Below are 57,278 nucleotides of genomic sequence, written 5' to 3' on the forward strand. Positions count from 1 at the left end.
ACTGAGGCGCGTGCACTCAGCAGGAGCAGGATCAGCCCCAAAATAGTTTTCATCGTATTCCCCCTTTTTCATCCAGACGATAAACGATCGTAATCGGTTCACCCGGTTCCGGCGCGGAGGCATTAAGAGCTTTTCCGTAAATACAGAGTCCATGCTTCTTTTTGGCTTGAGGATCGACCACAAAGCGCAGTTCGTTCGTGGCATCAGGCGTGAGGCGCAGCTTTCTGATACGAGCGGGATCCTTCAGTCTCCACACATAAAAGCGGCCCACACCGTTGTCGGGCACGACGGTCTGCCGTCCGACTTCCGTGCCGTTGATCAGCAGCGTGACGTCGCTCGTTTCATCCGCTTTGCCTTGTGATTGGGATTCCGCACTCAGGCGGGCCTTGATTTCCAGGGTCCTGGGCATCATCTCCGTGCCGGTGAAGCGATAGGAAAAAGATCCATCCTGATCGCCTCCATACGCATGCTCATAATTTCCGCTCTGATCCCAAAAACCATAGCGATCAAAACCCGGCTTTTCGAAATGCTCAACAGCGAGCGACACACGAATTTCATGATCGCGGCGTTCCACGTTTTCGGCCCTTTGGATTTCCTCGTGCTCGTCCACCGGCAGAGCCCATCCACCCCGAATCACAGGCTGAGAAAGGTTCGGAGGCGGAGCGTCCGAGATTATGGTTCCGGTCTGTGTGCAGCTGATTAATAGAAAAAGATAAAGGGAACGCCACATCTTCTGCTTTCCTCCTTTTCTCAGGAGTATACTCAGGATGCGCGGCGCTCCTAGCAGTATCCGCGGCTTGCATTCATTCACCCACGCGGGCTGAATAAATTAAATCCCGGTCTGCAGAGCCAGCTTCCAAATTTCTGGAGGCCCAAGGACAAGCTGGCCGCCGGCTGCAGAGACCCAGGTGCGCGGCTGGCCGATGTTTTTCACCAGAGCCTGCACGAAAAGTGGACGTTCCCCGACGCGCATCGAATATTTCAGCCCCGCATCGACCCGCGTCCAGGGTTTCAGTTCGCGCGTGTTCGCAGCATCGACGGATTGTTTGCCGAAATGATAGAGAGAACCCGAGACATTCCAATTATCGTTCCACTGATAATCAAGGGTCAGGGGCAAGGTCAGGCTCGGCGCACCGGGCGCATTCTTATTCCGGAGCGTCTCCACACGCACTATCTTTGCATCCAAAAGCAGCAGGCCGACCTGGAGCGTGAGTCGGTCCTCGATGAGACCGCTGGCATTGAGTTCAAGGCCCCGGTTGCGCTGCAGTCCATTCTGGAGATAGACGTTGGTTTCGGCGTCCAGATATTCAAGGCCGCGACGAATTTCAAAAAGGGCAGCCGTGAGGAAGAGGCCCGATATCTCGTTTGATTTCAGGCCCAGTTCCACCTGATGATTGCGAACCGGCGGCATGATTTCATTCGTGTTGGCGGCCGTGGCGGGGGCTACGCCTCCGCGCTCCAGACCCTCGGCATAGGAGAGATAGGTCAGCGTCCGTGGACTCATTTGATAGCTGACAGCTCCAAAAGGTGTGGTGCCCTCATCTTTCCGATGCAGGGTCTTCTCTCCGCTGCTCACGTTATAACTGTCGGAACGGAGAAGACTGTCTTTGATGCCCAGTAGAAGACTCCACTCATCGTTCAGCTGAATATCATCACTCAAGGCCTGGGTGCTGGCATGGACCTCGCTGCTGCGGCCCCGGCCGGTTACATTCAGCGCCGGACGCTCGGTATAGATCGGTTGGTAAAGATTCGAAGGAATCGGTGCCAAGGCCTCGCCTTCAGCCGTTATGAAGGTAAAACCATTCTCAAGGGAGGCCAGTGTCAGATGATGAGTCCAGGGGCCGCTCGTGAGCGTGTGGCTCAGAAAAACATTTCCGCCGAATACAGGTTTGTAGCGTGTGCCTTCCGCGAAATAAGTGGGACGCAGGAGCATGTCGCCATCTTCGCTGCGAATAAGTCCCGTGCCCGAGGACAGGATAGGGCGGCGCCTGATTCCGTAAAGCCCCTGCACGAAGAGCTTCCATTCGGGTGCGAAGTTCCATTCAAGCGACCCGTAGCCGTAATTCCATTCCTGCTCCAGCCAGGTCCATTTTTGAAAATGATTGCGGATGAGGCGCCTTGGGCACAGGCACGCCCGAGGCCAGGACGAAGGCATTCTGATAGCCCTCGCTCCGCACCCGCATCTGGTCATAACCCAGCACCAGTTCCGCACTGTCGCTGAGTTTATGCCTTAAAGATAGGGCAATGACGTCCCGCTCATCGCGTCCTTCGTAAAAAGTTCGGCCTCTTTCCGAAGCCAAATTCAGACGAACGGCCGTTCGATCACCTAGACTCCGATTCAAATCAAGGTGCCCACTCACGATACCGAGTTCGCGCCCACCGAGTGTGAGAGTGCTGCGATTATCCTGAAAAGGTAGCTTCGGCACGATGTTGACAGCGCCGCCCACGGCGGCATTCGGAGAAAAACTTCCGAGTCCGGCCGAAGGACCTTTGATCACCTCCAGACGATCCACGCTATAGAGCTGCCCAAGTGAGCCGGAAAAAAGAGCCCCAGGTCCCATTCCATAAAAACTGATCGCATCCGCGCCTGAATGGAAGCCGCGGAAGCTGAGATTGAAGGCCGAAAATCCACCGGCCGTCGCAACATTGGTCAGCGCAGGATCACGCCGCAGAACCTGATTGACTGTGACGTCGGACCCCATGCGGTCGCTGTCAAAGACCTGGATGGAGAAGGGGGTTTCGGTCAGCGGTCTTGACCCCAGAACACCGTTAAACGTATCGACGGCCGTACGCTTTCCGCTGACCACGACGGTTTCATCACCTGTTTCGGATGCCGACTCCCCCTTGGCCAAGGGAGCCCATGCGATGATGGGAATGAGAATGCTGCCTATTTTCATGCTGTCCTCCTCCTGGAGGCGGCCATCCTAGTGCATGCGACTGGGACTGAAAAGGGGATTCTTTCCCAATCGTTAGGATTGCGGCTTGGAGTTTTTGAAGAAAACACCGATCCACGTTTACCATCTTGGTGTCAGGAGTTCTTCATGCCCAATTTTAAATATGCTCTTTTGCTGATGCTCATCACCCCTATGAGTTTCGCCAAACCCCAAGCCGACGCGACGGTCCCCTATGAAACCTACCCCTATGATGGCAGTGGTTTTGAACGTCATCCTGAGCTGCATAAGGAATGGGCGGATCTGCGGGAACAGTGGAAAGGCAAGGTCGCTCCGGCCGAGGCTTTGAAACGCCAGATGGAATTGATGGAGGCCCTTGCCAAACGGGAGCCCAAGTGGATCGACGGCTATTGGATCGCGTCCGATGCGGCCTTTCAATATGGTAATAGTTTTAAAGATAAAAAGGATTTTCCTTTAGCAAAAGCGGCTTTCCTGCGCGGCAAAGCCTTTGCTGAAGCCTGTTTGAAAATGCGGCCCGACAATCCCCTCTGTAAATTCTATTTGGGTGTGAACCTTGGCAAGATTGCGAGCATCGAAGGCATCTTCGCCTCGCTTAAAAACGCCAAGGTCGTGGAGAAACTCTGGCTGGAAACGGTCAACTCCAAATTCCAGCATAAGTTCGGTCCCAATACGTCACTGCAGGGTGCAGCCCGCTATGCGCTCGGCATGTTCTATCGTCTGGTGCCCGACCTTCGCATTCTGAAGTGGCTCTTCGATGTGAAAGGCGATCTGGGCGAATCGGTGAAATTTCATACGGAAGCCTTCACCTACGACGAGCCCAATGTCTGCACGCGCACCATGCTGGCCGTCGCCCTGATCTGCAAAGGCAACAGCGATTTTTCCACGCCCGACGGCAAAGCTGGACGGGAGCAGCTCCGGCAGGCGAAAAAACTGCCGGTCAGCTCGGCCCTTTATGCCTCGTGTGCGAAGGACCTTGATCGTCTGGAGCAGGATCCCAAGCTGGCCTGTGGTTATGAAACCTCGCGGCAGCAGGAAACCAGTGAAGAGGAATTCAAAAAGCAGCAGGATGACTGATTCATCCTCCGCCGCACCTTATTGCATCATGCCGCCCATCGCTTCGCGCAGAGGCGGCGACCCCGGAAACGCGAAATCAGAACGCTGCGGATAGCCATCAAACGAGACAGCGCCCTGCTCTTCACTCACAGGCTGAGTGAGGCCTTGGATGTTGCTCATGATGAATTTGCTGCGAGGAATGGCTGGCATGCGGGAAAAATCAAGACTCAGATCCTGCGCCGGCACGTCATAGATCATGGTATTGGTCAGAAGATGCGCCGATCGCTTTAAAAGTTCAACCGTGATCCACTCACCGGGGCAGCGGTGGCCTTTCACGACATCCCCTGCGCCTTGGGCCACGAGGCTGAAAAGATTGATCTCGTTTTCCAAAAAGCGTTCCGGGCGGAAGGCCTCGGGGTCTTTCCAGATGTCGGCATCATGATTGGTGCCATAGATATCAAACAGAACCAAAGCGCCTTCCTTGAAAGAATAGCCCTGCCATTCGAAATCGCGGGTGGGTTTGCCAGCGACCATGGGAAAAAACGGATAGAAACGCCGAACTTCCTGGGCGAATGCTTCCAAATACTGGCTGTCTCCCTGCATTAGACGAGCCCGGCATTCCGGGTAAACCTCCAGTGCATGGGCTGCGAACACCACATACCAGGCCACGGCCACCGTGGGCCTCAGGATATTGATGAGTTCGACCGTTGCGGTGTCGACATCCAGCAACTCACCCTGGCGATCGCGGTGCCAGGCAATGGCCTCAAGAGGTGAGGCCTGGGCATTTTCCTTCTGAGTCTCACGAATGCCGCTGATAAGCTTTTGTCCCCAGCGCTCGGTTTGATTGCGCAGGAACATGCCCCACCAGTTGCGCAGGCCCACCGATCCCGCCCCGCTGATCATCGATGAAAATTCCACGCGTCTTAATTTCGACTGGGCTTCGGTCATCGGCACGCCAGCCCAAATGCAGACCGCGCGGGTGAGGATATCCTGGGCTTCGGTCAGAAGAAGAATCTGATCCTTATCCTTCCACTTCTCCATCTGGAGCAGCCACTGCTCGGCAAAGATATCGGAGAGTTTTTGCAGACTATCCGGCTTCATCATGGAAAGGAACATCTGCTTTCTCTGCTGGTGATCCTCGCCATCCAAAGTCTGCACGCTGCCGACGTCCTGCAGAAGTTTCAGAACGGTGGGCGGCATCGCGCCTTTGCGAGTGAAACGATCGGGTTCATAAAATAGGCGGCTCGCTTCTTCACCCTGCATGCAGATGGCTTTCTGCAGCATCACGCGGGTTTCAAAGATCCTGCTCTGGTGTTGCTTGCAGCGTTTGGAAATGAAACGATAGGCGTCGCTGAGCAGCTCCACGGTGCTGTCCAGGCTCTTGTCCTGTGGCATGTCTCGCATATTTTTCCCTATAGTCAGGATGGAGGAAGGGCACGCGGGGGCGCCCCTAGTGTTCAGGGATGATTGACAAAGAGAGAAGCCAACTCAACAGTGGAGGGAGAAGTTTCCGTTTTTTTATAATTCAAGGGGGGAATTGCTCACCCCTGCATCGGGGCATGGCCCAGCGCCGCATGAAAATAAGTCGAGGCCGTGCGAATGCGAATTTTTCTTGCCAGGATGGGCCACAAGCAGCTGCGAGTCGCGCTTGCCATACGCACGGTGCCCTTCTTATAGAAATAATAATCCCCGTCTTTTCGCAGGTTGGCCAGGATCTGCGTCGCATCCTCATCCGACCAGTCGCTCAGAACAACGACGGCGTCCTTGTCAAGAGTCGGGGCGGACAGGCAGCCACGGGGTCATCCTACGTCTGACACCTTATTCGGAGGAGCTTTCGTGTTTGTGACTAAAATCTTCAGCGCGGCTACGAGTCAGCTCGCAACCTCGACCCCTTTGTCGTCTTTTTCATCCGCCTCCAGCTGCCACGGATAGGTATAGACGACCAAAGGTTTCCCGCTCGTTTCCGCCACGAGTTCACCGACCATTTCGCAGTCTCCTTTGAAGAACTGCGCAAGGGATTCCGTCAGCAGTATCTGCCCGGGCTCGGCATGTTCCTGCAGGGCGGCTGCCAGATGAACCGTGGACCCCACGGCGGTATATTCCTTGCGACTTTCCGATCCAAAGGCCCCGACCACGGCTTCACCCTGACAAAGTCCAAGGCGCATGGTGATCGACACACCGAATTCCTTTTTCCAATCCGCATTCAAATCCTTGAGCGCCTGCATCATTTCGATGCCGCAGTGCAGCGCACGGACGGCCTGTTCCTTGCCAGCCGTTTTATGCGGCACTCCAAAGATCACCGATACACCCTGGGACATGTATTTATCCAGCATGCCCTCATGATCAAAAATAATCCCGGACATACGGGAATAATATTGATTCAGGAGCCGGGTGACCCTTTCCGCGCCCAGTTTATCGCAGACCTGACCCAGATCAACAAGGTCAGCGAACAGCACAGTCACAAGGCGCGAGTGGGAACTCTCATCAAGAGTCGATCGGCCCAGCATGAATTCCTCGACCATCTTCGGCGGAAAGGAACGCTGCAGCGTCTGGGTTTCGAAGTCGGCTTCCAGCTTTCGTATGGTGCGGTTTTTCCGATAGACGGCGACGATGCATACCAAGGACAGGGCAAGCGAAAGCCCCATCGCCCATGACGAATAGGACATCAGGCTGCTTTCTTCATCCGCCAGCCCCTCATCATCACCGGCAAAGCCAAGTTCGCGACGCGCGGCAAGGCTGGCCTTCTTTCCTTGGCGATTCCATTCGCTATCCAGGTAGTAGTATTCAATTTGATAGCGGAAGGCCTTGTCAAAACTCTGGTTGGCGAAGGACAGCTGCGACAGGTTCTTTTTCAGCTCCACGCGCAGGTAAAGCGGTGTATTCGCAATCTCTTCGACGAGTTCCTCGGCCCGGGTCAGATTGGTTTTGGCCTGCTCATATTTCTTCAATTCCAATTCCGCGGTGCCGGCCGCGATGCTGGCGCTGATTGTTCCCAGATCATGGCTGCCATGCAGAAAGGCAATCGCTTCGAGCGCCACGGTTTCCGCTTCGGCGAATTTTCTGAGGCGATTCAGGGCATGGGCCAGGAGCGCCCGCGATTGACCGCCGATACCGGGATCTTCGATTGCCTGAGCCGCGCTGATGCCAAGCTCCATATATCCGATGGCCTTTTGCAGCTCTTCGGTGGAGGCCCTTCCTTGGAAGACGGTATTGGCCGCATAGTTATAGGTGGTCTGGGCCAGAAGATGACGTCGACCGACGCGTTTGAAATACTGCGTGGCCTCCTGAAAAAGCTCCTCGGAGTTTTTCCGCGTGTCGCCATCATCCATCAGGATCAAGGCGATGCTGCCATGAATCGCTTCGCGGCGGAACTCACTGATTTCCTGCTTTTCCTTCAGGATAAGCTTGGCCTGATTCGCATATTTTCGGGCCGCAGCCCGGCGGCCATGGGTACTGAGCGAATTGGCAATCTGACTCAAGCGAATCAGAGCGACGTCGGTCGGCGCATTCTTGAAAATAAAGTTGAGAAGTTTGAGTTCCTCGACCAGGAAGGCATCGAAGTTTTGAGCAAACTTGATCTGATTGATGAGGGATTGAAAAATGTCGTATTCCTGCCAGGCACGGATCTGCCGCGCCATCTGCAGAGCGTCGTCCACATCTTTCTTATATTGGGACGCTGTGGTGCCGCGATCCTCGCCCACCTCGGCACTGGCCAGGAAAATGGTCGCCAGAATCTTCACCCATTGATCAGGAACCTTGCTCCTGTCCATTGTGGCAAAAGTTTGTCGCGCCCATTCATTCACGCGCCGGGGATGATCGGCGATTTCATATTCCAGCTCGGTCAGGGTCATCCCCGGATTCAACTCGCTGGCCTTGGCTGCATGACCTGTTCCGAGGCCGTACAGAAGGAAGATAAGATGGAATAAGAGGCTGCGCTTTTGCATAGACCCTCGCTTGTCCTGATTCGAAGCCGACTTCTGTTTGTCGACCCAAAGCGCATTTTCCGAAGGGGGTCATTTATACCTTTCTGGAAATATGCTAAAAAGACCAAGAATTATGCTTTGTTAAAAAGAGATTAAGATCCGTTTAGAGGACAAAAGGACTGACTCCGAATCAGAACTTTGACTTTCATTCCATCTTGCGTACCTTATTCATAGGGCTCCGAACTCTTGGGGTCTGGTTTGGAAGGAGAGGGCGGGGCTATGGAAAAAATAGGATCATGGATAGGTTCGGCCAAGCAAATGGCCCAGAATGCTATCAAGGATAAGCTCGAATTGGGTTCGGCCTTGTCGGGTCAAATTCTTTTGAGCATGCTGCACGACGCTTTCATCGAGATGCCCGAAGCGAAGCGAGAAGAACTTTTCCAGGTGATGGAGTCGGTGTTCCTGCAGTATAAGTCCCAGGGCAAATTCGATTTTGAAGGGGTCTGGCAGCAGACTGTTCGCAACGCTCTGATCCAGGAACTGGCCGGCAACGTCAGCCGGAACCTGATCAAGGCCATCATCAGCAAGGCACGCATGTGAATACGATAGAAATCTGGTCGGATATCCTTTGTCCTTTTTGCTACATTGGCAAGCGGCGCTTTCAGGCGGCGCTGGATGCCCTGCCCCAAAAGGAACAATTCACAGTCACCTGGCGGAGTTTTGAACTCGATCCCCAAGCCCAGCGTGATTACGATCTCGGCATCCATGAGCTTTTAGCGCGAAAATATGGTCGCTCTTTGGAATGGGCTAAGGAGATGAATGCCAACATGGAAGAACAGGGTCGACAGCTCGGTCTTGAGTTTCATATGGATCGTATCGTTCCCACCAATTCCTTCGACGCCCATCGCCTCATGCACCTGGGAAAAAGCCTTGGCCTGCAGGACGCTGTCAGCGAAAAACTCTTTGCGGCCTACTTCACCGAGGGTCGTCACATCGGAAGAAAAGAGACTCTGCTCGCGATCGCGCAGGAAGCCGGCCTGGACGCGGCCCGGGCGCAGACCATGCTGGATTCGGATGACTTCACCGAGGCCGTGCGGCAGGACGAGAATGAAGCGCAGCTTTTTGGTTTGACGGGTGTGCCGGCCTTTGTTTTGAATCGCAAGTATCTGATCTCGGGCGCGCAACCGACGGAAATCTTCACGCAAGCTTTGCAAAAACTCGTAGGTGAGCCCGGATGAGTCTGAGCGTTCCTTTGATGCTATCGCTGGCCCTCTTGATCGGAGTTATTTGTCAGATTATCGCGCGCTTTTTGCAGCTGCCTGGCATAGTCCTTTTTTTACTGGCCGGTGTTGCCTTTGGTCCGGATGGACTGGGGGTGATCGATCCCGTGACGCTGGGTTCGCGCACGACCGAGCTGATTGGAATGGCGGTAGCCGTGATTCTTTTCGAAGGCGGCATGCTGCTCCGCATGGATGCGATGAAGCGCAATGCTGTCGTCATTCGACGGCTCATTACCTCGGGCGCTGTACTGACAGCCATTGGCGGAACATTCGCTGCGCGTTTGATCATGGATTGGAGCTGGTCTCTGAGTTTTCTCTTCGGAACCCTGATCATAGTCACAGGTCCGACCGTCGTCACTCCGCTTTTGCATCGCATCGGCATCCGGCGTAATCTTCAGACCATACTGCAGGCCGAGGGTGTGCTGATCGATCCGGTCGGGGCTTTGATCGCGGTGATTGGACTTGAAGTCGTGATCAGCGGCGCTCCGATGGATGCCGCCATCGGTTTCGCGGACCTCGGCTTCCGACTGGCCTTCGGAGGTGTGGCTGGAGCCTTGGGTGGGATGGCTTTGGTCTGGATTCTGCGGCGGCCGCATATCGTTCCCGATGAATATGCCAACATCTTGACTCTAGCTTCCGCGCTCGTCATTTTTCAAGCGAGCAACGCGATCTTTCATGAAAGCGGGATCATGACGGTGACGATCGCCGGCGTGGTCGTAGGAAACGGCAAACTTCCCACGCGGCATAAAATGCTCGAATTCAAGGAGCAGCTGACGCTCCTCCTGATCGGACTTTTGTTTGTGGTGCTGACCGCTTCCATCCGTCTCGCCGATATAGTGGAACTTGGCTGGGCCGGAGTCTTTACCGTGCTGAGTGTCATGTTTATCGTGCGGCCCATCGTTGTGATCTGGAGTTCCTGGGGCACCAAGCTGGGCAAACGGGAGCGACTTTTCATGTCCTTCCTTGCGCCGCGAGGGATTGTGGCCGCGGCGGTAGCCTCACTTTTTGCCACGCGACTTGCGGAAAATGGTCTAAGCGGTGGCAATCAGCTTCGGGCTTTGGTCTTTCTCGTGATCGCGACCACTGTGATCCTGCAGGGCCTTAGCGCTGATTTCGTGGCCGGATTCCTGGGTGTGCGTCGGCCGCGGAATAACGGTTATGTGATTCTGGGCGCGCATCGACTCGCGCGGGCGCTGGCGCAGAAGCTCATGGAAGGTGATCAGGATGTGGTCCTGCTCGATCGAGATGACCGCAAATGTCGCGAGGCCGAACGCGATGGGCTGCGCATCATACATGGCAATATCATGGAAGAGTCGGTTTTAAAAAGGGCCATGGTGGATACGCGGCGCGGGGTCATCGGTCTTGTTAATAACGTCGGTGTGAATCTGGAGGCTTTGCGGAAGGTGCTGCAGCTATCCAAGGCCCCCCGGCTTTATCTGACGCAAAAAAACCGCGATGTCGATCACGAGACCTTGCGGAGCCTTATGGCGGTCGAAGCCTTCGGCCAGCCTGTGGATGCCGTTTATTGGAGCCATCTTCTGGATCGGCAGCAGGTGGAGTTGGTGACCCTCGTTCCAAAGCCGGGTGCCAGCGGCCAGGCATCCATTCAAAAGCACTGGCAGGATAAAGCCTATGCGGTCCTGCCGTTGACCGTCACCCGCGCCGGACAGATCGAACCCTACGCATCGGATGTGGACCTCGCCAGCTGCTCGGAATTGACCATTCTTCTGCATAGCCTTTCCTCGACGGAAATCCTTCAGGAGATCCTGCAGGACGGTGCCTGGCAACAGCCCGTGGGAACCAACGCCTGAACCGAGGTGGAAACCTCGCTCGGAATGCCCAAGGATCAATCAGCCTTTGTCACAAGTTGCGGCACCCCGTCAGACGCCATTTATTTCGCGTCTGAGGGGGCTGTGAAAACCATTGAGCTTTGCCGGGTTTCCCATGAGTGCGACTTATGCGAAATTCGAACGAGTTAATTTGACATGATATAGCTGGACAGCACCCAAATTGCATGCAATATATGCGTAGGCTGGATGGACAAGGAACGCCATCATTAATGATTCCCGTAGGTTGCCTTATTGTCCAGAATTTTTCGACGGATACACAGGCGCCTCCGATGAAGGACTATCCTCCATGAAAAGTTTGATGATGTCTCTGGCTCTTGTGATCGTGTCCACCGCTTGTACCACTGTTGGCAGCACCTCGACGGTTGCCAAGGACGAGGCTGGCGAAACCAAAAAAGATGGCGACGAAGAAGGTCTTCGCAAGGAAAGACAGCAGGCTCTGCTGGAAGCTTTGGAAGGCAAAAGCGCCAAGTAAGGTTCGCTCGGCGGTCGACCTTCGGGTCGGCCTGCCTCATTCCCGCGGAAAGTCGTCAAGCGATTCGTAGCCGGTCATCGCCTTCTTCCCTTCCGCTGATTCCTCGAACATCACCGAATCCTTCCAGATCTTTTCACAGAATTCCTTATGATTTTCATAGAAAGCCTTGGAAAAGGTGAAGTAGTAGTCGTTCATCTTGAGCGGTCCTTCATACTTCCGAAGTCCCATATTCAGCTTTTTGTTGATGCGATTGGAATGCAGCGCAAGGCCATCGAGCTGCTTTTCCATGAGCCTTGTATACATCGCGTCCACCGATTTGAATGTTTCCACGCTCGCGCCGGCTGCCTTCAATTCCTCGTTGATCGAATAACCCTCGCTGCTGCCGATACGCAGGCCTTTCAGAGTGCCGAGATTGGTCCCGTCCCAGGGCAGAACCTTGTCCTGCCTGGAATAAAGAAAATAGCCCGACTGCTTGAAGATGGTCCGGGTATCCACGGTTCCATCGGGGAGTTTCGGATAGACGGCCCAGTCCTCGCGATCGGTCCTATAGCTGACGATTCCATAGGCATCCACGCTGCCTGCTTTCATCAGGACGCGGCAGGCGGTGGGCGGGCGCCGCATCAGGTTCAGCTTCACGCCATGCTTCCGGCTTACGTGGCGCGCGAATTCAACGAGAATCCCCGGGTATTTCGAGTCTTCCAGGCCGGGTTTGTTATAAAGCGGATAGATGGCTTTGTCTTCCAGACAGAACCTGATTTCCGTCGGCGCGGCGGCATGGGCAGGGCCGGCCAAAGTCAGAAGGCTAAGGAGGAGCATGATGCGCATGGGAGGCTCCTATTTCCAGGCACAGGGCTGTTCGTATTTTTTGTAAAGACCGCAGACTTCACCGGATTTACGCATACCCCGAATGCAGTCTTCAAGCTTTTGGATGAAGGCGGCGCGATCCGGGATGCGCGGTGAATTCTTCGAGACGGCTATGAAATAATCAGCTTTCTGGATTTCAAGGTCCATCAGCTTTATTTTATCCAAAAGTCCAATGCGTTTGGCAACCCAAAGGATGGTGGAGTCGGTCGAGACAAAGATGTCGATGCGATTGGCATCGAGCTTTCGGATATTGAATTCCTCTTTGGAACTTTCATCGAGCCGCTGCGCGGACTTCCGCTTCAAGACGTAGTCATAGAATTCTTTGGAATAGCGGAGGCCGATCGTGTGCCCCAGCCGGTACGGATCGAAGTCCTTGATGGATTTTATGGAATAGTTGCTGTCCGCACGGACGATTGGAATATAGCGGGAGGTGAGCATCACTTCCTTGCCGAAGTCCATGACCTTTTCCCGTTCTTTTTTATAGGAAAAGATGTTGATGTCCAGGGTGCCCTGTTCCATCCCCACCTGCATGCGTTCGATCGGCTGGTGTTTGAATTCAAAAGGCATCTGCAGGCGCGCCGAGCATTCTGTCAGGATTTCCTTCATAAGGCCGGGGGGATTGTCGGGGCGGCCGGCGAAGAAATAGGGTGGCCACTCGGGATCGTTGATCACGATGGGCTGCTGCTTATGTTCCTGGGCCTTTGCGAGCCCGTTGAAAGCGAGGCATCCTGTGACGGCGAAAAGCAGCAACCTCATGGAAAGTTCTCCAGTTTCTCGTATTTACTGATGGCCGCCATGCCCTCCGCTGACTTCAGATAGCGGGCGGCCTCTTTCCAGATCAGATCGGGGAGGGCGGGATATTTTTCCTGGAAGTGTTTGGAGAATTGAATGAAGTAGTCCTTGGTCTTGAGCGGCGGCTCGTATTTGTGAAGGAGGATCCGGTCGCTGATGCGATTGATCATGTCGTTATTCACGGCGACGGCGTCAATGTCGTTTTTCTGAAGTCGGCTGATCATTCCATCCAGGGATTTGAAGGTCTCAACCTTCACCCCGGCGTGAATCAGGTCGCTCACGATCGAATACCCATCAATCGCGCCCAGTCTTTTGCCTTTGAGACTGCTCAGGTTGCCATCCCACGGCAGGCTTTTGTCTTTGGTCGTATAAAGGAAATAGCTGGTCCGAATAACCGCCCGGTCGCCATCCGGTTCACCATTTTTCATGGGAAAAAGACCGATTTTCTCCCGCTCGGCGTTGTGACTCAAAAGGCCCACAGCGTCGACCTCGCCCTTTTCAAGCAGGACGGTGCAGGCGGTTTGCGGGCGTCTCATCACTTTGATATCGAGGCTGCTTTTGGATTTGAGGTGAGCTATGAGATCGAACACAAAGCCCGGATGGGTGGATTGCTCGGTTCCTGCTTTGTTATAGAAGTAGAATGATGGCTTATCGTCCAGACACCAACGGACCACCTGGGCCGGGGCGGCTGGGAGCGGGCCGCTGGAAAGGGCTAGGAATAGGAGAGTGTGGAAACGCATAGGTCTGCCTTTGATGGAATGCGACTTCTTTTTTTGAGATTAGCATGGATCGGGAGGGTGGGGGGACGGCAGTAAATACCTCTTCGCACAAAAAACACTGGATAGGTCGTCTTTCTCGCTCAGGAAATACATTGGTTTTGTCGATTGCTCAAACTTTCCTGGTCTGCATGAAAGTACCAGACAAGCTTTATAAAGCAGAGTACAATTTTTCATTGCAATTCTTTCATGTATTTCGAGGCCAGGGAGGGTTATGAAACGATTTGCGGTTCTAGTTCTGCTGAGCGGAGTGACGACCAGATTGGCGATTGCGCAGGAGGGGTCAGCACCGGAATCGACAGACAATCAGGTCAAGAAGGAGTCTGCGTCAGAGCCCAGGAAAGGGGAGCGCATGGAGGTCCTCGGCACCCACATCAAAAGAATTGATGTGGAAGGACCTTCGCCCGTGACGACCATAGAACAGGAGCAGATCAAGCAGTCCGGAGCTGAGTCGATTGGTGACGTTCTGCGCGATGATGCTTTGAATATTTTCGGTTCCCGCCGCGAGAAATCCGGCGGCAACTTCTGGAGTGAATCGAGCGTGGAGCTCCGTGGACTTGGTCAGGCCCGGACTCTGGTTCTTCTGAACGGGAAACGGCTTCCTCGCGGCGGCAACTGGTCGGTTGATCTTAATATCATCCCGATTGCAGCTGTGGAACGTGTTGAAATTCTGCGCGATGGGGCCTCGGCTATCTATGGCACGGATGCGCTCGGCGGGGTCGTGAACATCATCACCAAGAAGAACTTTGACGGTTCGGCCGCCACCATAAAAGCTTTGGTGCCCCAGGATCCAGGAGGTCAATCCAAGACGCTTTCCTATTACCAGGGGGTGCAGCTGGATAAGACCCAGATCTCTTTCATGTTGAATTTTAGAGATACGGATACGGTTCACTGGAACCAGCGGAAAGATATTCTTGACACCAGCAAGGCCTACACCGATGGTGGTATGCCTGGCAACTATGTTGACGCTCGCGGTTACGACAAGGCCTTCCCCAATTGCCCAGAATCCAACATCGTGGATTCCAAGTGTGTGGATCGCTATTGGGAAGATAGTATCCTTCAGCCGTCGATACAGACCTTGAGTTTTGTCAGTAACTTTACACATCGTTTGACAGATGACCTTGAAGTCTTTGGACGCGCTATTGTCAGTCGAAAGAACTCGGAGTATCAATGGGGGCCGGTCCAGCCCAAGAACTTCTTTAAGGTCAGCAAAGCAGCTGCGGTCAAGATGGTTGAAGGGCTTCAGATCAATGGCGTCGACTATTCCACAATTTTCGATGCCGCGCGTAGCGACCGACCGATAACGTTAAAATTTGCCGTTGAAGAGGCTGGTCCACAGAAGCGTGAAGGCGTCGCTGATCTTTTCGGTTTGGGCCTAGGTGTCAAAGGGCCGATCTGGGACGATTTTGAGTGGGAAGTCTTTGTTGCGGCAGACAGAACCCAGCAGCGTGATACTCAAACCAATGGCGCGATCAAAAAGTCCGAGCTGATCGCGAAGATGGAAGCCGGAACTTACAACCCCTTTAAGGAATATGGCGAGCGCGGGGCGATTGACGACATTGAATTCAAGCCATGGGCGGAAGTGGAAAGCGGTTCGCGTGAGGTGAATGCGAAAATCAGTGGGCCACTGTTCGAACTGCCCGCAGGAACTGTTCAAGGAGCGGCCGGCGTGATCGGCGTGAATGAATACTTCAATGCCGACCGTGATCCTCAGTTGAATGAGAAAGAAGCCGATGGCACTGACTTTGATGGTGCGGACTTTACCGGCTTCACAGGTACGGGCAATCGCCTTGTAACCTCGGCCTATGCTGAAGTGAGTGTGCCTGTCATCGAGCGTATGGAACTCCAATTGGCCGCCCGTTTCGATGAATACAGTGATTTCGGAAATACCTTGAATCCCAAGATCGGCTGGCGCTATGCACCCGTCTCCTGGGCTTATCTGCGCTTTTCAGGCGGTCGCGGATTCCGTGCGCCGACTCTCGATGAACTCTATCGCGATGAATATCCTCAATTCGTGACGTTTACAGATGCGAAGACCGGGAGTTCGATGAGGATGTATATCAAGGGAGGTGGCAACAAGGACCTGTCTCCTGAGCGCTCCGAAGCGATCAGCTACGGACTGGGTCTGGAGCCTTTCGCGTTTATGTCCGTAACCGCTGACTACTGGCGTATGAACCTCATTGATCCCATCAGCTTCTCGGCGATGGCGTCCCTCACCCAGGCGGAGGCCAATGGCTATGACGTGAGCCGCTTCGCAACGATCACACGCGACCCTATCACCAAGGATATCCTGGACGTGGTCGCTCCTTATCAGAATATGGGACGCAAGGAAGTCGCCGGTTACGATCTCACATCTGTGCTTACCCAAAAAACCAATGGCTTTGGAACCTTCCGCCTGCGTTCCAACCATAGTGTGATGCTGAAGTATAAGACCAAGGATTGGCCTCTTGATGAGCTGACCGATCGTAAAGGTTATGGTGGTAGTCCTCGCTGGCGAAACAATTCCAGCCTGGGCTGGTCTTTTGATGAATACTACGCCTCGCTTTCGGCTAACACCACGGCCGCCCAGAAGAGTGATCCAAACCGTCAGAACTGGGTGAATTACTATACGGAATATTCAAGTTATCTGAAGTACAGAGCCCCATGGAAAGGCGAGCTTTCCTTCGGCATCGTGAACCTGGATAACCGCAAGCCTCCTCAAAACGACCGTCAGCCTGATATTAATGCCAGACTCTACAGTCTTTTGGGAAGGCGCTTCAATCTTGAATATACGCAGAATTTTTAATCGGGGATGAGCATGAAAATATTCCATATTCAAGGCATTGCGACCCTTTTGAGTCTACTGGCCCTATCCTGTGGGAAGCTCGAAGAAAAGGATCAGAGTGTCCCGCGTGCGCCGATTGCCGATGTATCCGGGACCGGCATTGAAGCTATTTGGACCTATTGGACGGATTCCAATGCGTCCGCAACCTTTCCGACTCCCATCCAGGTGACAAACGCGCGAGTCACGTTTGTAGGAACTCGCGAATTTTTTGTACAGGAATCGGCGTCGGGGCAAGGCGTCCATGTTTATTCAACTTTGGGCAATAACACAGCTCCGACAGGTGTCGATCGATTGCCGGAAGTGGGTGATGTCGTCAGCTTCGGTGCCGTGAAGTGGACGTCTTTTCGCGGCGAGCGGGAGGTGACTGAGGTCACGGGATGGACCAAGGGAGAAAAGCGTTCGATTGACGACTTGATTTCTGAGGGCGATTCCATTGACTGGGATACGGCTTCTGCCCCCAATCTGAACAAAATCTTTCGGATTACGGCGAAGATCATGGACAGCCCCTGCAAGGCGGCGGGATCGTCACTCGTGAACTGGACGTTAAAGACTGCCGGCTATTCCGGTTCCGCGTTAATCCTAAGAACGACATGCAATACAGCGGCACTGGCCTGGGTTGCCGGGGTGTGCGTGAAGGTGGTGGGACCCATCTCAGTTTTTACGAACAACGGTGTCACGTCTTACCAGCTCCAGCATATACTTGCGGATGAGCCTGTTACCACGATCGCCTGCCCAACCGAAATTCAGTGATACCCTCGATGCCCGCCTTCTACGGCGGGCCTTTTTTTGATGACTTGTCATGGACTTGTGAATCAGGGCGAAGATTCGTGCAGGCCATGTTTGGTGATCAAGAAAATTTGCGAAGAATAGTGACAGGGATCGCATATATGCGGTCAAGGTTCACTATTGATTGGTATTCACTCACTTAAGTTGTACAGCATTCACACCGAACCACGACCCATGGACCACCTTAGGGACAGGGTATGAATCGGACGAGCCTGACATTCCGCTTGAACGCGACGATCCTCGGAATCGTTTTGGTGATGACGTCCATGATGGTTCTGGCCTCATCCTATTACCTCTATCAAAGAACCATCCAGGACCTGCGCGCCGACGCGGAGCAGACGGCGAGTCTGGCTCAATTGTCCCTGGTGGACAGGCTTTGGGATTTTGACAGCGATGGTGTGAACGATATCGCGCGTTCGCTTCTGCTCGATGAAACCTTCGCCGTGGTCAGCATCCGCGACAAGAGCGGCCATATCCAGCTGAAGCTCCAGGGAAAGGGCTTTGAACACGCGAATTTGGACCGATTCTCGGACGACGATTTCTTTCGCGTCTCCCGGCAGATCAGCAAAGGCACGGATGAGATTGGTCAGCTTGATGTTCTGGTGAGCACCCACATCGCCCATCAAAGAATCCTGGGCAACACCATGACCATTCTGATCGCCAGCATCATATTGAGCATCATCCTGACCGGTTCCATCTCGCTCGCTGCAGATCGCCTTATCAAACGGCCGATCTTCAAGCTGCGGAAGGAAACCGACGAGGTGATCAATGGTAACCTGCTCTCGCCCATAGACCTGTCGCGGGATGACGAGCTCGGAGCCCTGGCACGCGACTTCGCGCATATGCGTGATTCCGTGCGGGAAAAAATCGGCATCATCGAGCAGCAGAATTACAGCCTTGAACAGAAGGTGCAGGATCGGACCGCCCAGCTGGAGCAAAAAACCAAAGAGCTGACCGCCGTTTTCAAAAGTCTTCAGGAAGGCATCGTGACCTTTTCCCGGACGCAAAAGCTCGACCCGCAGCCGTCACCCTACCTTCTGGAAATCTTCGGTATTCCCAGCGTCGAAGGCCGCTCGCTGGGCGACCTCCTTTTCGCTACCCAAAAGTCCGATGCCACCGCCCAATGCCTTTCCGCATTGGATGCGATCCTTGGGTCCTCGGATCTGAATTTTGACTTCAATCGCTTTCTTTTGCCGCGCGATCATGTGATCACGGTCAACGGCCGCACCCGAGTCCTGGATCTCTCATGGTCGCCGGTGATCTCGGATGCCGGCACTGTGGAAAAGATGGTGCTCTGCGTTCGGGATATCACGGAAATTCAAGCCGTGCGCGCCCTGGCCCGCAGTAACCAGGAGACCGTGCGCTGCCTGCAGGAACTGATGAGCTGCGAAGCCAGCACCTATAATCTTTTCTTCGATGCCTTGCCTGGCCGTATCAGCAATATCCGCGAACTCATCCTTCTGAACAGCCAGGAGTCGGTACGGGATGCCATGCGCAGCCTGCACACCATCAAGGGCAATTCCCGGACCTTTGGCTTCTCGGCCCTGTCGGACAAGACGCACGAGATCGAAGGGCTTTTGAAGGAAGAACTTCAGGGCACTCCGGTGCTGCGCGATTCGCAAATGTTCATGAAGCAGCTCATTCGCCTTCAGGAGATCTACCAGCAGTATCAGGATGTGCGGTACAAGGTTCTGAAAATAGCCCAGGCCGAAATCAAGATCACCTTCGGCGATCTGATCGAGGAATTCCTGAAAGAACTCCAGGGCAAAGACAGCCCGGCCGCGCGGGAACTCAGCCGCCGCCTGAAAGGTGTATTCGGTCAGCAGGATCTTCGCATGGCTCTGGAAAGCATGGGCCAGTCGGCTCTGCCTTCGATCGCCCGGGATTGCCTGAAACCCATACCCAGGCTGAACGTCGCCGGCGATAACATCTACCTGCAGGCGGATCGTCTCACGCTCCTGAGCGATGTGTTCATGCACCTTTTCCGCAACAGCATGGATCACGGCATCGAAGCCCCGATGGAACGGGATCGGCTGAAAAAGCCGGCGCAGGGGCACATCGAGATCACGATCCATCACGACGAGGATCAACTTGAAATCATCTATCAGGATGATGGCCATGGACTCGACATTGCCCGGACTTCGGAAGTCATGCGAAAGCAGGGCATGCTGCCTCATGGTGCTCAGCCCTCGCGTCAGCAGCTGCAGAACGCGATCTTTGCCGATGGCTTTTCCACGGCGGAACGGGTCACCGCTGTTTCAGGGCGCGGCGTCGGCATGAGTGCCGTGCGCAGCATGATCCAGCATGAAGGTGGCTCCATCCACTGTGAGATTCTCGGTGGGGAAGACCTGCAGGACGGAACCGCGGCCCTGCGTTGGATCATACGCCTGCCGCTGGGAATCAAAAAGGATGCCTTGGCATCCGTATCATGACAGGTGATCCCATGAGTATCGTTCGCGTCGCAGGTCTTTTCGTTTCACTGCTATTCCTAGGCTGCTCGACTCTGCCCGATGCCTCTGATCCTGTGGCACAGATCCAGCTGGTCGAATCCTTTCCCTCGGAAACTGATCTGGGCAGCTCCGATCTTCCCAAAGCGGAAGCGGTGTGGATGGATATGATCAGCCGGGCACGGCAGACGATCGACGTCGGTCAATTCTATGTTCAGAATGTGCCACATTCCAGTTTGGATCGCGTGCTCAAATCCATGGAGGCCGCGACACAGCGTGGCATCAGGATTCGCTTTCTGGTGGATGAAGCCTTCGTGAAACGCTATCCCGATGATACCGGCAAGGCGGTGGAGGCCATCAAAAAATGGACGAATACGGAAGTCCGTATCACCAACCGCTGGGCCAAGACCGGCGGCATCCAGCATGCGAAATATTTCATCGTGGACGGACGTGACGCCTTTCTGGGCAGCCAGAACTTTGATTGGCGCGCGCTCGATCATATCAAAGAACTGGGTTATCGCTTCCGTTCCCCGCCCTTGGTCACAAGCCTCAGCGCTGTGTTCCAGGACGATTGGGACAAGGCCTTGGATAAGGACGCCGCGCAGGAGCTTGATCCCGAGAAATTCCAGCCCGCGGTGTGGAAAGATGCGGACGGAACCATCCATACGGTCAGCCTGAAGGTGAGCCCCAATCCCGACAGTAAAAATCCAGCCCTTTGGGATTTGCCGGCGCTCCTGGATATGATACGCAAGGCCAAAAGCCAGGTACGCATTGCGGCCATGCTCTATAAGCCTATATTTTACGACAAAAGAGCCTGGACAGAACTGGAATCCGTTTTGATCGAAGCGGCCCAGCGCGGCGTCAAAGTCCAGGTGATGGTGGATGCGAAAAACAAGGAGCAGTACTTCAAGGGCTTGATCGAAGGGGGAGTTCAGGTCGGATTTGTGAAAATCCCGACCCATAGCTCCGGCACGATACCCTATGCCCGACTCATTCATGCCAAATACATGGTCGTGGACGATCGCATGGCCTGGCTGGGAACGAGCAACCTCGAAGGCGACTACTTCTATAATTCCAGGAATATCAGCCTGCTTCTCGATAGCCCGCGTTTCGCCGCGTCCATGGGCAAGGTCTTCGACCGCTACTGGACCTCGCCCTTTACGGCTTTTTTAAAGCCTTAGCCGAGGCTTTGATCTGGACGGTGACCGGCAGGTGATCCGACTGTCCAGGCCCGCTGGCATTTTCCCAGGCTATGGGCAGCCCCTCGGCATCAGTCTGAAAATCAAAGCCCTTCACGAGAGCCACCGATTCGGGATCCATGGCCCATTTCCAGTTCGGGTGCTCCTTGCCTCCCTTCCAAACCATGATGGAATCCAAAAAGGACCATGACTCCTCTTTTTTGAAGTAATGCGTGCCCAGGCACTGCCGGCAGCCTTCCAGATGCGAGATCTGCCAATCCTTGGCGGCCACGGCCCTATAAAGACGGGAATCCTCTTTCGCATTGGTGTTGAAATCACCCCCTGCGATGACGACCTCGGCGCTTTCCGCTGCTTTCCTCGCGACTTTGTTGAGGGTTTCCATCGCTTCGATACGTTCCAGGAAAGGATGATAAGGCGCGGGGAAATGAATGCCGAAGGCGGTCAGGACCTCGCCACCCGGCAGCTTGAAACTCGCTTCCAGGATATCGCGCGACTGCGGTTTTTCGCCATTTCTGCGGCTATTCACAAAGTCCACCGGATGCAGGCGCGGCTCGCCCGTGCGTTCCAGGCGGGACAGCATCGCCGTATCAATGCCACGCCGATCGCTGCCTTCCAAGAGGATCCCGGGTCTATAATTGCAGGCACCCAGAAATTCCGTGCGCAGCCGCTCCAGGACCTTCAGATTCTCGACTTCGACCAGGATCAAAAGATCCGGGCATTTGCCATTATTCACGCTGCTCACGATTTTGCCAATGCGTTCGAGCTTGGTTTTCAGCTCGGTCTCATTCCAATCGAAGCTCTCGCATTCGCTCGTCCGCTGCTTGCTGCTGCTCGTCTCCGCGCAGCGTTTTTTATGATCGTCGGTTTTTTTTCGCTGGGCGGGCAGATAGGTCCAGTCGTCCTTGCCTTCGTCATGCTCGGTATCGAAGAGGTTTTCGACATTATACGACATAACGAAGATCGGCGCGGGCTGCTCGGGGGCAGGCTTTTTGGCTTTTGCGGCGGGCTTGGCCCCCATGAGGGCAGGGGCCAGCAGGGCGGGAATCAAGAGGCGTGGCATCCAGGTTTTCAGGAAATCCATGAGTTGTCCTATCTCCAGGTTCAAATTTCAAAATGAATATACAAGCAGGGACAGCTCTTGTCTTGAATTTCCACCTTCGCTTGAAATGAGAGGCGAAGGCTGGCATCATTTCTATGAAACTTAACGCAGATTTTTTATCTTCCCAAAGTGCGGCTAACCGGACGAGGCGATGCTATGGTGGTTAGGCAGAAGAAACGTTTTCAACAGGGTGACATGATCTGTGCCGAAGGGAGCCACGGGGACTGCGCCTATATCGTTGAAAGCGGACGGGTGGAAATCTATGTCGGAACCGGGCCGGAGCGGGTCACGCTCAGTATCCTGGGGGTCGGCGAGATCTTTGGCGAGATGGCCGTGATCGATGGGTCACCGCGGTCTGCGTCCGCCGTCGCCCTGGAACCCTGCGAGCTGATGTCGGTCTCCAGCGAAGCCATCTCGGAGCGGATCAAAAACGCTGATCCCATCGTGCGCCTGCTGGTGGCCATGCTGCTCAAACGCATGCGGCATACCAACGAGAATACCAAGAAAGCCCGGCATGACGAAGAGGAAGAGACCACGGTTTCCAGTTCCGGTCTGGCCCAGGAAGTCATAGATAAGATCCGTATTGAAGCCGAACTGAAACTCGCGCTCGCGGCCAACGAATTCGCCCTGCATTTCCAGCCCGTCATGGATCTGCAGAGAATGCAGATCGCCGGCTTCGAAGCCCTCATCCGTTGGCGCAGCAGCACGCGCGGCCTTGTGCAGCCGGATATTTTCATGGGCATTGCCGAGGAAACCTCGCTGATCGTTCCCATCGGCCGCTGGGTGCTCGAAAACGCCTGCGCCGCCCACACCCTCATCATTCAGGAAATGAAGGCTCAGGGTTTGAATGAACCCCTTTTCATGAGCATCAATATTTCCAGCCGGCAGTTTCAGGATCCGCAGTTTTTCGATCACCTGGCTGAGGTCGTGCAGAAAAATGGACTGCGCAACGATCAGATCAAACTGGAAGTGACCGAGCGTATTTTCATGGAAGGCCCTGCCGCCGTCTATGCGATCGAACGCTGCCGGAGCCTCGGCTTTCCCATCGCGCTCGATGACTTTGGCACAGGCTATTCGAGTTTGAGCTATCTCGCCAAATTCCAGGTCGATACGCTGAAGGTGGACAAGGCCTTCGTGCAGCTGCTCCTGGATGATCCCAGGACCTACACCATCACCGCGGCGATCGTGGGAATGGCGAATCAGCTCGGGATTCCGATCATTGCGGAAGGCGTGGAAACGGTCGAGGAATGCGCGGCTCTGCAGGCCATGCATTGCCGCTATGGGCAGGGCTTTCTGTTCAGCCCTGCCATGCCGCTACCCGATGCTTTGAAGTTCATCCACGTCTGGAAAAAAAGCCTCGGCGCGGCCAGCTGAGTCAGGGTGCTTCACTGCCCAGACTGCCTTTCAGCTGCGTGAGCAGGGTCAGGCAGTCCAGGGTTTCCGCCCGGAAAATCTCCGGGATGGATCCGGCCTTCATCTTCGCATCAAAGTCATTCAAAGACTCGGTGGCCAGAGTCAAAGCTTCGGTGGGTCGTCCCAGGACCAAAAGGTTTCGGACCTTGTGACTGAAATTTTCGCAGTAGAGTGGGCCGTCCTTGGTCGCGATCGCCTGATCGATCAGGCCCAAGGCTTCCGCCGGATTGAATAGCCCACCGGGCACTTCCTGCGCCGCGGGATTATACTTCACCGCAGCAGCGACCCGGAAAAGGCCACCGGCTTCGTATTCTGTTCCTCCCGGGACCTGAAGGCCGGTTTGAATCGCATCCAAAATTTTGGGCACGAGTTCGATCTTGCCTTCCAAAGTTGAAACCTGCGCATCATACGCAAGGCACGCAGAGCGGAAATAATAATAGGTCGGTGTTTGATGGCCAAGGGTCACGGGATTGATGCTTTCCGCAGCCTCGGACCAGCAGCTGGAAAAGACCTTTTTGCGCGCCTCACGGCCTTCCGCATCATCCAGGCTGTGGTAATGCGTGCCTTCATAAAGGAAGGTTCTTAAATAACCTTCCGCTGCACGCAAAGTTTCATCCTCGTTCAGGGCTTGATCCAAAAGGGTTTTGTAGGCAGCCCGCGCCTCAAGCGTGGCTTCAAGGCTGAGATCGCGCTGTGCGAATTTCGCATCCGCTTCCGTGAAGTCGCCCGCGAAGGCCTGCAAACTGCTGAAAAACAAGGCTCCTGCCAGTAACTGCTTATCCATCATGGATAAACCTCCTCATAAAAGTTGAAGAAACATGTGATGAAGAGCCTCGAAGCTAATATGCGCCGGATTGAAAAGTCAAGGCTGGCCTCGCTCCGCTGGCGCTGCCCAAAGTCCCATAATGACGCTTGTTAATGAAAGCGGCATGAAGTAGAAATAAAGGGGATGCAAAGATCCCGCCCTTCAACCTCATCGTCAGTTCAGGCATGCGCAAACCAACATACTATCAACTGTTTTATGCCGATCTTTTGCTCTTTGCTGTGCTTTTCATTCTGCACCGAGCCTTCACTTTTACCGCTCTGAATGCCGAAGTCCTGACCGGAGCGCGGCAATGGTCCGGCTTTTTCGTCGGCGCGCTCAGCGACCTTTGGATCGCCGGCCTTCTGGCCCTTCTTTCAGCCGGCTGGCATATGCTCCTCGGACTTAAGTTCACGGTCGGGGGCGTGCAAAAGCTTCGGGCCCTGTTCTTTTTGATCGTGACTCTGCTGCTCGCGTCGCATCAGTCCTACGTGGAATTCTTCGGTTTCACGATGATGGCCTTTCATCTGCGTTATCTTTATGATTCCGCTTTCATCCTGGCCAACGGTCAGTCGCTTTTCAGCTGGCCCCTTCTTGTTTATTTGGGCGTCCTGGCGCTGGTTCTGCTCCTGCAAAGCGGACGCCGAAAAGAGACCTCAAGGCGTTATCAGGGCGCGATCTTCGCCGCTGTGCTCGTGACCCTTGTGATCCTGCATAACCGCAACATTCATTGGCGCGTGCAGTGGTTCATTCCGGAAAACCTTCAGGTGAATCTTCTGGAAAAACTTTTTACGCAGCTCAGCAAAGCCAAAGCCATCGAGCCGGTCAGCGCTGCGGAACGCGAGCGCCTGCTGACACTCCTCCGTCTGCCGCATGCCGCTTCTGACTTTCCCGGTCTGATGCGGGAGGTGAAGGAAAACCCAGTGGGACCTTTGCATCCCATCAGTGAAAAAATCCGTGAGCATTGGCAGGCTTCGCTGGCTTCCCAAAGAAAACCTCTGATGGCGGTCGTGCTTCTGGAATCCTTAAGGCCCGCAGAAACCGGCTACTTCGCGCCCGGCTCGCCGAGCCTGACACCGACCCTGGATCACCTTGCGACCTCGTCCATCGTCTTCACCAATGCCTATTCCACAGGTTCCGTCACGCGTGGTGGTCAGGAGGCAGTTTTTTGCGGGCATATCAGCAGCCGCGATACCTCGCTCATGCGTTACGATGCCGTCGCTCCCATCCGCTGCCTTTCCGATCTTCTGCAAAAACCTTTGCCGGCAGGCGGGCAGGTGGAAACCTTCTGGCATCATGGGGGCAACGGGTTCTTTGATAATCAGCTCAGTTTCTGGCGCAAGCACGGCATGCAAAGGATCATGACCCAGGATGATTTCATGAAGGATGCGCCGCAGACCAGCTGGGGCGTGGGCGATATTACGTTTTTGCAGGAAAGCGCCAGGGAGCTGAAGAAACGTCGCGAGGCCAGCACCGCGGCGGCCCAGGTCGGCATGCTCTTGACGGTGAGCAATCATATTCCCTGGGATCTGCCGCGCGATGTCATTCCCTGGGCTTTGCCTTTGCAGGCGAAGCATCTGAGCTATCGCACCACAGCCTATACGGATCATGCGCTTCGCCTTTTCATGGAAAGCCTGAAGGCTGACGGTCTTTGGGAAGATGCTCTGATTATCATCGCCAGCGATCACGGCAATCAGGTTCCCGCTTATCAGGATATTTATCCCGATCGTCCGACGGCTGTGGCGCGCCTTCAGTCGCATATCAACTTCATCATAGCCGGCGGCCTTGTGGAAAAGGCTCTGCGTGATCTGAAACTGACTTCACTTCCACGTGATGTGCTGGTCAGTCAGGTGGATATTTCCCAGTTCCTTGCCGATACCCTTGGTTTAAAGGAATTTTCGAGCATGGGCGAAAATCCCTTTCATGACACAAGGCAGCTGCCGGTGCTGTCCCGACTGGAACAGCATCTGTTTGATCCGCAAAGCCAGAGCCTCATCGACCCCAGCGCCTGGCAAACCCGGCCTCTTTTTGATGTCACGGCCCTGCCTCAGGAACCGTCGATCGAAGCGAAGGAGCGCAATCTTTTATTCTATCGCTCCTACATTGACTACATCAGCACCAAATAATTTTTCAAGATGCGGGGCCAGAGCTTTGGCGAAAACGCGATAGCCCTTGGCTCCCGGATGCAGAAAGTCAGGCATGAGTTCCGCATTCACGCGTCCGTCGGGTTGCAGAAAAACGGCGCCGATGTCCGCATACGACAGCTGCTCCCGCTGGACTTTCGCCAGCCTTTCATTGATGCCCTGAATGCGGGCCCGCAAAGGATCATCCGCGGACTCGCCACTCGGCAGAAGACCGAGCACAAGTATATGGGTGCCCGGCAGACGCTGATGAATCCGGTCGATGACCGTTTCCATGCCCTTAAGAATCGCCTCCGAACTGTCCCCTGCGTTCACATTGTTGATACCAATCAGAAGGACCAGAACCCGGGGATTCAATCCTGTCAGTTCCCCCTGATCCATGCGCCAGAGTAGATTCTGCGTGCGATCCCCGCCGATGCCTAGGCGCAAAGGTTTGATGGAGCCAAAGGCCTGCGACCAGACATCCGGCGCCACCTCCGTCCAGCCCTGGGTGATGGAGTCCCCCATAAAAACCAGCTGCGCACCGTCACGCGCCGGTTCGGCAAGATTTTTCTGAAACCGTTCACACCATTCCATACGCGACATCCAGGAATAGTCCTCACGACGTGGGGAAGCTATCCAGGGCAGCTCCGTTTCGGTAGGAACGGGGATTGGACAGTTGATGCTGCTGGAGCCGGCCAGGGCGGCAAATATCAGACTGGTCATCAGGCTCACGTTGACCTCCAGGGAAATTTTTTGTTTGTTAACATGCAAGCTCGCGACTGTCCATGCTAAGCTCAAGGCAACTTCAAGGGAGGCAACCATATGAGTCAGACAGTTTGCATCACAGGAGCGGCACGCGGTCTTGGTCTGGGTTACACGGAGCACTATCTGGAGGCCGGCTGGCAGGTCCTGGCCGTGGCGCGCAAGGCCAAAGAGAAGGACAGTCTGAAGAAATTAGCTCAGAAGTATGGCAGCCGGCTCGAACTTTTCGACGCGGATCTGACGAATCATGAGACTCTTTTGCCTTTGAAAAAATGCTGGGAATCGCAGCCTTTGGACCTTCTCATCAATAATGCCGGTATCCTGCTTGATGGGCATGCCGAGTTCGAGAAGCTGCGTTTGGACACCCTGCGTGAGTCTTTCGAGGTGAACGTGATCGCCCCAGTGGCCCTGACCCAGATGGCTCTGCCGGCTCTGCAAAAATCGAAGAAGCCGGTGGTTGCCATGATGTCGACGCTGATGGCCTCGATCGCTGACAACGCTTCGGGTGGGTACTATGCCTATCGCAGTTCGAAAACAGCGCTCAATATGGTCACGCGTTCTTTGGCCAATGATTGCCCTTGGCTCATTGCCATTGCCCTGCATCCAGGCTGGGTGCAGACTGATATGGGCGGCGCGCAGGCTCCGACATCGGTTACGGAATCCATTCAGGGTTTGACACGCGTGATCGCGGGATTGAAAGCGGATGACTCCGGCCAGTTCCGCAACTTCAAAGGTCAGACTTTGCCCTGGTGATTCTCAGGACTGCACGAGTCGAAAGGTAAGGTTGATGCGCAGACCCACGGGTTTGCGCGTCCGCGGAAGGGCATGCACCCATTCTTCCTGCAGACGTCCGGCCATCAGCAGCAGACTTCCATGCGTCAGCTCCCGCTCCAAACGCCTTTCCTCTTTTTTATGTTTCAAAAGAAAGCGCCGCGTGGCCCCCAGGCTTACCGATGCGATCTGAGGCTCCGAACCAAGCGCGGCCTCATCATCGGCGTGCCAGCTCATCGACTGCGAACCATCAGCATAGCGATTGGCCAGGACGGAATTATATCGGTTGCCGGTCAGCTCTGTGATGCGATCTTTTATGCTCAGGAGAGTTTCGTTCCATGGGCTCGGTTCATTCCGAATTCCCGAATAAGCGTAAACAGCCGCAGGATCCCCGTACCAGGCGGTCAGGCGCGGCAGAGGCAAGGTGCGGCCGAACATGCGAATGCTGTCCTGGCGCCAGCTGATGGCGTGATCCACATCCGTGACCGCAAGATCTTGCAAGGCATCAGGCCAGTATAAGAGGCGGCCGCTCCTATCATCCATCAGGACTTCAGGATTCATCAGAATTTTCCCTGCAGAAGGTGATCGCAAAGATACGCGAGCAAAAGAAACCAGACGCACATACCCAGGATGACGAGAATGCTGTTTTCGATGTGCCGGCTTCTTTGCATGGAGCGCAGCAGAAAGAAACCAAGGGCGTGCATCGGAAGGATCAGCCAGGGCACGGGCCAGCTCAGATGCTGCAGGCTGACCAGGATCAGGCTGAAGGGGAGGGTGAGCAGGACATAAAAGGTCGTGACAAAGAACGTGTCCTGCCTTAACCACCAGCTGTCGGGCTGCGGCAGACTCATCAGCCAGGCCGGGACCTCCTGCCGCTGCAGCTGAAAACTTCGAAAAAAGCTGCTCAGAAAGATGCTCAGAATACCTGTTATGGATGTATAGACGTAAATTTTTTGAGTCGCAGGGATATCCTCTTTCAGAACCATCATGAGGATCGCGTTCATGCCCGCACCGAGCAGAAGGCAATAGATCAGCAGAGCCGGCTTCACCAGGGCATAGGTCGTCTGCATCATGAACCGGGCCGGAATCCGCCGGGTGAAAGCCGACCGAAGCTCTGTTTCCCAGGAACCGATCGGCAACTCGGGATGATCGTGCACCCGGCTTTCCGGGCGCTGGATATTCCAGTAGGCGATGGCTCCGCTGGCCGCGAGAGAAAACCAGGCGAATGAGGAGCCTTTGCTGAGGAGCAGCCCAAAAGCGCCGAGGATCCAAAAAGGAAAAAGACGCCAGCTCTGTTCCAAAAGGGCCAACTGCAGACCGAGGATCCACACGTAATAGGCCGCGCCCCAGACAAGGGCCATGGGCCAGGCGCCTTGATTTTGAATCAGCTGGTGGAATCCCATTCCATACAGGATCAATAGCGTCAGGTTGAGAACCGACAAAGCCAAGGCGCGGATCAGGCGTTCCCAGGCGAAAGGCAGGGGCTGCGCTTCAGCAAAGTAATGCACGCGTCCACCGCGCGCGCTCCCTCGCACCACGGCGGCCACCACCCAACTGTAAAGCAGAAAACAGCCGAGGAAAATGAGGTCCGCAGGCGTCCAAGGTTCAGGGCTTAAAAAATGCGCGAGTCCCTGTCGCAGCGCGGACTGTTCCTGGCCGCTCAGAATCAGCCCGAAACAGTAAAGGAAGGCTACGAGAAAACGCTGATGCAGCTGAAGGATGTCGCGCAGGAAAAGCCGCAGACGGAGCGCGGCATACGAAAGGAAGAGACGCGAGTGATCTGGGTCCGCGAGCGCCTTCACGTCCTGTCACCTTGAATCAAAAAGGTTTGACTCTGATGCTGCATGTCCAGTGTGGTCAAAGGAATGCCTTCCAATTGATCGGCATCATGATTGACGAGCAGGATGATGGCGCGCGCGGCAAAGTCTTTCATGAGTTTTTTAAAGGTCTCCTGCGCACTGCGATCAAATCCTGTGCAGGCTTCATCGAGCAGAAGCACAGCAGCGGGTACCATCAGAGCTGCGATCAGAAGCGTTTTCTTTTTGTTGCCAAGCGATAGCTCGTCATAGCGCGTGCGAAGAAAGGGCGTCAGGGCCAGATCTTCGATCAGCCTGCGGGGATAGTCGGTGGCGGGCTGTCCTCGTATATTCAGAACTAAACGAAAGTATTCATCCGGCGTGATAAAGGGGAAGATACCGTCCATCTCGGGCGCCCAGCTGACTTTCTGCCGGTAGGCCTTGCGATGATCCTGGGGGTTCAATCCATCCAGCAGCACGCGGCCTGAACTTGGAGCTTCCGCGCCGGCAATCAGACGGAAAAGCGTGCTCTTGCCAATACCGTTCGGACCGGCAATGGCATAGACGCCCGGAGCGCGGAATTCGAAGCTGAGCGATTCCAGAACTTTCTTGTCCTGGTAGGATTTACAAAGTTGATCCAGTTGCAGCAAGGCTTGCACTTTCCCACGATGGGTTGACAGTCCCACCATCCTTAACAAAATCCGCTGCGCCTTTCAAGGAGCCAGAGTTCGTCGGCGTCGGCAGCGCCGTTCCAGGAGCCAGGGCCCGGTAGAGTGTGCGCTTCCCGCGACAATTTTTCACCGGGCGCGGAATCCCGCTTCAATGAAGACTCTGGGCACCTGCAGAGGTCTGTGGCAGAATGTGAGTGGTGAGGACCCCCCATGCACGCGTTCGTCCGCCGTTACCTTGATCTCCAATCGTCTGTCATTCGCGCCATACTCGCAGAATTTTTCCTGCAGCTGGTGCATAATGCGTTTTTTCTGCTCGCAAATTTCTACATGAGCCGCGAAGGATATTCCGATTCCTTCATTGCCCGCGTCCTGTCGCTCAGGTTTTTGGCGATTCTGGCATTTTCCCTGCCGCTCGGCCTTTTGGTGCGGCGGCGTCGGCTGCTGCCCTTTCTACGCGCAGGTTCGATTCTGATGCCGCTCGGGTATGCCCTGATACTCATGTCCATTCCCAGACACTCCGAGGCCATGATGGGCGTCGGTAACGTCCTGGTCGGCGCTGGTTTTGCGATGATACAGGTGCTGATTGTGCCTTACATCCTGCGGCATGAGAAACTGAGGCAGCAGGCGCATGCCATCGCCCTCAGCTTCGCCAACTGGAGCACGACCACCTTTCTTCTGGGCATACTCTTCTACGTTCTGAATCATGCGCGATCGGAGGCGCTGCCGGAGTCGCTGCTGCTGGCGATCATCACGGGTGTCTCGTGCCTGGGCTTTGTCACACTCATGGGGCCACTTGAAGATAAACCCTCCTGCGAGCACGATGCAGGAAAGGCCATGGCGCTCAAGGATTACGAATGGGGTCTTATCATAAGGGCGTTGACCCCGAGTCTGATCATCGGCATCGGCGCGGGACTCAGTATTCCGTTTATCAGTCTTTTCTTTAAACATGCCTTTGACATGGGCTATGAAGATTTCTCGCTGATCAGTTCCGCCGCCACCTTTCTCGTCACCGTGGGTTCGCTCTATGGGCCGCAGGTTCTGGAACGGTTTGGTTATGGCCCAGCCATCGTCTGGAGTCAAAGCCTGGCGATCCTCGTCCTTGTTCTGATGGGAGTCTCCGAATATTTCGCGCCGTCCCGCGGCGCGCTGATGCTCGCATCCTTTTGCTATCTCCTGCGACAGCCTCTTATGAACATGGCCAATCCCATCGTTTCGGAATTGACCATGAACCTTGTCGGACCAAGGAATCGCGAAATGACCAGCGCCCTGAAGCAGGCGCTGTGGGCCGCCAGCTGGTTTTTAAGTTCGCAGCTTTTTCGCAGCCTTCGGGAAGCGGGTCTGCCTTTCGTCTGGGTCTTTGGTTCGACTGCCCTCATATACGCTGTAGGCGTGATCTGGTATGCGCGTCTGATCCGGGATTACGAGCAGAGAGTCCTGCCCCAGGAGCGCGTGGCGAGCTGAAATCGGCCTGTATTCCGTATAGGATGCCTGCCGGATTGGGTGTAATTTTGTAAAAAAGTGCAGGGTGTGCAGTTCCTGCACTAGTCACAGCCGCAGGCATAAAATATTATAAAGAGGAACAAGTTCGTATTGCGTATGGACAGGGGCATGGGAGGGGAAATCTTTGCAACTCCGTATTTTAGCGACCATCCTGTTCCTCTTTGGATTGAGCGAGGCGCAAGCACGCACGATCCTGATCAAAGATATCGCGTCCACGCCCGTCGGTGAGCATCCTGAATACTACATCGACAGCGCCGGCACCGCGACTGTCGATCAGGTCATGAGCATGGCCCTTCCCGAGCATCCCAAGTCCAACCCTTCGTTTGGCTGGAGTGATAACGTCGTCTGGCTCAAGAGCACTTTCGAGAAGGCGGATAACCAGGCTTATATCCTGGAGATCGGCTATCCTTTGCTGGATGATGTCACGGTCTACATCTTCCATAACGGACAGCCCCTGAAGACGGTCCGTGCCGGTGATTCGGTGGTCAGCAGCCCCGAGATCGTCGATCACATCGATCCGGCCTTCCGCTTTCCCGAGGAGCCGGGCGTTTATACGATGCTTCTGCGCATCAAGTCGTCCTCGTCGATTCAGGCTCCCCTTAAACTCTATACCCCGATCAGTTTTAGCCAAAAAGAAGGCGAAGAGGTCCTGGTTACCGGCATTTACGCGGGGATCCTTGGGATCATGGCGCTTTATAACCTCTTCATCTTTTTTGCTTCGCGCAGCCGGGCTTATCTTTATTACGCCTCCTTCGTACTGACCTTCCTCCTGCTGCAGCTGTCCCTGAGCGGTCATAGCTATTTCTATTTCTGGCCGTCCTATCCGCATCTGTCCGATTACATGATCTGCCAGGGCGGGTTGCTCGCGACGATCATGATGCTCTATTTTGCCAAAGACTTTTTGGGCTTCACCAAAAAAGGCAAGGTCCGGCAGCGGCTCGGCACCGTGCTCCAGTATAGTTTGATCGCAATGCTGGCCGTATCCTTTTTTCTGCAGTATGTCGTGGCCATTAAGATGATGGCCGTCGGCGTCCTGCTGTCGGTTCTGGTCGTCCTGGGAGTCGCCATCCTGCAGACCATTGAGGGTCAGCGCGAGGCCCGGTTTTACGTGGGTGCGTGGGCGCTCTTCATCACAGGTTGCGTGATCTATCTCTTGAAGCAGCTCGGGATACTCCCGGTTTCTTTCATTACCGCCTATGCATTTAAAATCGGTTCCGTGATCGAAGTCTCGCTCCTGTCCCTGGCGCTGGCCGATCGACTCAACGTCATGCGTTTTCAGCTGCGGAAAGCCAATACCGAACTGCAGGATCTGAACGAGAATCTGGAGCAGCGCGTCGTGGAGAAAACCCGCGATATCCGCTCCATCCTCGACAACCTCCCGCAGGCCATTTTCCAGGTCAAATCCAAAGGCGGCAAGGCTGTCATTGATGAAGAATACTCGCTCTTTCTCTGCCAGTTCCTGGGCAAGGAGCACCTCGAAGGCCAGGATCCCCTGCAGGCGATCTTCGCGAGCACCAATCTTTCATCCAATGACATGGCCATGATTGATAGCGTGCTGACGACGAGCATTGGCGAGGAACTGTTTCAATTTGAAATGAACGAGAGCAATCTGCCCCGGGAATTCATGTATCAGGACAAGCTCCTGGAAGTGGACTGGCATCCGGTCGTCGATCAGAGCGGTATCATCCTGAAAATACTGATCGCCATGAAGGATGTGACTGAAATTCGGAAACTCCAGCTGGAAGCCATGCAGAAAGCGAAGGAATACCGGCGCCTCGGCGAGGTCTCGCAGCATGAAAGTCAGAAGATGCGCGATCTTCTGAAAGTCACCCAGGAACTGCTGACCAGCGCCGAGAAAAATATCAAGGCGGACAGCAATGGCCTTGCTCTGGCCTTCCGCAACCTGCATACCATCAAAGGCCTGTCGCGGAACTTCAATTTCACGGATTTGACGGTGGAAACCCACGATCTTGAGAAAAAGATCAAAAACGCCCAATCCGGGTCCTTGAGCGCCGATGTCATCAGTGAGCTTAAAGCCGGCATCAAAGGCCTTTGGGTCATTTTTGAAGACTACAGGCGGATCAACGACGAAGTCCTGGGCCGCAACCGGGTCAGCGACAAGCTTCTGATCAACCGCCACGAGCTGCAGGCCATCCATCAGAAGATCACGACGGCACGCACCAGCAACGAGATCAAAGAGATTCAGTCCGACATCCTTTTCCTCTTCGAGGTCAAGCTGAGCCAGGCTATCCAGGACGAGGTGCAGATGCTGCAATCGGTCTGTGATACCCTGAAAAAACCCGTACCGAACGTCCTTTTCTTCAATGACGAATATGCGATACCGAATGATCTGAAAATGCCGCTCAGAAAGGTCTTCGTCCACCTCTTCCGCAACTCCATAGATCATGGGATCGAGCATCCCGACGAGCGGCAGGCCGCTGGAAAAGCGCGCAAGGGCACCATCTCGGTGCGGATCGAGGAAGCGGAAAGCGATCTTTGCATCATCTACATGGACGATGGCCGCGGCCTCGCTTTGGATAAGATTAAAAAGAAGGCGATCGAGCAGAAATTCATCACGCCGGATGAAGTCCTCGATCCTTTGCAGATGGCCAACCTCATCTTCATGCCCAACCTTTCGACTGTGAACGAGGTCACCGATATCTCGGGTCGCGGCGTCGGCATGGATGCCGTGCGCGGCTTCGTCGAAGAGGCCGGCGGACGGATTGAAATCCATCTGAATGGAACGTCGGTCAATGGCTTTGTGCCTTTTGAAATCAAGATCCATATGCCTTACATGAACGATCTGCAGAACGGTCCTGTGGCCTCTGCGGTGGGGGCTTGAGCTTTCTTACCCGGGGTAGTATGGATCAACCCCTTTCATTTCAAGATTCCCCGTTGAACGTTCACTTTTCTAGGGGATCTATCATGAAAAAAATAGTGGCGCTCGTCTCGTTTTCGCTGTTGGGTGCCTGTGGCGAAAAAAATGACGACGCGGAAACTACCAGTATTCAGGATGCGACACCTTAAGTTTTAGACTTGCGAAGGCCCGCTGGAAACAGTGGGCTTTTTCTTTCTTCCCGCACGTAAAGCTCTACGTTTTCCAAAAAGTCATCATCCCATCCCACGATTGAAAAAAAATGTCTGCTCAAAAAGTCAAGTTTCCATGGGCGCTTGTTACCCATTGGATAAGTAATGGAAAGCTGTGCCGTAGAGAGGCTGTCCCTTTTGCGAGTCAATTTTGATCGCAAGTGACCAGGACACTCATAGAGGAGTTTTTATGACTTTGGGTAAAGGTTTGTCCAAAAAGCACCTGTGCCTTTCGCTGCTGGCAAGCGTTGTGGCTGCCTGCGGTGCCGAAACTCCGGCATTCCAGGAAAAGACCATGGCGGTTCTCATGGACCAGCAGCAGAACGCTGAAGGTTTCAGCTCTGAATCCTATGACAACACCGCTGATGCTACTGTCGCCACATCCGATGAGGATGAGTTGGTCGACGATGGTTCCGTCGATGCGCTTCAACTTCCCCAGGGAGACGAAGCCAGCGATCTGACTGTCGACGTCAAAGACTCGCAGCTGCGCTTCGGTGCTCAAACCACCAGCATCTCGACTTCACTCGGCGGGAACAAAACCGACGACGTGGTCTACAAGGCCATTGCCCCTGCCGGCAAGGATCCTGGCGCGATCATTAACGGCAACACCTATGTGAGCCCCGTAAGCGGTACGGAAGCTTATGAAGTCAAGATCATCGCGGTTTCCAAAAGCGATCCGACTCAAACTTCGAGCACGGTTTTGAAATTGGAACCGTCGACTCAGGTCTTCGCGGGCTGTACCAACGACCTGAAGGGTTTCCCCATCAAGGCCGATGTGTACCAGATTCCCGAAGGCAGTCAGCGTCTGCCGGACTTCACAGCGTTTTCCAAGACCTCGGCCACCGCGTGTATGGAAGCCTTCCAGATTCCCAACCGCGCATGGTCAGATGGTTTCCCTGGTCAGCCGTCCTTGATTGAATGGTTCGCGATTCGCGCGACCAGCAATCTGACGACCAACTCAAACGGCAAGTATTACTTCAAGCTGAATGCCGATGACGGGGCCAAGCTTTATATTGATGGCCAGCTCGTAGTGGATAACGATGGCCAGCATGCAGAAAAAGCCGTGGTCGGTTCCATCAACCTGACCAAAGGCCAGCATGAAATCGTCGTCGAATACTTCCAAGGCCCTCGTTACCACATCGCCTTGGAGCTTTTCTGGAAAACGCCAGGAAGCAGCACCTATACTTATGTTCCAGCCTCTGCCTTCAAGCCATAATTAGAGTATTGGCCTCCTTTATGTGAGTGTGGAGGGTCGGGAATCATCCCGGCCCTTTCCGCATTTGTGGCGCGGCAAAAGGCGTTCGGACTTGACCTCGGCGGGTCTCTGCGGGATAAACGACCAGGTTTTCTTAGCCCTGATCAATATCATTCGAAAGGTAGCGAGCATGAACGCCAAGGCCCAGGCGCCGGCCACCAGGTCTGCTGGTCAGATGATACTGGATTATTTTCGCGAGTTTAAAGTCCTGAAGGAAACGCCCCGCGAGTACTGGGGCATACAGATCATCAACTTCCTTGACTGCACGGCTTATTTCGCCCTTCTGAACATCGTTACGATTTTTTTATCTGATCAGATTGGCCTTGATGATAACAATGCCGGCTATATCGTGACCCTTTTCACCTCGCTGACCACGATCCTTCTCCTCATTGCGGGCTTTGCCACCGATTCGCTTGGCATACGCAAATCATTATGGTTGGCCATGCTTACTCGCGCCGCAGCGACCGCGGCTGTGGTCTTCCTTGCCGTGAATCCGAATGTTCCGCATCGCGCGCTTTTGGTTGCAGCCTGTTTTGTGGCCATGGCGCCGTCGATGGCCATGGTTCAAACCGTGTTCCAATCGGCCAACAAACGCTATACCAGCGAACGTTCCCGCAGCGCCGGCTTCAACCTTTGGTACCTGTTCATGAATATCGGAGCGGCTGCGGCCGGTGTCGTGGTCGATGTCGTGCGTCTTTCCCTTGGCCTCAGCAGCACCTGGGTGATTGGAACAGGCATCGTCACCTCGTTCCTTTGTCTTGGGGTCATGCTGATCATGGTTCGCCGCGAAGAGCAGTTCGGCGAGGAAGGCCGCTTTGTGGCCGCCCCCGTGCAGGAGACAAAGCGGGATGCCAACGGCAAAAAACCAAATCCCTTCACCATTCTGAAAGCCATGGTCAGCGAATCCGCCTTCTGGCGATTCTGTGTGCTCGTCACGCTGCTTTTGGGTGTGCGGGCGGTCTTCAGTTACATGTACCTTCTGATGCCGAAATACTGGACGCGCGTGATGGGCGAGGACGCTGCAATCGGAACTCTGAATACGATCAACCCGATTTTGATCGTGGTCGGTCTTATTGTTTTTATTCCGTTTGCCAACAAGTTCAATATTTTTAAAATGCTGGTGTTCGGCGCCATGATTTCGGCGGTGAGCCTCTTCGCTTTGGTCATTCCCTGGCAGGTCGTGGGTCAGGGGCTGGGCGCTGTGGGTTCCGCGCTCAGCATCAGCTGGATGCGGAATGATTTTGTGCCCGCGTATTATGCGATGTCGGCTTTGAGCATGGTCTTTCTTTCGATCGGTGAAGTGATCTGGTCGCCGAAACTTCAGGAATACACGGCCGCCATCGCTCCGGAAGGACAGGAGGGTTCCTACTTTGGACTTTCCATGGTGCCCTGGTTCGCAGCGAAAACGATCGTCAGTGCTCTTTCAGGTCACATGCTCTCACGCTGGGTTCCAGAAGGAATCGGCGAGCGCCTGCGCGCAGGAACGGTTCCCTTCTGGGATTCGCCGGAAGCCATGTGGCTCATCCTTGGTCTGGTGGCCCTGGCCGGACCGATTCTGGCCCTTGCCTTCCAGGGCTGGCTGACCAAAGGCGCCCGCTGGCATAAAGCCACCGGGTCCGGTCATTGACCTTCGCGTTCACGGAACAGGAAAACCAGCGATCTTAGGGCCTGCCGGGCCTTGGGATCGTGCACGCAGCGCAGCTGATGAGCATTCAAAAGTTGGCAGTTCTGCGCGCGTTTTCCTTCCAGAGCCTCGACTCCGATCCATTCCAGCCGGGATGGAATCGCGATCTTCACCTCTTCCGGAAAGACTGTGGCTTCATAGACAAGGGCAAGCCTTTTGCTCTTTTCATTCCACTCCATCTGCATGATGTCGCCGGGCGTTTCCTCGACATAAGGCCGCGCCCGATACATGCCGCGCAGCTGGCCCTTGTCATCATTGATGCTGAAATCCTCGCGATTCCATCCATCCTTGTTCGCATCCGTCCAGCCTGGGGTGTAAACCCAGTACGCCCCCGAATAAAGTTCCTGGTCCATCAGATCATAAATCGCATCCACATACTTCACAGCGTTCGGCAGTGTCGCCGGCGCTCCGAATTCCCCCAGATAAAGGGGACTCTGCCAGCGTTCCAGAAGGTTTTTCCAATGGCGATTGGCGGTCTTCAAGGTCCAGGGCGACCAGCTTTTCACCGTCTGCAGACCCGGATCATAAAAATGCGTCGCATGCACGATATGCGGCAGGGGGATGGGATCCAGCTGCGAGGCCACAAGTCCTGTGCTGGTCAGGATTTGAGCACTCAGAAAGAGGATCAGGTTCGGGCGGATCGACTGCAGAAGACTTCCGGCATCATAATAAAGCGCCGGCAGTTCGCTTTTTTCCAGGCCCCAGGGTTCATTCATCAGATCAAAACCAACAAGGTTCGGTGCATCCGCAACCGCCTGGCCGAGGTGCTGAAGCATCAGCAGATAGCGATCGCGCACTCCATAAGTATTTTTATAGAAATGATGCCACGCGATATGCATGCCGATATCGAAGAACGCTTTCACCGACCAGGCCTTGCAGTTTTCCCCGTTGTCCGGTGTGGCCGGTTTTTGAAAGGGCGGCAAGGCCCAGCGGGGAAAACCCTCACCACAGCCGCTGACGGCAAAGCGTGAAAAGGCATCCTGATGAATATCGACGATCACATAAAGATCATGCTGCGCGGCCCAGTCCACCATATCGCGATAGTAGCGGAGATAATCCCAGTCGTAGACCCCCGGTTCCGCTTCAAACGCTTCCCAGTTGAACATGAGGCGCACACTGTTGAAACCCCAGGCGCGCAAAGGTTCGAAGTCTTTTTCCCCACGAATGGAGCGAAAGGGCGGGACCTTGGTATCTCCGCCGACGTTGACGCCGCGCAGAAGAATCTGACGTCCGTCTTCCGTACGAAAGCGACTGCCATCGACATGGAGAGGACCAGCCTTGACAGGCGGAATGGTTATCATGAAAAGGACAAGGAAGAGTATGTATCGCATGCGACTCCTTCACGGGCACTCGGATCAGTTCTGGGTTATCTGCTTACCTTATAACCAAAGAACCGAATCCGAGGAAGGAGGGAGAATTCCTTATCGAGTCAGAAACTCTTTGAACCAGCCGACCGAAGCGAAGACGAGGGGACACGATCCGTGTGAGTAAGGACGTGTGGCATCGGGACTTTGGGCGATCACAGCGCTGACCGGAGCCTCGGCGTTCAGACCTTTGAAATGCGCCAGGGCGTTTTCCGTAGCGGCGACCGCAACGATTTCATCATCGGCGCAGTGATACAGGCGGGTAGGTGTGCGGGGGACCCAATCGCCTTGATTCAGGCTCTGCTCGACCAGAAGACGGCGAATGAGTTGGGCCTGAGCGCTGATCGGAGTTGTGCTCAGAAAATCATCAAGGAAAGGTCCTTCGATCAGTCCGCGGGTTTCCAGCGGCAGGGCTTTCATGATTTCCGAGCTGCTTATGCCGCTGGTATAGAGATTGGAGAGCGCGGTCGTGTCCAGGGCGAAGATGGCATCAAGGTCCAGTTCAGGAGCCAGCCACTGGTCATAGGCCAAAACCAAAAACGACGTGATGAGAGGATTCGATTTGGGACGCGAGAGAGCCGTCAGAGCTGCCACTTCCAGGTCATAGGGGCCTGCCGCAGGGGCGGAAGCGGTGATGCTGAATTCGGCGGCATATTCCGTTTCCAGGGCCTTTTGCAAAGCCATGGTCGCATATCCACCCTCGGAATAGCCCTTCAGAAAGAGTTTGCCCAACTTAAGGCCCTGCGCGCTGATCAGACTTCGGGTGGCCCGCAGAAGATCAACACCTGCCGGGACATAGGCGCCCTCGATCAGATAGGGGTGAAATTCGGCTGCGGAGCTGCCATAGCCAATATAATCCATAACGGCGGTCACAAAGCCCTGGGATGCTTCATAGAGGCCTTCACCGGGGTTCAGCGAGGGGGCCTCTTTTTTGCTGGCAACTGTGCCGTGCTGCAAACTGATCCAGGGGAGTTCCGTGGCTGCTGCTCCATCCCGCGCCGTCGTCGCGTTCCCCGCCGTCGTCACATCCCCCGTCGTCGTCACATCGGGAACGATGACCAGTCCTGACGCAGCTGTCAGGCGGGGTTCGGCAGGACTTATTTGACTTTGATAGTTGACTCGAAATAACCTGACGCCATTGCGAGCCTCAAGGCCAAGCCTTTGGAAGTTGGCATTCAGCTGTTCCTTGGTGTACGACCCAAGGAACGTGGATTCGATCAAGGTCCCGCGCGCGGGCTCTCGGCCTGTATCCGCTGCGGTGACTTGTGCGCTTGTCAAGAACAAAGCGCAAAGGGCGGAAAGTCGGAACATGCGTAATGACTGAAGCATGCAAACTCCTTTCGAAAACAGTTTTTTAGGCTGAAAGTCTGTTTTTAACATAGTGGAGCGCCTGCGTGAATAGCGCGGGAGCTGATCATTTTCTCATGCAGATTGTGCTTCGCTAATTAAGACGAGGTGGGCAAGCCTGAGCCGGAAATGGGAGAATCGAAATGAAAAACCGACGCTTGAAATCATACAGCGCCACTCTGCTGGTCGTGACTTTGTGCGCCTGGAGTCAAGGACCTTTAGCGGCTCATGAAGCCTATGGGAAAGCGGCCGATGAGCCCCGGCAAACGGCGGTGGATGAGCAGGAGCGGAAGCTGGTCGAGATCACAGCCGATTATCAGCTGGCCGTGGCACCGCTGATTCAAAGGGCCTGCGCGGATTGCCATTCGGGTGACACCCAGTATCCCTGGTATTCCATGATGCCTGGCGTCAGTCAGTGGATTAAAAACGATATCGAAGAGGCTCGCAAGCACATCGAATTTTCCAACGGCTATCCCTTTCAAAGTCATGCGACTCCTCTGGAAGACCTGATCGCTGTCGAGAAATCCGTCCGGGACGGGACGATGCCGCCGCTTCGTTATCGGATCATGCATAGCAAGGCCCGCCTGAACGAGCAGGAAAAAAAGCGCATCATCGACTGGGCCCGACGTGGTCAGAGAATGCTGCAGAATGAAGGCGTGGCCCGCGCCGCGGAAAGCGCGGAATAAAAAAATCGCAGTCTCCGATGGAAACTGCGACCTTGACACTAGGATTCTGTCCTTACAAAGAGCAAAAGCTCACCACACCTGAGACGTCCTCATTGTCCGTCTTCCCATCTTTCCAACGTTTGACGAGAGCAGGAAACTTACTCGTGACCACAGCGCAGAACGCGGTTTTGTCTGTGGTCTTCAGATAGCTCATGCCCGTGCCGATGGCCGTATTCAGAATGCGACTCAGGCTGGCCTTGCCGCCCAGATCGTCAAACTCATTCGAGTCCTTGATGGATTTCAGCCAGGCGATCGACATTTCCGCCTTCAGAAGGGAGGTATCCGAGGTCGCGGCCGTGCCTTCGAGGGCGGCGGTGAAAACCGCATCCACGGTGTGAGCCATGGCTGCACCGATGATGTGAATATCCGAGAACTCAGGCTGATTGCAGGATTCGATCGGATCATCAGATGAGCCGCCCGGGGTCTGCTTGACGTCCGCAGTAAAGGTTTTCTTCCAAAGGTTATCATCCCAGCTTTTGCTGATGCCGTTATAAAAGACCGGGGAGGCGATGCTGCGGCTTTTCGCGAAGCAGCTGATGTCCCACATGGTGCTGGGCTGCTTCAGCGTATAGTACGACCACATATCCGCGAAACCTTCATTGAGCGAGCCGACGAAGAAATCCTGGCTGCGGATGAATTCCACGAAGCCGGCCTTGAGCCCTGGCGTTGCCGCCTGGCGAGCGAGGCTGGCCGTTGGTGTGTGGAAGGTGTGCAGACGTGGATTTTTTTCCACGTAATCGTGATAGGAGGCGAAGCGGATACCATCTTCGTCCATCACAGATTCAAAAATGAAGTGACCGAATTCATGCTGGAAGACACCGTCGACTGTCCAGAGCGGAACGCCGCCGAGGAGCTTATACTGCCGGCTGAATTCGCTCTGGGGATAGGAAATCAGAGTGGGCGACGGGCCACCCATGAAGACGGCATTGTCCGTCATGTAGCTGGTTTCTTCGTTGGCCTCATCGTCCTTGTCAACCGTGCGGCTGACTTCCTTTTCTTTCTGCGCGGCATTCAAATAGACTTTCTTAAGAAGGGGAAGGGCGACCGTTCCTTTTCTGCGAACCGTCTCATAAAGAGAAAAGGCCTGGTCAGCATCAGCCTTCATGCTGATGGCGGCGCCCTCCTGCGTGTTTTCAGGAATGATGCTGGCATCGCGGCAGAGGTATACGCGGCGGCCTTCGTTGATGGTTTGATATTCCAAGGTCTGACGGACGATGTCTTTCGTCTTGGCGTTTTCAAACACGTCTTCTTCGATAAGAGTCCGCACCATCAGCGTTTCCACACCCATGTAGGCTTCGGCGATGATGCTGTTGCTCAGAGAAAGGCCGCGCTGGCTATTGCAAGCGGTATCATGCACAGGAACGTTGACGGGATCGCCGTACGAGGTCTTGGCGAAGTCGTAGACCTTATCTTTTTTGGGAACCTCGACCACCTTGGTTTTGGTCTTGGGCTGACAGCCCATGGCAATCAGCGCCATCGTCGAAACGGTAAGGGTCATGAGTGTCTTGTGCATAATGAGAATCCTAAAGTGAGGGATCAATTGAAGTCGGGAAGGAGACGGAGGCGGCCGAATAATATTGCAGGCTTTGCAAAATATGAGGACGTCCAGAATCCGACCGCGCTTGTCCTGATTTGCGTCCAAAAAAGGCGGGAAGTCCCTGAAAAGTCCCATGAATTCAGGCTTTGTCGCTGGCACTCTTTCTGCAAAAAGGGCTGAGACTCGTGCAGAAGGAAACGACTATGGCATTTCATCCCTCATTTTATATTCATGCTCCAACACGACCGAAACCCAAGGCGACCCCTCCGGCCCAGGCTCCTGAAAAGCCAGGTAAAACCGCTGAGTGTCCCGCCTCTTGTATTGTGTTGCGCGTTGGCCTTTGTTAGAATCCAGCCGTTTCACAGCGGAGGGCTGCGCTTGCGGCGAATCGGGTCCATAGGGCAAAGATTATTCATGCGACTGGGGCTTTTTGTCCTGGCCTTGAATGTCATGCTGGTTTCGATTCCGCGCTGTGACATGATCCTGGCTGTTCTTCAGCATCATGGAATGCAGACGGCCCACGCCTCGATGGAAGGCGAGTCCTGCCATGACCAGTCGGTGCCGCAGGATAAGCATTCGAAAACCTGGACCTCCCACCGCATCTGCGAATGTTCGGTCTTTCAGTTCATGGCCTTTCATGCTCCTGAATTGGATCTGAACGAGCATGTGGCCTTTCGCGTTCAGTCCGAACGCCTTTTGACTTTCCCCTGGAATGCCTTTCTCAGCGATTTCACGCCGCCTTTGGAACCTCCTTACCCTAAAGTCTGAGACTTCTGTCTTCGTACAATCCAATTCTCTTTTGGTCTGATTTCACGGAAGACGCGTCGACGCATTTTTGCGTCTGGATGCTGCGTCTCCTTTTTTCGGAAAGGTACTGTCATGTCCTACGAAGGGAATGATTCCCGCATCGCTTTGCCTCTTTTCACAGCGGCCCTCGCCGGGCTCCTTGGCACAGGCTGCGGCAGCAAGGAAAAAGAAAAAATCGTCGAGGTTTCTGCGCCTCTGGCCGGGACTGTGACATCCACCAGCGTGGAAAAATCGCTGACGCTGGCCTCCTTCACCACGCTCTGTGAGACGCGCGGTGGTGTGGTCCAGACCCACGCAAGCTGTGCAGGAGCCAATACCTGTGCCGGGGTTTCCTTTCACACGGGATCCGGGAAATTGAGCGAGCATACCTGCAAAGGCGCCAACAGCTGCGGGGGGATGAGCTGCGTGGTCCTTCCTGATGATCGCGGCCTTACGGGGGCGCAGATGCTGGAAGGCAGCCCGGAAGCATCCATGGATGATTCGCAGCCTCAGTGCAGCTTCTGCCACGGTGAAGGCAAGACATCCTTCGTGCTGCCCATCGCGCCCGGTGCGGATGCAGCCGCTGCGATCGCGGCCTTTAACGCCAAGTCCGATGCGGCCCTGATCGGTGCGATTGCCTTTGGCATTCATGGCGTCAAGGATGGGACGGCGTATGCGAACATGCCAGGCTTTTATAAAATATATTCCCTGGCCGAGATGAAAAGGCTTGTGACGCATCTGAGGTCCTTGCCGCTGGAAACCAAAGAATGGCGAGCCACGCCGTGAAAAGGATTCCACGGGATGGTCTGGGAGTCGGTCTGCGCCCGGCGCTTATGATGGGCGAGGGGGACTTTCGTCCGCCGATTGATTACTTCGAGATCATCAGTGAAAACTTCATGGGTCCGGCTCTGCTTCCGCAGAAGAATCTGCAAAGGGCGGGGGAGCATTATCCCCTGGTGATGCATGGCGTGAGCCTGAATCTTCTGGGGCATGAACCCTTGAACATGCGGTACCTCGATGAGCTGGCGGCCCTTGCCGCAGGGATTGATGCGCCTTTTGTCAGTGATCATCTTTGCTGGACGGGCGCGCACGGCCTGTCTCATCATGATCTACTGCCAACACCTTATACCGAGGACCTGATCGCCTATGCCGCCGAGCGTGCGGCTTTTGTGCAGAAGCATCTGGGGCGGCCTTTCGCTTTGGAGAATGTGTCGAGCTATGTGCAGTTTGCAGCCAGTACTTTAAGCGAATGGGAATTCTATCGCGCGGTGGTGGATGAAGCCGGCGTCTCGTTCATGCTGGATATCAATAACATCTATGTATCGAGTCAGAATCATGAATTCGATCCGCGGATTTATCTTCAGCATATACCCTTTGAAAGGGTGGTTCAGGTGCATCTGGCGGGACATGATCGCATGACGGATGGAGCGATCATAGATACCCATGATCGGGCCGTCGCGGACGAGGTCTGGGCACTTTATCGGGAGGCCTGGATCATGGGTGGACCTTTTCCCACACTTTTGGAATGGGATGACCGGATACCGGAATGGCCCGTGCTTGTGCAGGAGATTCAAAAAGCCCGCGAGGTGCGGGCATGAAGCAGCCGCCGGCCTGGCTTTCTGCGTTTCAGGGGCTTTTTTCCGAGGTGCTGCGAACGCCCTTGGATCATTCCCGTGGGACTTTGGAATCGCGTCTGCCTTCAGGCTGGAGAGGGCTTGAGGTCCAAGCGCGTTCGTATAGATCGGCGGAAGCCGGCGTTTCTGATTATCATCGGCAGTACTGGTTTCGCCTTCTGACGGTGCTGCAAAAGGATTTTCCTGTGACGGCGCGCCTTATGGGGCTTTGGAATTTTAACCTTTGGGCTCTGCGTTACCTGCTCGAAGTCCCGCCCACGGGACATGATCTGGGAAAGATCCGGGAGTCTTTCGCAGGTTTTTTGAAGGATCAGGAGCTTTCCTTGATGCTCGTGCAGGCCGCGCAGCTGGATGATGCGCGAGCGGCGCTGCTGATGGCTCCTGATTATAAGCCGTGGAACGGGCAGAACGAAGATCATGCGCATCCGGAACGCATCCGCCTGAAGGCGGCCCCTCATTGGCGAATCCTTCAGGAGGATTGGGCTTTGGTCGTCTGGGACGCGGGCGAAAAGATGCCGCAGAAACATGAAAGGTCCCAGGTCTGGCTCATACAAAAGGATGCCAAGGGTTTTACGTACCGTACGCTGCATCCGTTTCAGGCGCGGCTCTATGAACTTCTGACGGAAAATCCGATGGTGGAAGCTATTGGGAAACTGGAAAAGGAAGCGAAACCGGAGGCTGCGCAGGTTCAGAAATGGATGGCGTTGAGCGTGCAGTGGGGACTCTGGGCTTCGGAGTAAAAAGCAGCGAAGTTTTCCCATAAGAAGACTTCGCCGCCAATTGCTGAGTGCACTATCCCTTATGGCTTGGGAAGTTCGCGAAGAGATTTTTCAAAAGGCAGATTGCGAACACCAAAGGCGTTGGCAATGGAATCGTCCTGGTCCAGAAAGCAGGTGGCCGAGGCCGCGCGATCTTTCAGATAGGTGCTGATGACTTTCTCGGCCTTGGCTTTTTCATCGGCTGCCGCGACGAAGACGGTATCCGCGATGCGATCAGCCGTGATGAAGCGGGAGCAGCTCGCGCACCAGGACGCGAAGAAGACGACGCGGGTGGCGGAAGCGGGCAGCGCGCTTTGAAATTCCTTGAACGTCACAGCGCGGCATTCCGCGGCTTCTGCGGCTCCTGAGAATAAGATGGTTAAAAGCAGAAGGGCTGTTTTCATAAGGTCCTCATCCAGGCCAGGGTATAGGAGCGCGCGATGCTGGCATTTTTATTCGAGCCAAAGGCGGCTTTTTTGCTGAAGGTGAAGCGGAAATTATCATCTTCGACCCGCAGGGTTTCCAGCGTCAGGAAAAGATCATGGGATCTTTTGTCCGAGGGAATGGGCGAGGCTTCGCCATCGAGTTTGATGCCGCCTCGTTTTTCCTGCACCGCGCCGCCGATGATTTTAAAAGACTCCATGGGTTTGGCGCCGACCGTGCCGATCCATTTTTGGGTGGATCCCATCTGCAGGCGACCGCTGCGGGTGTCCTCTTCCCAGGGCCTTGATATGAGAAAGCTGCCGCCGAAGAGCACGGGCAGCATTCCAAACCAGACGTCGGCGCCGGCGAAGGTTTCATCGTAACCGGCCCCGAAGGAATCGAGGTTATAAAGCTCCTCGGAATCCTGAAGGCTCCGGGTGGTTTGAAAACGATGGGAAAGAACGAACTGCACCTGGGGAATCCAGGGCTCGGTCACATCCTGGAGCCAGGCCGTCCAGCGAAGATTGGCCGTCGTATCGGTGAGGCCGGTTTTGCGGCGGTCGCCTTTGCGATTTTCACCGATGCCGCTGTCGAGGCTGACGAAGAGACCCGAAGTCAGACGATGCGCATAGGCCAGTTCGAGTTTGGTTTTTTGATCGGGTCCATAGTCCTTGCGAATGCGGCCGCGCTCATCGACGTTTTGAAAACCGTCGGCAAGGCCAAGGCCGAAATAAAACTTGCCGCGTTCCAGGGGATTCAGGATCACGGGATCCGCCGCGCCGCTGCCGCAGGACGAGCAGGCCCAGGAGCGGGAGGCGGTCAAGGCTCCTGCGCAGGCGATCGTGAAAAGGATCTTATTCCACTTCATGGTCGATACTCACGCGGACGTGATCCGCCACACCGTTGGCCTCGACATCGAGGTCAACCACCCAGGAGCCGGCTGAGCCGCCCATGGAAAAAAAGATGCGGCTCACTGTCCAGTGGCCTGGTTCTTTTTGCTCGATCACCATGTCTTTTTCCTTGATGGAAGGATGCCCCATGGTGGCCATGTAAAGATGGAAGCGAAGCAGACGGCTGCTCGCAAGCGGCTGACCGTCGGGAGTCAGAAGGTGGACCTCGGCGCTGTTATCGAACGACTGCGAAACGGGAGGATTGTTCCAAACGATCTTCGCCGCGAAAAGATTCTGATCGCTGGGAAGAAAGCCGGACATCGGCGATTGATCCGCAGAGGGAACGGGACCGGGATTGTCATCGCTGCTTGGACTGCCTGAACCGCAGGAAAAAGCGGTCGCGATAAGAAGGCTCAAGAGGACTGGTTTCATGCCATCTCCTTTCGAAACGTGGCTCTCTGGATATAAAGGAAAATGAAGGAAGGACCAATGCAGCGAATTGTTGCAGGTCAGGAGGCACAGGGCCGACATGAATAAGCTTCTCATTCTCGAAGATGATGACCTGCTGCGGGAAATCCTGCGCGAATCGTTTCGTGAGCGCGGCTATGCCGTCGAGGATTATCCGGGACTCAAGGCCATGACAGCACCCGATGATTTCGTGCCGACGCATGCGATCATTGATCTGAAAATGCAGGGTGAAAGCGGTCTGGATGCGCTCGCTTCACTCAAAGAGAAATATCCCGATTGCCGGATGATTATCCTGACGGGATATGGAAGCATAGCCACGGCTGTGCAGGCTATCAAGCTGGGCGCGATGAATTATATCTGTAAACCTGCGACGTTGGATGAAATCGAGTGCGCGTTTCGCGAGACGGCGATGCCGGCTTGGGATGCGGTGGAACGTCCCCGGCTTCATGAACACGAACGCGAATATATTGAAAAAGTTTTGCAGGATGTCGCGGGCAATGTCTCGCGTGCGGCGCGCGTGCTCGGCATTCATCGGCAGAGCCTCCAGCGAAAACTGCGCAAATATACTTGAAGGATATCCCGCAGGAAAAGCCTCACTGTGCAGGATTTGGTCCCCCCTCTTCCTGGGGCATGCCGCTAAGTTTGCGGGATTCATTGCCCTTATCGGCCGCCTTCCATGGCGCGAGTCTTGCTTTTATTTCATCAGTCTAAAAAAATGGAGAGGCTTATGCAGCACAAAGATACCGCTGTCTGCGGACAGGCACAGGAGTCTTTAGAACAAAACGTGTGCGCACGCTGTGATCGCCGTCGGCTTTGTGGACACCTGGCCGAGGCCATGGCGATCCTGAAGACGCAGCCTTCGGTGCTGGTGGATCTGCATCAGGTGCGGGCGCGCAATGCCCTACAGAAGCGCCTCGATTCCTATGAATACGCCTATCCTATCAGTCTGGAATTTTGTCAATTTTCGCGGATAAGCGCCAACGAAGCCAGGCAGATCCTCTTTCGTGCCCGCGATCTGAGCGTGGCCTGGACGGAAATGGGGGCGCTGGAAACACCGTGATCCGGTTTATCCTGTTATCATGGAGACTGATGATCATCGCGGTCGGGATGGAGTGATGGATGATGGGCAGGCACTATTTTTTAATATTGGGAATGATCCTGGGCACCGCAGGCTGCGTTCGCGGCGCGAAAAAAAATGAGGCTCAGGAGAGCAGCGTCGGTCGCTGGTATGCCGTCGAGCGGGATGTGCCGCCACTGGAGTTGAAATATCACAGCGTGCTGGCGCCTTTTCCCAAAGGCGAGGAGATGCGCCAGCGGCTCTGCTTTGGCTTTGATGCGCAGCGCGCCCAGGACTTTGATAAGGTTCGGCAGGCTTTCTGCCAGGCCGAACCGCCTAAAATTACGAGTCTGCGTGAGCTGCAGGCCGCACTTGGATTGGCGATTCCCGATGCGACTCCCGCGGGCCGTGACTCCAACGGCAAGCCCGGAGTTACGCCGGGATGGGCTTTGACAGGCCATTCCACCTCGCTCGTGGCGCGCTTCGTATCACCGATCAACCCGCGGGTTCTGCTCTTCACAGCCCCGAAGGATGCCGCGACGCCGATCCCGGACTTCGTGGTCCTTGGTTTTGTACGCGGAGATCAATTCGTGGAGCTGATCGCGCGGGAACCCAGGTCGGGTCAGTTGAATTTTTTCCTTGTTGAGTTCACGCAGGCCTGCAATCAAGGCGGTCATTGCTCAACGGGGCATCTTCAGTCTTCGGCTATAGAAAGCAACTGGACCTCGCTGACTGTGTATGAAGACAGTCTGCTTGCGAACACGGTCTTTGACTGCACGCATTGCCATCAACCGGAAGGGCCGAATTCCAAAAAGATCCTGCGTCTTCAGGAAAACGAGCAGCCGTGGTCGCATTTTTTCCGCGATGATACCAAAGGCCAGGAGCTTATCCAGATCTTCAAAGATTTCCACGGACCGGATGAAGGCGTCGGCGGAATTCCCCCGCAGCTGGTCGCATCCTCGGATCCTGAAAAACTCGTGTGGCTCCTGAAAGCCAATGGCTTTGGTGAGCAGCCCAATAGTTTTTCCGCGGGCGCGATCGAAGCGGAAGTGGCTGCGAAAAAGGGCCCCGGTCCGATCTGGAACGCCGGCTGGGAAAAATTCTTGAAGGGTGAGACGATTGCCTTCCCCTCGTTTGCGAATTCCATTCTGAATGACAGTAAATTACCGGATATCAAAGGCAAATGGCAGGCGGCCAGGAGCAAGGGGAGCTGGGATGAAGCCCCCGATCTGCGCGAGGCCCTGGATGATCGTCTGGCTCCGAGTTATGGAGCGAGGGCCCCATTGAATGCGACCGGCCCCGAGCTGGTGGCGCTTGCCTGTCAGCGCTGTCATAATGAGAAACTGGATAGCAATCTCGGCAAGTCCCTTTTCCGCGCCGATCAGAAGGCCAAGGATCGGAGTGCGTTCAATACTAAAAACGCCATAGACCGTCTGGAAATTCTGCGCAAGGATCCCTCCAATCCTTTGGCCATGCCTCCGCGACTTTTCATGGATCTGACGTCCGAAGAAATTGACCTGATCATCCTGGAGCTCAAAGCCGGACGTGAGCTTTAAAAGTCCATAACCCCTGGGTATTCTTTCTTGCACATTCCTGTTAAGGTGAAGGCCACGCATCGGGATACCGATGCGTCTCCGCATTTTTAACGTAAAAGGATGTTCACGATGCTGTTCCGTTCCTCATGGCCCGCAATTTTCACGGGGCTCCTGGCATTCTCCTGCACGTCGGTGCCCAAGGACAGCCGCAAGGCTGAAACCTCTTCCTATACCGGACTGGATCGCAAGGAATTCAATCGGCTCGCCGTGCGCCTGAATCTGCCTTTGCTTTGGGATAATGATGCCAATAACAATGGGGCCGTAGATCCCGCTGAAGTGCGGACGCTGCGCTTTTACCCGACTCAGCCGGCATGGACGGACGGCGGAAGTTTCACGCCCGCCTTTGTCAAAGCCTTTGCCGACATCAAGGCCCTGGCTGCGCGGGGACCCGCCTCAGATGAGCGTTTGCGCCTGATCGAAGAGGATCTGGACAAGGGTTTGCCGACTGTTATTGACAACGATTTGACGAAGCTCAATGCCAGTGAGAAAGCTTTCGCTGCCAGCATGCTGAAGCTTGCCGAAAAGATTGATGCCCTTTATGCGAGGCAGGCCGGGCTCGATGCCGTCCGGGGCCTCGTGCCCAAGGATGAAGCGAGCAGCCAGAGTCTATTCCGCCGTAACTGGGGACCGAGGTGCCGCTCGCCGCAGCTGGAAAATGAGCCCAAGTGCACAGCGATCCCCGGCATGACCGAAGTTCCTGTCGATATTTATCCCGCCGCTCTGCAAAAAAGCGCCGACTTCTGTCTGAACCTGGAAAAAGACCCGAAAAATGTGGACCTGATGAGTCCCTTCACAGTCGTTCGTGAAGAGAAGGGGCAGCTGACGGCCGTGCCTTACACCAAGGCCTATCAGGACCTCATGAGCGATATCGCGAAGGATCTGGAAGCCGCCGCAGGCCTTCTGGACGAGAATGAAGCCGCTTTGAAGAAATACGTGCTGGCGGCGGCCGGAAGTTTTCGCAGCAACGATTGGGTGCCGGCGGATGAAGCCTGGTCACGGATGTCGGCGACCAATTCACGCTTCTATCTTAGGGTCGGTCCGGATGAAACCTACTGGGAACCCTGTTCGCGCAAGGCCGGCTTTCATATGACCTTTGCCCTGATCAACAAGGATTCCCTGAAGTGGCAGGAGACGCTGACGCCCGGACTGCAGTCGATGGAAGAGGACATCGCCAAACTCATTGGAGCCCCTTATAAGGCCCGCAAGGTTTCCTTTCATCTGCCTGACTTCATCGATATCATCGTCAATGCCGGTGATGATCGCGACGCCTTCGGCTTGACCGTGGGCCAAAGTCTGCCGAACTGGGGACCGGTTGCCAATGAAGGCCGGGGCCGCACGGTCGCGATGAGCAATGTGTACTTGGATACGGACAGCAAACTGATGCTGCGGCAGCGGGCGGAGTCGCTCTTCGCGAAGGAGGACCTCGTGAACCTGACCGATGACAAGCAGGTCAGCATCATCAATACTATCCTGCATGAGATCAATCATAACCTTGGACCCTCGCATGAGTATGCGTATCGGGGCAAGCGCGATGGCGAACTCTTTGGCGGTCAGCTGGCGTCGATGCTGGAAGAACTGAAGGCGCAGACCAGCGGACTTTATTTCATTGATGCCCTGCATCAAAAAGGTTTTATCAACGATCAAACCGCTCGCGGACTTTATATGGACAGCGTGCTCTGGGCCTTCGGTCATATCTCGCAGGGGATGTGGACGGCGCGGAAGGAGCGCAAGGCTTACAGTCAGCTGGCGGCGATCCAGCTTGGGCTGCTTTTGAAAGAGAAAGCCGTGACCTTCAATCCTGATGGTGTGGCCGCCAATGGCAAGGATAAGGGCACCTTCCATATTGATTTTGCGAAGATGCATCCGACCCTTGTGAAGATGGCCCGGGACATCGGTCGAGTCAAGGCGAAGGGCGATAAGAAAAAAGCCGAGGAATGGACCCGCGACTACGTGGATGGCAATGCGAAGCTCCGGGATCTCATTACGGAACGCTACCTCCGTTATCCGAAACAAAGTTTTGTTTACGCCGTTGAAATCTGAGCTGTTGGAAGGAGTATGCCCATGGATCTACTGAACGCTATCATCGACACCACCAAGCAGATCGCCGGAGACGCCATTGCGCAAAAGGCCGGCGCCCACACCGAGCAAAGCGCGGACACGGTCTTTGAAGTCTTTCTTCACTGGTTCAATGCCATGGAAGAGGAGCATAAGGCGGAGTTCATCACCATCATCAAATCGGTAGCCGGTTCCCTTTCGGGAAAAGGCGAGAGCATTGAAAACATCTGGGGGCAATTCAAGGATAACGAAATGGTGCGGCAATGGATAGGAAGCTTGTCCCAGCAGCTCGTCAAGCGCCTGACCCAGGAGTTTTTGTCTTAAGCCGTCTTATCCTGCGACTGGTCCCGCGCGATCTGGAATTGATCGCGCCCCTGCTGCTTCGCGACGTAAAGCGCGGCATCAGAAAGGGACAGGAGCATTTCCGTGCTCATCTTGGTGACCGAGGGCTCGGTTGAGGCCACGCCCATGCTCAGGGTCACGAAGGGACTGACCTGCGACGCGGAATGTTCGATGCCCAGCTCGCGGATGGCTGAGCGGATGTTATTGCAAATGTTGGCAGCCTGCAGTGCGGTGGTGTGGGGAAGAACGATGGCAAATTCCTCGCCCCCGTAACGTGCGACAAGGTCACCTGGACGTTTCAGGGCGGATTTTACCGCTTGCGCCACTTTCTGCAGGCAGTGATCACCGCGCTGATGGCCATAGGTGTCGTTATACTGTTTGAAATAGTCGATGTCGCAGAGTATCAAAGCCAGATTCCCACCATTGCGGAACGCCCGCTTCCACTCCTGCTCTAAACTTTCATCAAAGCAGCGACGATTCGGAATCGCCGTCAGGCTGTCCAGTAAAGACATCTTCGCCAGGATTTGATTCAGATCAGAAAGCTGATGCGTGGCCTCCAGGAGTTCCTTCTCGCGGGCTTTTCGACGATCTATCTCATGCTTGAGTCGCAAGCAGGAGCGGACGCGAGCCCGGAGTTCGAATTCCTCGATCGGCTTGCTGACGAAATCCGTCGCGCCAAACGCAAAGGCCAGGGGCATTTTTTCGGCCCGCGAACCATCGGAGGTCGCGAGGATCGGAATATCCTGATAGAAAAGCATACTGCGGATGCGATCGACGAATTGCGCAAAGGCATCGCCATGGGAGATGTCGATGACGATCAGCTCAAGGCCGAAGATGGTGCGCAGGGCTTGCTCGCCAAGACCCAGAACATCCTGGGCTTCTTCCAGGCTGGCACAGAGTATGGTCTGATTGTATCCCCAACGGCCGAGCATCGCGGCACACTGTTCCAGTTCATGGCGGTTCGGATCAATGACAACAATCGACATTGCAAAACTCCCTCTGACACCGAGCTAATCCATAAGATCGGCAGGACCTTGCGGCAACTCAAGTCAGGCGTCCAAGTGGGTAAAAGTCCTCGCAGAGACTGGAAACTTTCGTAAAGTCATGGCAGTTTGCCAGAAGTCCCAAAGTGTCCCTGGAGGCCCTGTGCTGATCTGTGAGCAATTATCCAAAGATTACGGTGGCTTCCAGGCCGTCAAAAAATTGACGCTGAAGGTGGAGCGCGGAGAAATTTTCGGTTTTCTCGGCCTCAACGGCGCTGGCAAGACCAGCACGATCAAGATGCTGATGGGCCTTTTAGTTCCTTCCTCCGGTCATGCCACGATTGACGGGCTTGATACGCAGCGCGATCATGTGGCTGTCAAAAGTCGCGTCGGTTATCTGCCGGATCATCCGCATTTTCTGGATTATCTGCGCGGACGCGAACTCCTGACCTTCGTCGGCGAGATGCATGGGCTGCCTCCGCTCGAAGCGGAGCATCGGGCCCGCTATTGGCTGCGGCATTTAGGTTTGGAGGATGCGCAGGAGGACTTTGCCAGCAATTATTCCACGGGTATGAAAAAGCGTTTGGGACTTGCCTGCGCTCTGATTCGTGAGCCCAAGCTTCTGATCCTGGATGAACCCACCAATGGATTGGATCCTCGATCCGCGGTTCATGTCAGGGATTTGATCCTGGATTTCGCGGCCAGTGGACGCACGGTTTTGCTGTCGACGCATCTTTTGGATTTGGCGGAACGCATCTGTCATCGACTCGGTGTTCTGCATCACGGTCAGCTGGTGGCGGTGGGAACGCGGGATGAACTCGCGCCGGATGGAAGTCTGGAAGATAAATTCTTATCCCTGACAGCGGATCGACCATGAGCTGGCGCCGCATGTTCATCATACTCTGGCGGATGCAGATGCAGCGTGCGATCCATCGTATGGCCGCCTGGCCGTATCCTGGAGGCGTGCTGGGGGGCCTGCTGCTTTTGATGTTGATACTCACAGGCCTTGGTCTTGTGCTGGCGAGTTCCCTCGATCGGCTTTTGAATCCTGACGTCATGCGCGAGGCTTTGCAGAAGGCCACGGGGCTGACGTTTGATCTTTTGCGTTACACCCGCTATGAGGATGTGCCGGATCAGAGCGCGCGGCTTATGCTGATCTTTTTGCAGGGAACATGGCTCAGTGCGCTTTTCTTAAAATGGGGTCACTGGCAAAGTCTGGAGCACGATGCGGAATGGGAGTGGTTTGCGGATAAACCCTGGCCGCCTCTGACTCTCTTTGTGCAGCGCTGCCTGATCGCGAGTCTTTGGCCGCAGGTTTTTTCGCTGTTTTTGGCCACATTTTTTATCATGCTTGGACTGCGAAGAGGATACTCACCCCTGCACGCGGGAGCTGTGAGTCTGGCCCTGACACTGATGCTGCAGGCGCTGCTCGCGGCTCCGCGTTTGACCTGGGATCTTTGGTTGAAACAACGCTGGCCCGCCGCGCACGTCCGAACGTTTCGCGGACTCAGCGGGATCGTCGGTGCCGCGCTTTTGGTCATGAGCATTCAGGTCCTGGGACTCGATCAGACCTGGCTTCTCGTCTGGATAGGGGCGCATGGTCATCAGTTGGATCTGACGCCCGCAGGACTTGCCTTGTCAGCTTTGATCGTGAGTGATCAGGAAACGGCTCTGCGTTCCGCCCTTATGCTTGGACTCATGGTCTTCGGCACGCATATCGTTTGCCATGCGGTGGCCGCAAGGCTTTTGCAAAAACCCTGGGTGGGATTTCAGGGCTGGTTCGCCAGGGATCGGCAAACGTCCGTTCGTGGGCCTGGATTTTTGCTCTCGCTCTGGCACAGGCTTCATCCTTTGACGCGTCGGGATTTGATTCTGCTCCGCCGCGATCGGCATTTCATGCTGCAGATGCTGGTGGCGCCTTGGATTTTCGCGCTGCTGCCGCAGAGCCTGCCCCTGATGCCCGCGTCCTGGGTCTGGGCGATGGCCTTTGCTGTGGGAATACTTTTTCTGTGGTCGGCTGTGTTTTCCATACTTCCCATGGAAGGACAGAGTCTTTGGATGATCTTCACCTGGCCCCAGAGCCTCTTGAAATATTTGTGGCGGCGCCTTCAGTTTCAACTGGGTTTGACCGCGGTGTATACGCTTTTGGTATTGGTGCTTGGATTTGGACGTTTGGATTTTCGCGTCTTTGCTTTGGAAATCTGGCGCCTGCCTTATCTGATTCTTGGAATCTTTGCCTTATCCTGGCTCCTGACCGTGTTTGCCGTTCTGAGTTACGCACCCGCATCCCCAGAAGGGCGGCCACGGCTTATTTTGCAGTATGCCGCGCTGATTCCGGCAGGTTCTTACGGCTGGCTTTTTCTGGAGCCCGAGCCTTGGAAAAGTTTCTGTGGCCTTCTGGTTCTGGGTATGACGACAGGCTGGGCTTTGTGGTTCATGCAGCCCAGACTCGTGCGGATTCTGGATCAGCCGCTGGCGCCGAAAAAGAACCTGGCGCGGTCTGGCATTAGACTGTATTTCTTAAAGCTCATTACTCGTTAGATTGGAAACGCATGCGAAAAGTCCTTTTGGTTTGCCTTGATAATCTCGGCGATTTAATTTTCACCTCGGTCCTGGCCGAGGCCCTGCGTCAGGACCCCGATGTGGAACTGTCGCTCTGGTGCAAGGATTATACGGCGCGCATAGGTCACCTTCTTCCGGGCGTGCAGCAGGTTTTCGCAGCGGATCCTTTCTGGGACAAAGCACCAGGTCGCAAAAAAGGGTCACTTCGCATTTTCTTTCGCACCCTCCGCACCATACGAAAAAAACAGTTCGACCTGGCCTTGATTCCCAGCAGCTGCTGGCGGACGGCCTGGTTTTTACAGATGATCGGGATAAGGGAGCGCATCGGACTCAGCGGCGGCAAGAACAGGGTTTTCCTGAGTCGGGTGCTGCCGGCGCCAGCCCTTGATGAGCCAGTCGTCGCTGGACTTTTGCGGGCCTTTCAGCCGGTCCTTCCGCATACTGTTCCGCCGGTGACGCGGCTCGATCCCAAGGGTCTGCCGCAGTTTCAATTGCCTTCCGAGCTTCAGAAGCTGCCCTATGTCTGCCTGCATGCCTTCGCTGGACGCCGCGATCGCTGCGCGCCTTTGAAGGTTCTGCAGGGGCTGGCGCGAAGACTGGAAGTCATGGGC

General features: G+C 55.0%; 50 protein-coding genes (1 of these 50 running past the window's edge). 29 read left to right on the forward strand and 21 right to left on the reverse strand.

The window, feature by feature from the left end; all coding sequences use genetic code 11:
- Positions 1 to 49: 49 nt before the first annotated feature.
- The 3 genes from VFO10_RS12565 to VFO10_RS12575 form a co-directional block, all read right to left on the reverse strand.
- Entirely contained in the window at positions 50 to 730 is a 681-nt protein-coding gene (locus VFO10_RS12565) for a hypothetical protein (protein WP_325140605.1), read from the reverse strand.
- A gap of 99 nt (positions 731 to 829) precedes the next feature.
- Entirely contained in the window at positions 830 to 2,155 is a 1,326-nt protein-coding gene (locus tag VFO10_RS12570; RefSeq protein ID WP_325140606.1) for a TonB-dependent receptor domain-containing protein, read from the reverse strand.
- On the reverse strand, positions 2,043 to 2,897 hold the full coding sequence (locus VFO10_RS12575) for a TonB-dependent receptor plug domain-containing protein (RefSeq protein ID WP_325140608.1): 855 nt from the start codon (positions 2,895 to 2,897) through the stop codon (positions 2,043 to 2,045). The genes VFO10_RS12570 and VFO10_RS12575 overlap by 113 nt, the downstream gene beginning before the upstream one ends.
- A gap of 144 nt (positions 2,898 to 3,041) precedes the next feature.
- On the opposite strand from VFO10_RS12575, the gene VFO10_RS12580 reads away from it, so the two are divergent.
- Entirely contained in the window at positions 3,042 to 3,986 is a 945-nt protein-coding gene (locus VFO10_RS12580) for a hypothetical protein (RefSeq protein WP_325140610.1), read from the forward strand.
- 18 nt (positions 3,987 to 4,004) lie between these two features.
- Here VFO10_RS12580 and VFO10_RS12585 read toward each other — a convergent pair whose 3' ends face one another.
- A complete protein-coding gene (locus VFO10_RS12585; RefSeq protein ID WP_325140612.1) occupies positions 4,005 to 5,369 on the reverse strand; it encodes a cytochrome P450 in 1,365 nt (454 codons plus the stop codon).
- A gap of 467 nt (positions 5,370 to 5,836) precedes the next feature.
- Complete coding sequence (locus tag VFO10_RS12590; protein ID WP_325140614.1) at positions 5,837 to 7,909, reverse strand: adenylate/guanylate cyclase domain-containing protein; 2,073 nt, start codon at positions 7,907 to 7,909, stop codon at positions 5,837 to 5,839.
- A 258-nt stretch (positions 7,910 to 8,167) separates the two neighbouring features.
- On the opposite strand from VFO10_RS12590, the gene VFO10_RS12595 reads away from it, so the two are divergent.
- The 4 genes from VFO10_RS12595 to VFO10_RS12610 all read left to right on the forward strand — a co-directional run bounded on the left by VFO10_RS12595 (position 8,168) and on the right by VFO10_RS12610 (position 11,490).
- Complete coding sequence (locus VFO10_RS12595) at positions 8,168 to 8,488, forward strand: hypothetical protein (RefSeq protein WP_325140615.1); 321 nt, start codon at positions 8,168 to 8,170, stop codon at positions 8,486 to 8,488.
- Complete coding sequence (locus VFO10_RS12600) at positions 8,485 to 9,126, forward strand: DsbA family oxidoreductase (RefSeq protein WP_325140617.1); 642 nt, start codon at positions 8,485 to 8,487, stop codon at positions 9,124 to 9,126. Before VFO10_RS12595 ends, VFO10_RS12600 begins: the two co-directional genes overlap by 4 nt.
- On the forward strand, positions 9,123 to 10,979 hold the full coding sequence (locus VFO10_RS12605; RefSeq protein ID WP_325140619.1) for a sodium:proton antiporter: 1,857 nt from the start codon (positions 9,123 to 9,125) through the stop codon (positions 10,977 to 10,979). Before VFO10_RS12600 ends, VFO10_RS12605 begins: the two co-directional genes overlap by 4 nt.
- A 325-nt stretch (positions 10,980 to 11,304) precedes the next feature.
- On the forward strand, positions 11,305 to 11,490 hold the full coding sequence (locus VFO10_RS12610; RefSeq protein ID WP_325140623.1) for a hypothetical protein: 186 nt from the start codon (positions 11,305 to 11,307) through the stop codon (positions 11,488 to 11,490).
- A 36-nt stretch (positions 11,491 to 11,526) separates the two neighbouring features.
- Here the strand turns inward: VFO10_RS12610 and VFO10_RS12615 are convergent, their stop codons facing one another.
- Genes VFO10_RS12615 through VFO10_RS12625 form a run of 3 tightly spaced genes read right to left on the reverse strand, consistent with a single transcriptional unit; the run spans position 11,527 to position 13,886 of the window.
- Positions 11,527 to 12,315 (reverse strand): transporter substrate-binding domain-containing protein, encoded by a 789-nt coding sequence (locus VFO10_RS12615; RefSeq protein ID WP_325140625.1) that lies wholly within the window; start codon positions 12,313 to 12,315, stop codon positions 11,527 to 11,529.
- A 9-nt stretch (positions 12,316 to 12,324) separates the two neighbouring features.
- Positions 12,325 to 13,110: a substrate-binding periplasmic protein gene (locus tag VFO10_RS12620; protein ID WP_325140627.1), complete on the reverse strand. Its 786-nt coding sequence runs from the start codon at positions 13,108 to 13,110 to the stop codon at positions 12,325 to 12,327.
- Positions 13,107 to 13,886: a transporter substrate-binding domain-containing protein gene (locus VFO10_RS12625; protein ID WP_325140629.1), complete on the reverse strand. Its 780-nt coding sequence runs from the start codon at positions 13,884 to 13,886 to the stop codon at positions 13,107 to 13,109. Before VFO10_RS12625 ends, VFO10_RS12620 begins: the two co-directional genes overlap by 4 nt.
- A gap of 388 nt (positions 13,887 to 14,274) precedes the next feature.
- Here VFO10_RS12625 and VFO10_RS12630 point away from each other — a divergent pair, with 388 nt between their 5' ends.
- The 4 genes from VFO10_RS12630 to VFO10_RS12645 all read left to right on the forward strand — a co-directional run bounded on the left by VFO10_RS12630 (position 14,275) and on the right by VFO10_RS12645 (position 21,160).
- The gene (locus tag VFO10_RS12630; RefSeq protein ID WP_325140630.1) at positions 14,275 to 16,707 is read left to right on the forward strand and encodes a TonB-dependent receptor plug domain-containing protein; all 2,433 of its coding nucleotides are present in this window, start codon (positions 14,275 to 14,277) and stop codon (positions 16,705 to 16,707) included.
- 12 nt (positions 16,708 to 16,719) lie between these two features.
- Positions 16,720 to 17,496 (forward strand): hypothetical protein, encoded by a 777-nt coding sequence (locus tag VFO10_RS12635; RefSeq protein ID WP_325140632.1) that lies wholly within the window; start codon positions 16,720 to 16,722, stop codon positions 17,494 to 17,496.
- A gap of 233 nt (positions 17,497 to 17,729) precedes the next feature.
- A complete protein-coding gene (locus VFO10_RS12640; RefSeq protein ID WP_325140634.1) occupies positions 17,730 to 19,964 on the forward strand; it encodes an ATP-binding protein in 2,235 nt (744 codons plus the stop codon).
- 11 nt (positions 19,965 to 19,975) lie between these two features.
- The gene (locus tag VFO10_RS12645; RefSeq protein ID WP_325140636.1) at positions 19,976 to 21,160 is read left to right on the forward strand and encodes a phospholipase D-like domain-containing protein; all 1,185 of its coding nucleotides are present in this window, start codon (positions 19,976 to 19,978) and stop codon (positions 21,158 to 21,160) included.
- Here the strand turns inward: VFO10_RS12645 and VFO10_RS12650 are convergent.
- Complete coding sequence (locus VFO10_RS12650) at positions 21,138 to 22,259, reverse strand: hypothetical protein (RefSeq protein ID WP_325140638.1); 1,122 nt, start codon at positions 22,257 to 22,259, stop codon at positions 21,138 to 21,140. The two genes, VFO10_RS12645 and VFO10_RS12650, sit on opposite strands and share 23 nt — an antisense overlap.
- A 174-nt stretch (positions 22,260 to 22,433) precedes the next feature.
- Here VFO10_RS12650 and VFO10_RS12655 point away from each other — a divergent pair, with 174 nt between their 5' ends.
- Positions 22,434 to 23,651, forward strand: a complete 1,218-nt coding sequence (locus tag VFO10_RS12655; protein ID WP_325140640.1) for an EAL domain-containing protein — start codon at positions 22,434 to 22,436, stop codon at positions 23,649 to 23,651.
- Position 23,652: 1 nt separating this feature from the next.
- Here the strand turns inward: VFO10_RS12655 and VFO10_RS12660 are convergent, their stop codons facing one another.
- Positions 23,653 to 24,477: a hypothetical protein gene (locus VFO10_RS12660; protein ID WP_325140642.1), complete on the reverse strand. Its 825-nt coding sequence runs from the start codon at positions 24,475 to 24,477 to the stop codon at positions 23,653 to 23,655.
- A gap of 203 nt (positions 24,478 to 24,680) precedes the next feature.
- On the opposite strand from VFO10_RS12660, the gene VFO10_RS12665 reads away from it, so the two are divergent.
- Entirely contained in the window at positions 24,681 to 26,618 is a 1,938-nt protein-coding gene (locus tag VFO10_RS12665; protein ID WP_325140644.1) for an LTA synthase family protein, read from the forward strand.
- On the opposite strand, the gene VFO10_RS12670 is transcribed toward VFO10_RS12665, so the two are convergent.
- Positions 26,577 to 27,338, reverse strand: a complete 762-nt coding sequence (locus tag VFO10_RS12670; protein WP_325140726.1) for a GDSL-type esterase/lipase family protein — start codon at positions 27,336 to 27,338, stop codon at positions 26,577 to 26,579. The two genes, VFO10_RS12665 and VFO10_RS12670, sit on opposite strands and share 42 nt — an antisense overlap.
- Before the next feature lie 99 nt (positions 27,339 to 27,437).
- Between VFO10_RS12670 and VFO10_RS12675 the strand changes: the two genes are divergently transcribed.
- Positions 27,438 to 28,130, forward strand: a complete 693-nt coding sequence (locus VFO10_RS12675; RefSeq protein WP_325140645.1) for an SDR family oxidoreductase — start codon at positions 27,438 to 27,440, stop codon at positions 28,128 to 28,130.
- A gap of 3 nt (positions 28,131 to 28,133) precedes the next feature.
- Here VFO10_RS12675 and VFO10_RS12680 read toward each other — a convergent pair whose 3' ends face one another.
- From VFO10_RS12680 to VFO10_RS12690, 3 genes are read right to left on the reverse strand one after another with little or no spacing between them, the layout of a single operon-like run.
- Positions 28,134 to 28,709: an alpha-ketoglutarate-dependent dioxygenase AlkB family protein gene (locus VFO10_RS12680; RefSeq protein WP_325140646.1), complete on the reverse strand. Its 576-nt coding sequence runs from the start codon at positions 28,707 to 28,709 to the stop codon at positions 28,134 to 28,136.
- A complete protein-coding gene (locus VFO10_RS12685) occupies positions 28,709 to 29,950 on the reverse strand; it encodes a hypothetical protein (protein WP_325140648.1) in 1,242 nt (413 codons plus the stop codon). Before VFO10_RS12685 ends, VFO10_RS12680 begins: the two co-directional genes overlap by 1 nt.
- On the reverse strand, positions 29,947 to 30,594 hold the full coding sequence (locus VFO10_RS12690) for an ABC transporter ATP-binding protein (protein ID WP_325140649.1): 648 nt from the start codon (positions 30,592 to 30,594) through the stop codon (positions 29,947 to 29,949). Before VFO10_RS12690 ends, VFO10_RS12685 begins: the two co-directional genes overlap by 4 nt.
- Before the next feature lie 231 nt (positions 30,595 to 30,825).
- On the opposite strand from VFO10_RS12690, the gene VFO10_RS12695 reads away from it, so the two are divergent.
- From VFO10_RS12695 to VFO10_RS12710, 4 genes are all read left to right on the forward strand, one after another.
- A complete protein-coding gene (locus VFO10_RS12695) occupies positions 30,826 to 32,076 on the forward strand; it encodes an MFS transporter (protein ID WP_325140651.1) in 1,251 nt (416 codons plus the stop codon).
- 163 nt (positions 32,077 to 32,239) lie between these two features.
- A complete protein-coding gene (locus VFO10_RS12700; protein WP_325140653.1) occupies positions 32,240 to 34,957 on the forward strand; it encodes a 7TM diverse intracellular signaling domain-containing protein in 2,718 nt (905 codons plus the stop codon).
- Positions 34,958 to 35,392: 435 nt separating this feature from the next.
- A complete protein-coding gene (locus VFO10_RS12705; RefSeq protein WP_325140655.1) occupies positions 35,393 to 36,418 on the forward strand; it encodes a PA14 domain-containing protein in 1,026 nt (341 codons plus the stop codon).
- A 169-nt stretch (positions 36,419 to 36,587) separates the two neighbouring features.
- The gene (locus VFO10_RS12710; RefSeq protein WP_325140657.1) at positions 36,588 to 38,084 is read left to right on the forward strand and encodes an MFS transporter; all 1,497 of its coding nucleotides are present in this window, start codon (positions 36,588 to 36,590) and stop codon (positions 38,082 to 38,084) included.
- Here VFO10_RS12710 and VFO10_RS12715 read toward each other — a convergent pair.
- Complete coding sequence (locus VFO10_RS12715; protein WP_325140660.1) at positions 38,078 to 39,472, reverse strand: glycoside hydrolase family 5 protein; 1,395 nt, start codon at positions 39,470 to 39,472, stop codon at positions 38,078 to 38,080. The genes VFO10_RS12710 and VFO10_RS12715 overlap by 7 nt on opposite strands.
- A gap of 90 nt (positions 39,473 to 39,562) precedes the next feature.
- Positions 39,563 to 40,834: an alpha/beta hydrolase gene (locus VFO10_RS12720; protein ID WP_325140662.1), complete on the reverse strand. Its 1,272-nt coding sequence runs from the start codon at positions 40,832 to 40,834 to the stop codon at positions 39,563 to 39,565.
- Positions 40,835 to 40,995: 161 nt separating this feature from the next.
- On the opposite strand from VFO10_RS12720, the gene VFO10_RS12725 reads away from it, so the two are divergent.
- Positions 40,996 to 41,538, forward strand: coding sequence for a heme-binding domain-containing protein (locus tag VFO10_RS12725; RefSeq protein WP_325140664.1), 543 nt, complete (start codon positions 40,996 to 40,998; stop codon positions 41,536 to 41,538).
- Positions 41,539 to 41,590: 52 nt separating this feature from the next.
- Here the strand turns inward: VFO10_RS12725 and VFO10_RS12730 are convergent, their stop codons facing one another.
- Positions 41,591 to 43,090: a hypothetical protein gene (locus tag VFO10_RS12730; protein WP_325140666.1), complete on the reverse strand. Its 1,500-nt coding sequence runs from the start codon at positions 43,088 to 43,090 to the stop codon at positions 41,591 to 41,593.
- Positions 43,091 to 43,492: 402 nt separating this feature from the next.
- Between VFO10_RS12730 and VFO10_RS12735 the strand changes: the two genes are divergently transcribed.
- The 4 genes from VFO10_RS12735 (at position 43,493) to VFO10_RS12750 (ending at position 46,274) form a co-directional block, all read left to right on the forward strand.
- Positions 43,493 to 43,882, forward strand: a complete 390-nt coding sequence (locus tag VFO10_RS12735) for a hypothetical protein (RefSeq protein WP_325140668.1) — start codon at positions 43,493 to 43,495, stop codon at positions 43,880 to 43,882.
- 111 nt (positions 43,883 to 43,993) lie between these two features.
- The gene (locus VFO10_RS12740) at positions 43,994 to 44,686 is read left to right on the forward strand and encodes a hypothetical protein (protein WP_325140670.1); all 693 of its coding nucleotides are present in this window, start codon (positions 43,994 to 43,996) and stop codon (positions 44,684 to 44,686) included.
- Complete coding sequence (locus VFO10_RS12745) at positions 44,668 to 45,498, forward strand: DUF692 domain-containing protein (RefSeq protein ID WP_325140672.1); 831 nt, start codon at positions 44,668 to 44,670, stop codon at positions 45,496 to 45,498. The genes VFO10_RS12740 and VFO10_RS12745 overlap by 19 nt, the downstream gene beginning before the upstream one ends.
- On the forward strand, positions 45,495 to 46,274 hold the full coding sequence (locus VFO10_RS12750) for a putative DNA-binding domain-containing protein (protein WP_325140674.1): 780 nt from the start codon (positions 45,495 to 45,497) through the stop codon (positions 46,272 to 46,274). The genes VFO10_RS12745 and VFO10_RS12750 overlap by 4 nt, the downstream gene beginning before the upstream one ends.
- A gap of 59 nt (positions 46,275 to 46,333) precedes the next feature.
- Here VFO10_RS12750 and VFO10_RS12755 read toward each other — a convergent pair whose 3' ends face one another.
- From VFO10_RS12755 to VFO10_RS12765, 3 genes are read right to left on the reverse strand one after another with little or no spacing between them, the layout of a single operon-like run.
- On the reverse strand, positions 46,334 to 46,696 hold the full coding sequence (locus VFO10_RS12755; protein ID WP_325140676.1) for a hypothetical protein: 363 nt from the start codon (positions 46,694 to 46,696) through the stop codon (positions 46,334 to 46,336).
- The gene (locus VFO10_RS12760) at positions 46,693 to 47,583 is read right to left on the reverse strand and encodes a hypothetical protein (protein ID WP_325140678.1); all 891 of its coding nucleotides are present in this window, start codon (positions 47,581 to 47,583) and stop codon (positions 46,693 to 46,695) included. Before VFO10_RS12760 ends, VFO10_RS12755 begins: the two co-directional genes overlap by 4 nt.
- Entirely contained in the window at positions 47,570 to 48,037 is a 468-nt protein-coding gene (locus tag VFO10_RS12765; RefSeq protein ID WP_325140680.1) for a hypothetical protein, read from the reverse strand. The genes VFO10_RS12760 and VFO10_RS12765 overlap by 14 nt, the downstream gene beginning before the upstream one ends.
- Before the next feature lie 97 nt (positions 48,038 to 48,134).
- On the opposite strand from VFO10_RS12765, the gene VFO10_RS12770 reads away from it, so the two are divergent.
- The 5 genes from VFO10_RS12770 to VFO10_RS12790 all read left to right on the forward strand — a co-directional run bounded on the left by VFO10_RS12770 (position 48,135) and on the right by VFO10_RS12790 (position 53,104).
- Positions 48,135 to 48,644 (forward strand): response regulator transcription factor, encoded by a 510-nt coding sequence (locus tag VFO10_RS12770; protein WP_325140682.1) that lies wholly within the window; start codon positions 48,135 to 48,137, stop codon positions 48,642 to 48,644.
- A gap of 156 nt (positions 48,645 to 48,800) precedes the next feature.
- Complete coding sequence (locus tag VFO10_RS12775; RefSeq protein ID WP_325140684.1) at positions 48,801 to 49,133, forward strand: hypothetical protein; 333 nt, start codon at positions 48,801 to 48,803, stop codon at positions 49,131 to 49,133.
- 59 nt (positions 49,134 to 49,192) lie between these two features.
- On the forward strand, positions 49,193 to 50,686 hold the full coding sequence (locus VFO10_RS12780) for a hypothetical protein (protein WP_325140685.1): 1,494 nt from the start codon (positions 49,193 to 49,195) through the stop codon (positions 50,684 to 50,686).
- Positions 50,687 to 50,794: 108 nt separating this feature from the next.
- Positions 50,795 to 52,765 carry a hypothetical protein gene (locus VFO10_RS12785; RefSeq protein WP_325140687.1) on the forward strand — a complete coding sequence of 657 codons (1,971 nt, stop codon included), beginning with the start codon at positions 50,795 to 50,797 and terminating at the stop codon, positions 52,763 to 52,765.
- 21 nt (positions 52,766 to 52,786) lie between these two features.
- Positions 52,787 to 53,104: a hypothetical protein gene (locus VFO10_RS12790; RefSeq protein ID WP_325140689.1), complete on the forward strand. Its 318-nt coding sequence runs from the start codon at positions 52,787 to 52,789 to the stop codon at positions 53,102 to 53,104.
- Here VFO10_RS12790 and VFO10_RS12795 read toward each other — a convergent pair.
- Entirely contained in the window at positions 53,101 to 54,108 is a 1,008-nt protein-coding gene (locus VFO10_RS12795; RefSeq protein ID WP_325140691.1) for a diguanylate cyclase domain-containing protein, read from the reverse strand. The genes VFO10_RS12790 and VFO10_RS12795 overlap by 4 nt on opposite strands.
- 160 nt (positions 54,109 to 54,268) lie before the next feature.
- Between VFO10_RS12795 and VFO10_RS12800 the strand changes: the two genes are divergently transcribed.
- From VFO10_RS12800 to VFO10_RS12810, 3 genes are all read left to right on the forward strand, one after another.
- Positions 54,269 to 54,982 (forward strand): ABC transporter ATP-binding protein, encoded by a 714-nt coding sequence (locus VFO10_RS12800; protein WP_325140693.1) that lies wholly within the window; start codon positions 54,269 to 54,271, stop codon positions 54,980 to 54,982.
- A gap of 25 nt (positions 54,983 to 55,007) precedes the next feature.
- Complete coding sequence (locus VFO10_RS31430) at positions 55,008 to 55,157, forward strand: hypothetical protein (protein WP_414697028.1); 150 nt, start codon at positions 55,008 to 55,010, stop codon at positions 55,155 to 55,157.
- A gap of 1,500 nt (positions 55,158 to 56,657) precedes the next feature.
- On the forward strand, positions 56,658 to 57,278 hold the 5' portion of the coding sequence (locus tag VFO10_RS12810; RefSeq protein WP_325140697.1) for a glycosyltransferase family 9 protein. The gene runs 348 nt beyond the window's last position; 621 of the gene's 969 nt are visible here — the first part of the coding sequence; its start codon is at positions 56,658 to 56,660; the stop codon falls past the right edge of the window.

Origin of the sequence: Oligoflexus sp. (genome assembly GCF_035712445.1) — a bacterium.
GTDB lineage: Bacteria > Bdellovibrionota_B > Oligoflexia > Oligoflexales > Oligoflexaceae > Oligoflexus.

Excerpts from the sequence above, each read along its gene's own strand:
- VFO10_RS12565 (WP_325140605.1), bottom strand. The coding sequence starts at position 730 with ATGTGGCGTTCCCTTTATCTTTTTCTATTAATCAGCTGCACACAGACC.
- VFO10_RS12570 (WP_325140606.1), bottom strand. The coding sequence starts at position 2,155 with ATGCCTTCGTCCTGGCCTCGGGCGTGCCTGTGCCCAAGGCGCCTCATC.
- VFO10_RS12575 (WP_325140608.1), bottom strand. The coding sequence starts at position 2,897 with ATGAAAATAGGCAGCATTCTCATTCCCATCATCGCATGGGCTCCCTTG.
- VFO10_RS12580 (WP_325140610.1), top strand. The coding sequence starts at position 3,042 with ATGCCCAATTTTAAATATGCTCTTTTGCTGATGCTCATCACCCCTATG.
- VFO10_RS12585 (WP_325140612.1), bottom strand. The coding sequence starts at position 5,369 with ATGCGAGACATGCCACAGGACAAGAGCCTGGACAGCACCGTGGAGCTG.
- VFO10_RS12590 (WP_325140614.1), bottom strand. The coding sequence starts at position 7,909 with ATGCAAAAGCGCAGCCTCTTATTCCATCTTATCTTCCTTCTGTACGGC.
- VFO10_RS12595 (WP_325140615.1), top strand. The coding sequence starts at position 8,168 with ATGGAAAAAATAGGATCATGGATAGGTTCGGCCAAGCAAATGGCCCAG.
- VFO10_RS12605 (WP_325140619.1), top strand. The coding sequence starts at position 9,123 with ATGAGTCTGAGCGTTCCTTTGATGCTATCGCTGGCCCTCTTGATCGGA.
- VFO10_RS12610 (WP_325140623.1), top strand. The coding sequence starts at position 11,305 with ATGAAAAGTTTGATGATGTCTCTGGCTCTTGTGATCGTGTCCACCGCT.
- VFO10_RS12615 (WP_325140625.1), bottom strand. The coding sequence starts at position 12,315 with ATGCGCATCATGCTCCTCCTTAGCCTTCTGACTTTGGCCGGCCCTGCC.
- VFO10_RS12620 (WP_325140627.1), bottom strand. The coding sequence starts at position 13,110 with ATGAGGTTGCTGCTTTTCGCCGTCACAGGATGCCTCGCTTTCAACGGG.
- VFO10_RS12625 (WP_325140629.1), bottom strand. The coding sequence starts at position 13,886 with ATGCGTTTCCACACTCTCCTATTCCTAGCCCTTTCCAGCGGCCCGCTC.
- VFO10_RS12630 (WP_325140630.1), top strand. The coding sequence starts at position 14,275 with ATGGAGGTCCTCGGCACCCACATCAAAAGAATTGATGTGGAAGGACCT.
- VFO10_RS12635 (WP_325140632.1), top strand. The coding sequence starts at position 16,720 with ATGAAAATATTCCATATTCAAGGCATTGCGACCCTTTTGAGTCTACTG.
- VFO10_RS12640 (WP_325140634.1), top strand. The coding sequence starts at position 17,730 with ATGAATCGGACGAGCCTGACATTCCGCTTGAACGCGACGATCCTCGGA.
- VFO10_RS12645 (WP_325140636.1), top strand. The coding sequence starts at position 19,976 with ATGAGTATCGTTCGCGTCGCAGGTCTTTTCGTTTCACTGCTATTCCTA.
- VFO10_RS12650 (WP_325140638.1), bottom strand. The coding sequence starts at position 22,259 with ATGGATTTCCTGAAAACCTGGATGCCACGCCTCTTGATTCCCGCCCTG.
- VFO10_RS12655 (WP_325140640.1), top strand. The coding sequence starts at position 22,434 with ATGGTGGTTAGGCAGAAGAAACGTTTTCAACAGGGTGACATGATCTGT.
- VFO10_RS12660 (WP_325140642.1), bottom strand. The coding sequence starts at position 24,477 with ATGATGGATAAGCAGTTACTGGCAGGAGCCTTGTTTTTCAGCAGTTTG.
- VFO10_RS12665 (WP_325140644.1), top strand. The coding sequence starts at position 24,681 with ATGCGCAAACCAACATACTATCAACTGTTTTATGCCGATCTTTTGCTC.
- VFO10_RS12670 (WP_325140726.1), bottom strand. The coding sequence starts at position 27,338 with ATGACCAGTCTGATATTTGCCGCCCTGGCCGGCTCCAGCAGCATCAAC.
- VFO10_RS12675 (WP_325140645.1), top strand. The coding sequence starts at position 27,438 with ATGAGTCAGACAGTTTGCATCACAGGAGCGGCACGCGGTCTTGGTCTG.
- VFO10_RS12680 (WP_325140646.1), bottom strand. The coding sequence starts at position 28,709 with ATGAATCCTGAAGTCCTGATGGATGATAGGAGCGGCCGCCTCTTATAC.
- VFO10_RS12695 (WP_325140651.1), top strand. The coding sequence starts at position 30,826 with ATGCACGCGTTCGTCCGCCGTTACCTTGATCTCCAATCGTCTGTCATT.
- VFO10_RS12705 (WP_325140655.1), top strand. The coding sequence starts at position 35,393 with ATGACTTTGGGTAAAGGTTTGTCCAAAAAGCACCTGTGCCTTTCGCTG.
- VFO10_RS12710 (WP_325140657.1), top strand. The coding sequence starts at position 36,588 with ATGAACGCCAAGGCCCAGGCGCCGGCCACCAGGTCTGCTGGTCAGATG.
- VFO10_RS12715 (WP_325140660.1), bottom strand. The coding sequence starts at position 39,472 with ATGCGATACATACTCTTCCTTGTCCTTTTCATGATAACCATTCCGCCT.
- VFO10_RS12720 (WP_325140662.1), bottom strand. The coding sequence starts at position 40,834 with ATGCTTCAGTCATTACGCATGTTCCGACTTTCCGCCCTTTGCGCTTTG.
- VFO10_RS12725 (WP_325140664.1), top strand. The coding sequence starts at position 40,996 with ATGAAAAACCGACGCTTGAAATCATACAGCGCCACTCTGCTGGTCGTG.
- VFO10_RS12730 (WP_325140666.1), bottom strand. The coding sequence starts at position 43,090 with ATGCACAAGACACTCATGACCCTTACCGTTTCGACGATGGCGCTGATT.
- VFO10_RS12740 (WP_325140670.1), top strand. The coding sequence starts at position 43,994 with ATGTCCTACGAAGGGAATGATTCCCGCATCGCTTTGCCTCTTTTCACA.
- VFO10_RS12745 (WP_325140672.1), top strand. The coding sequence starts at position 44,668 with ATGGCGAGCCACGCCGTGAAAAGGATTCCACGGGATGGTCTGGGAGTC.
- VFO10_RS12750 (WP_325140674.1), top strand. The coding sequence starts at position 45,495 with ATGAAGCAGCCGCCGGCCTGGCTTTCTGCGTTTCAGGGGCTTTTTTCC.
- VFO10_RS12755 (WP_325140676.1), bottom strand. The coding sequence starts at position 46,696 with ATGAAAACAGCCCTTCTGCTTTTAACCATCTTATTCTCAGGAGCCGCA.
- VFO10_RS12760 (WP_325140678.1), bottom strand. The coding sequence starts at position 47,583 with ATGAAGTGGAATAAGATCCTTTTCACGATCGCCTGCGCAGGAGCCTTG.
- VFO10_RS12765 (WP_325140680.1), bottom strand. The coding sequence starts at position 48,037 with ATGAAACCAGTCCTCTTGAGCCTTCTTATCGCGACCGCTTTTTCCTGC.
- VFO10_RS12770 (WP_325140682.1), top strand. The coding sequence starts at position 48,135 with ATGAATAAGCTTCTCATTCTCGAAGATGATGACCTGCTGCGGGAAATC.
- VFO10_RS12775 (WP_325140684.1), top strand. The coding sequence starts at position 48,801 with ATGCAGCACAAAGATACCGCTGTCTGCGGACAGGCACAGGAGTCTTTA.
- VFO10_RS12780 (WP_325140685.1), top strand. The coding sequence starts at position 49,193 with ATGATGGGCAGGCACTATTTTTTAATATTGGGAATGATCCTGGGCACC.
- VFO10_RS12785 (WP_325140687.1), top strand. The coding sequence starts at position 50,795 with ATGCTGTTCCGTTCCTCATGGCCCGCAATTTTCACGGGGCTCCTGGCA.
- VFO10_RS12790 (WP_325140689.1), top strand. The coding sequence starts at position 52,787 with ATGGATCTACTGAACGCTATCATCGACACCACCAAGCAGATCGCCGGA.
- VFO10_RS12795 (WP_325140691.1), bottom strand. The coding sequence starts at position 54,108 with ATGTCGATTGTTGTCATTGATCCGAACCGCCATGAACTGGAACAGTGT.